Raw genomic sequence first — 57,671 nt, forward strand, 5'->3', positions numbered from 1 at the left:
GAATTAGCAGTATTATTGGTGAGTGTTTCGAGGATTAATTGTAGAAAATAAAAGCAAATCCTCCGCCTGTCGGATGGATTTGCTTTTATTTTTGAGAAGAACCGAAGTAATCTTTGTTACTTAGTCATTGGCTGGCCCGAAGCCTTCCGCAGCTCATCCGCCAGCCAATGAACATAATTGGCCTGCTGTTCATACGCTGCGGCCGCGGTGCCGTCTCCAGCCTGTTCTGCCTCCTGCCGCTTTGCGTCCAGCTCCTTCCATGCCGGACTCAGCCAAGTGTCAATGATCGTATCTTTCACTCCTACGTCTAACATGGGCTTCTCCGCCTCCTTTAGATATGCTGCCAAGTATTCTCCGGGGTCCACATGTGTCCCATAGCCGTAACTCGGCGCGTCCTTTGACCTGACTTCATAGTGTAGGTGTGACCCGGTGCTTCGGCCGGTTGTCCCCTGATTCCCGACAATATCGCCTTTTGAAAGCTTCTGCCCCTTCCGGACCGCGACCGAATCTAGGTGGCAATAACAATGAATATATCCCGCGTCATCCCGCAGCGCAACCACGTTCCCGTAGCCTCCGAATCCCGTGCCCGCAACGCCTTCGCCTGCAAAAAGAACAACCCCACCAACAAAGGCGGGGATTGGATATCGGTGATATTTTACGAGGTCAATGCCAGTGTGAAACGATCGGCTGCCGTTGAACGGATCAGACCGGTATCCGTACGGGCTTGTGATTTTCCAGCCTTCGAAAACGTTCATATTGTCGCTCGCCTCCTACTGTTCCGGCTGTCCAGACGCACGGCGCAATGCATTCGCAAGCGTCCGCTGCCAGTCTCGGAGTTTCCCCGCAGCTTCCGCCCCCTCGGTATCTCCTGAGGCGAGTGCCGCCTGATACGAAGCATCATGAGCCGCATATGCCGGTTTAAGGTATCCGTCAATGATGTTGTTTGCGATTTCTTCTTTCAACACTGGTTCGCCCGCCTCCTCGTTTTGGTTAATCCATCTCTGATACAGCGCCTGTCGATCTGCCAACCCGTTATACCCGCCATTGACGCGCCGAGTAATTTGCTGGAGGGTCGCTCCGCTGTCTACCAATTGGTTCATCCCGGCAGCAGACCACCAAAATCCCGCAGAAGACCATGGGTATGTGGCGGCAACGTAATCGACACCCTGCATGACTGTGGCGTCGCCAATATGGTTAGCGAAGCGCTGATAATTGGCACGTCCGGTCAACTGGATATACCCAGCGCCTTTGTACCGGGGACCGTCACCAGGATTGACGTTGCCAAGATCAATCCGGCCCTCATATGCTACTCCGCTGGCAAGTTCTTTTGTATACAGCCCCAATCCCGATTCATGCCCACATTGACTCATAAAATGGGCTATCCTGTCCGGTGTGGTGATGTCATACCGAGTTAATGCATCGTTCAAATCATCGATCACGGCAATGGTCATGTTTCTCCATCCGAAATTCGCAAGTTGTTCTGCCGATACCCATTGCTTACTCATTGGCCGACTGCTCCTCTCGCTTCTGATGCTGCCGCACTCTTTCCATAGCCTCCTCGAAGGATTCCCCGTCCTGCGGAATCGGATTACATCCGGGCAGCGCAAGCTTCTGCATCATGAATTCGCCGATCGGCAGATTGTGGATGCCGGTTCCGCCGTCTACTTCATCGCTCGTACCGGTATGATGATCTTGGCATAGGACCATCATGTTTCGAATATCGTCGATCGATGTGATCGAACTTTGTTTCAACAACCTGCCATACCCGTACACGTCCCACTCCTCACAAAACTCTTTCAATTTCTCGAAGTCTACGAGATTCGCGAACATATGATATATCCGGTGGTGCACCTGAAGTTCATGGACCGATCCGCAAATGTAGCAGCGATAGAGGCCGTCTTCCTTCAGCCGATGTTTTACTGCTCGGAACTCGGGAGTCTCCTCTCGTTCGGCCTTGTCCGGGTCAATGACAAACACACGCAGCGTGCGCTTTTCAATGTGCGCTGGTATCATGTGGTTTCCCCTTTCTTACTTTTGCTTCTGGGCGGACTAATTGATTTATTTTGTATCTGCGCTGCTGCAGAGGCAACGAGAAACGAGTTGGCAAATGTCAGCCCGTAAACTCGCCAGTCTGCCGCGCTAGCTCCAGTAGCGAATTGCGCGGCCAGCAGGACGAAGAAAGCCACGATAACGGCAAATATATCCGTGGGGAGGCTAAAGATTCGATCCAAAAAAGATTTGAAGTATTGGACAAAGAAAAAGGTCAACAAAGAAGCCCCTCCCATAGCGGAAAGGGCCTCCCATGTGAAGAACTGGCTTTCTTGCATGAATGAATCACGCTCCTTTTAACTTAAAAATCAGAGTTATGGCCCCTACAATCAACGCACCGATTATGGTGGTCGCAGCCCAAAAGATTGTCTTTTCAACCCGATCGAGTCGGTGGTGTGCCGACTTGGTGGATTGCAATGCTTCTTGTGCTATGTCTCTGGCGCTATTCATCAAATCAAGCTTTGTCTCAACTCGTGTAAGCCGCTGTAAAATTTCTTGTGTTTCATCAGGCTGTGGTGACATCTGAAACCCCTCTCCGCCCGGTTACTGGGCAATAGAAATAATCCCGATTGCTCAGGGCTACATTTTGAACTTTGATAGATCAATCTTTGCGGCCATCCGTGCATGTCCCACAGCTCCAGGGTGAATGCCGTCGCTTCCAAGCACTGCCGGGTCCCATTCCCAAGGTTTTTCTGGATTCCTCAAAACCTTTGCAGTATCGAAAACTCCGGCGATTAGATCAGGTCTCGGGTTCGACAACAGCCACTCGTTGGCTTTCATGACATCCCCGTTCATCGCGAAGGCTGGGTTCACGGGGCTCATGTCCGTTTTTGATACGGTTCTCGGGGGAATCGTACAAACGAAATTCTTGAGCCCATAGTCGCTAAGCAGCTGCAAAAGCGCAATCAGGTCCGTTTGAAACTGCGCCAAGTTTTTATTGAGGAAATCATTGGTACCGTAGTGAATCACCGAGTGGGTGCAGTATTTCGCGAGGCGCATGCGGAACCTGCAAGCCGTACCAGAGAAGCCATAGCTGCTTTCGTTCCCCTTTGCTACGCGAATCCACGGTATCTCTTTTCCAAGTGCAAATGGAAGGAATCCTCTGTCTTGTGGATTGTCCTGAGCCCCGCCGAGGATTGAGTCGCCTACACCGAAAATCGCAGGCGTCGGCTCCTTCGGCCTTCCAACGATGGCAACCGGATGATGGACAAACTGGCCGTGTGTATCCGTGGCTCCGGAATCCACTACGTCTCCGTTTTTCATTCCTTCTCCCCGGTTTGAGTATGCAACTTGTCCGCGTGGGAATTTCCCACCATCAGGAACGGACACACCTGTATAAACGTAGAGGCCATCGCCCTTTTTGCCACGGATACCGGTACCAGTCGATTCAACAAGCCCTCCCGGCTCTATCACCATCTCACGTGATCCATTTGGACCGAACACTTCGGTCCTTGTTGTGTTGCCAATCGGATACTCGATAGAAGCCTTGTCAGTGATCTTATTGGGTGTAAGCTGATCAAAATCGTAATAATTCCCGTAGATAAGGGCCACATCGGTGCAATCACAAGCGAATTCATGGTACGTTTTGCTCGTTTGTATAGTCACGGCTGGATCATCCGGTTTGGTAGGATACAACCCAGCGCCGAGATGACTGCCTCGTGTTGCCACGGCTTGAATCGAACGTTTTGATACTTCTCGCGACCTCATTTCCGGCTCTTCGGGATCAAATGTTTCATACATCTCGCCAGGCGCAATCAGTTTGCCATAAGCGTCATAAACATAACTTCCATTTTTATTAATCCTGAACATAAGAACACCTCATAAAAAAATTAGCCCCGCTAGGAACGGGGCCAATCTGAAATTACTTCACTACCGGCCTGTAAGCCGGATCTTCAGCTGTCTTCCTTGACACGATATTGTCGTATTCTTGTTGATTGATCCAACCCTCCGCCAAAGCTCTGTCCAAATCATCAATGTAATAGTTTCGCGCTGCATAACCGGCCACGTCTGAATGATAGCTCTCCGGAATGCCCTTGAAACCATTCCGTGCTGTGAATCTCTCCTTTCCGAAAATATTGATATTGCGGGAGTATGTGGAGACGAGAAACGGTAAGTTTGCCATGATGATCTACTCTCCTTTGGTCATGATGTATTCCATAAACGCCTGAAGGTCGGCGCTGACGGCTGCTGCATGCTCTTCCTGCTTTTTTAGTTTCAAAGCCAGCTCGACATTAGCTTTGTTGAGCTCGTCAATAACCTGCTTGTCTGTCTTCCCGAGAAGATGCCGCTTATCCGTGAATATCTTCGGATCAAACGGATCACCGGGACGGAATTCGCCTTTTGAGGTAGACCAGTAATACCTCGTTTCATAAAGGATTGTTTCCCCTTCTATAGGATCGCCTTTTTCGTCGTATCCTGTGATAGCTTTGAATCTAGCGGTTTCCACCTGTTCTGAACAAATCTTCCCGTCATCGGTGACAAGAACGTCGTGTGTGACTCCCCGGGCAGCTCCTGTCGCTCCAATGATATCTTGGCCGTCGATAAACTGTACGTTATCAACGAACCCGGCATATTTTCCGTTTTTGTACAAGACTGCAATCACCGAATCACGCCTCCTCCGGCAGTATTTTCAGCGGTAGTACCGCCCGGCTGCGACGCGTATTTCCCGATAGTAGAGGCATCAAACGCTCCAAGGGCATAAGTGTTTCCATTACCAGAATTAGTCGAACTGAACACTACAGAAACGTCGGCAGCCGAGATTGCGAATTGGCGATTTGAAATTTCACAACTACTCACTGTTACAAGGCTTCGAAGAGCGAAAATACCAATTATCCCAGTTGCTACCGCGTTCGTTCTGCAAAGGATTATGTTGGCGTTAGTACAGTTATAAACCTGAACAGCCGCCGCGCTGGAACTGGATAACTTAAACCCTCGGATAGTTACTTTTGAATTGTTGTTTTGGAGCACATAGTTATTTACTTGGTAGTTATCAGAAAGCATCGTGTCTCCAAGAATATCCAGAAAGCCCTTCCCGATAAAGCCGCTCACATATACAGTTTCGTTGTATACGCCTGGCGCAACGTTAATTGTTGTCGCATGATTTAATATTTGGGGAAGGCGATTTACAGCGGCCTGTATCGTTCGCAGCGCTGTCCCCGACGTCAGACCATCGTTTGCATCATTTCCAGTTGGCGAGACATACAACGTGATGTTTCCGCTGCTCGCTGAAATAGCTCCGTCATCTACCGAAGCTCCCGATAATACCAAACGGTTCGTGGTACCGGAAGGCTGCGAACCTTCCACGCCAATACTTGATCCATGTGCGGATTGGATACCATACACGTTGCCCGTTCCCGAACAAAATCCGGCGTGTACCTTGCTCGCGTAGTCGCTGAAAATTGCAGCCTTTTTTGACGAGATTACGGCCGAATAAATAAATGCGGTGGATTTCTCAAAGTATACGCCGTCATAGGACGTATCGACATTCACCGATTTAATGGCGTTCATTTGTAAGTTTGTGCAACCACGAACATAGAAGGCACAACCGAAAACATCATGCTTCCCTGTCGCTTCCGCTGTATCAAAAAATGTACGCACCGTAACGCAATCGAACGCAAATGCCTTTGCCGAATAGTAGGATGACGAATCGGTTCCTTTTATCCACAGAGCTCCCGCGCCTGTAAATCCAGCTATCGTCACATCTTCGTTGTAGTTACCCGCCGCTATGATAATTTCGTAAAGATGATTAATAACTTGCGGCACGCTGTTCACAGCCTTTTGGATCGTCTTGAAGGCTGTAGCCGCTGTTTTTCCGTCGTTCGCGTCATTGCCTGTTGTAACATTTACATAGAGTTTCAACGATGAAGTGGTTTTCGTCGGCACGCTGGCATCAAGAATATCCCAGTTGCTGTTTAACACATCTATATCAGCCATTTCATTTTGAGCTGGTTTTTTTAGGCCTAATAATGGTGTAATTACCGGCAAAGTCAAAACCTCCTTGTCTTCAATTGCTCCCACGTTCCTTGTTTCACATCTGCCCATGTTGTTCGTTTGACTTCACCCCATGTGGTATAGGAGAAAATCCACTCCTTTCCGACATGCGCCCGAGTTACCTCCTCAACAAACTCTTGAATTTGCTTAAAACCCGGTGGTTCACCATATGGACTTATAATTCGTATTTTCATAATCGATTGCCCCGGAATAGTCGTGATCTCTGCTTCCAACCCATAAGAACGAAGAGCATTTAATAGATCCTCTTTAGTGATCGGCCGTGCCTGCTCCCTCATTCTCGCTATAATGCTGGACCGCCGAATATCAAGCGGTATCGACGGATCAGAAGGTATCCCATACTCATCCTCTCGCAGAGGAATTGTGTCGACCGCAGTAAGGACCCTAGATTCATTTTTGACCTGCTGTAGCAAGTTGTTCATTTGATCGAGAGTTTTTCCAAGTCCCTCAAAAAGCTTCTTATTCCCTGGATGCTTTGGATTCAACCAACGGTGCGGAAAAAAGCTCATCAAAAATGATGAGAAGTTCATGAAAATCACCCACTCAGGATATTGATATCGTCCCCGGGACTGCCATTTCAACATTTCCTAAAGCACGGTTGGTCGCCGGGGCCGTCACACTGAAATCAACCAGTACTGGTTTCTGACTTAGGTCTGTTTTATCAAAAGCATTCTTAGCCGTTGTAATGATGTCTACGACCCGGACAACACGATCTTTGTTTGCCTGTTTTGAAATGTATGTGCTGATCGCATCTTTCACAATGGGGGTTCCTGTGGCAACAGTATAACCTGCAGCCCAGATACAGTTGGAAAGTGAAACGTTGATAGAAACAGATGTCGGCGCGATCACTTTAACTCCACCTTCTGCAATATCAGCCGGCGTTTTCGTATCGATGTAACTTTGGCAAGTTTGGACCAGCTCAGCACCTGGTACTCCATTCGCACCGGTGATCACAATATCAACTGTGCCGTTTCCTCTGTTTCGAGGAAGGACCAGTGCAGAAACTACGCCTTCAACGCTCTCCGCCCAAATTTTATAATCCGATGCCGTTCCCCCGCGGCCAGGATTCCGCTTTCTCTCAAGAATCCGTGCTCTGTAGGATTCATCGTCCTCTTGCCCAGCCCCAGCCGTGACTAGAACAGAATCCGTCACGGAATCAAAGCCTGCCTGCGCGACCAAGTTGATTGCTCCATTTGGAACAGTTCCGACCGACCCGGATTCCGTGCATTCGACTTTGACATTGACCGAGGATTGGCCTAACAATATCTTAGCGTCCTGCTTAGGTAAAACCCGGAACTGAACCGGGGGACTGCTGCTGTAAGGAGTTGTTGTAACAAGGAAAAAGTCCGGCACGGGAGTATCAACGGTAACCGGACTTGATTTTCGTAATGTAACCTGGTGAACTGCCTTCGTTGCTTGCTTACGATCGACACCGTATTCATAGCCAATCTCATCAAGCTTTGTTCCTTTTGCCCCCTTAACCGTGAATTGCTCGTAGACCAGTTTGAGGACCACGACAAACCCATAAATAGCCTCGCGCAACCCTATTAGGAGGTGCTTCACTGCCCATTGATTGGGCAAATCTGAAATTGTCTTACCTGGGCCAAGGAGGTTTTCGACAAGTTTTTGCGTAATCTCATCTTTCGACGGGAACTGAATCACGTCTATATCACCTCCATTTTAAGACTAATCTCCCTTGGTATAGTTTCACCTTGCAAGAGATACTTAGCAAATAGAATCTTTTTCCCGCTTGTTTCTTCCAATTCGATACGGCATTCAAGTACCTGTTCAATCCATCCATCCCCAACACGCAACAAAGTTGCTTTGGCCTCAGCTTCTGCCTTCTTCTTGTTCTCATCATTGAAAGGTTTAGATAGATACATTTGTAGCCGGCTACCATAATCAGCGAAAAACACACTCTCACCCAAGTCAGTGATCAATCTGAGATAGGCCTGCTGCTGTACATTGTCTTCTCCACTTACCGTCGCAATGTTATCTCCTTCCCAGACAAACTCTCCATTCAAAATCAAGAAATCAGCACCGAAATTCATCATTCATCACCATCCAAGAGCCCTAAAACAACATATTGCTCGTCACCTTGGTCACCACGAATTGCTGCAGCAAGAACTTCCTGGTCCACTTTGTACGGCCAAACAGGGTCAGTCACTCGTAACACGCGGCACCAACCTGTCTCTGTGCCCCATGGTTCGATTACAAGTTTCAGGCTTCTAGTGTTTTGATCTACAGCTGCGACCGTGGCAAATACGATCGGTGATTGAGGTAGTGCGTCGTCCACGGATCTTCTTTGATTAGAAAATAAATTCATCCGAACGTCCCTCCTTCTTCTAGAGGAAGATTGGTGAAAGTAACTTCGGATCGAATACCTTCATCCTTTGAGCCCGTGATCGATACTTTAGGAACAAAATAGTTGCCATTAAGCCCCTGACCAACACCAGATATTGCAATTTTCCGGTCATTCGATAACTCCGGAAACCAATCGGTTGAAAATGACCCATAGACCTGATTTTTTGAAAGCTCAGCCAAAATTGCCCGAGCCTGCTGCTGACATTGGTCACGAGTCCGATTTGGATAGTAGTACCGTAAGGTGTATTTATGTCCGCTGCTCGAACCCCGCATCGTGGCCTTTTCGATGATTCGACGTCCGCCCTTCTTTTTTCCTGGAGCCCAAGAAATCACCTCGACGGTCAAGTTCCTTGCAGCGTTTGGCGCCCGTTCGATTCGAAATGGCTCGTCAACATTGAATCCCCATGAGAAAGGGATTGGCTCAAGATCAAATCCGGGCAGTTCACTGTTTGGACCAAAGAACCATTCTTTTCCCTTCACTCGTGTGGTGAATTCCTCTGCTTGAGCCAAATATAAAACAAAGTCCCAATGTGAGACCTCTCGCTTCATATTGACGTGGTCGTCCTTGGCGTACTCACCGATCAGTTTTGATGTCTCCTCTGGTACCACAGGCGTCAACCCGTGCTGCATCGCAATTTGTTTGAATGCCGCTGTACTAGTCAAGTTCTGCCACTTTGCCGTCTCCTTGAAGTCGAATGGCCGAGAAGCATACGACCGACCACGAATTGATACTATTTCACCCTGCTGTTTCGAGAAATCCCATGTCGGGTGATCCATCGGCCCCTCTATCAACAAAGATAATGGACCTTCCCCTTCAAAGCCTGCTTCTATGGCGATGATTGCAGCACCGGTGACGAGGTCGGCCGATCTGTCTGGGCCGCTGAAAAGCAACTCATCTCTCGGCTGCTCAGATACCTCCCAAGGTAATGTGACATCGAATGTATCGACAGCTCCAAGACCATTCAGATCAACAGAAAAACTGATCCAATCATTCACCCGCCGGCCATTGATGGTTATGTTTACGATCGGTTTTCCAGTCGGTCGGAACGGCCCCGACCGATTAATGAGTGGATCTCTAAACATTTATCTTCAACTCCATTCCCGGCAAAATCCAATTAGGTCCTCCGGTCAGAACATCGAGGTTGTCCTGATATATTTGCTCTACGAGATTCGCGTTCTTGCCTGCCGTCTCCCTTCTGGCTATTTTCCACAACGTATCTCCATCCTTTACGACATAGGTCTTCCCTTGTTGCACGGAAGAAGATTCGGCATACTGAACTGCGGCCTTATCTATGGAATCTACCAGTTGTGTGGCAGACTTCTGGCGTAGATCAACAACGTGAATTAGGGTGATTGTGAAAGGAATTCTTGTGTCGCTTTTGTAATCCGGATAGAATTCCTTGATTATGATCGGAAAGGAAAATTTGTCGCAAGAGAACTCAACCGGTTTACCCGCTGTTCTCATCAATCCTAAACTCATCATGCGATCGTAGGCATCTTCACCGATGAACATACCGCTCCATGTAATCGGGCGATATGATGGACCCATGTCTTGGATTGAAACACTCCCCCCGGGAAAAGGCCGGATTGCTAACATTTGTTCTCCGCCGCGATTTATGAAGTCCGGCTTTTCCCAGTCTTTCAACTCAAATTCACCTATAGCCACTCGCATGGATCAATACCCCCTTGCTAGGCCGCGGGCGCCGATTGTCAGGTTTGCTCGCTGAGACTCGGCGTCAAGTCTACGTCTAACCATTGTATATAGGCGCTCAACAAAATCATCTGCACTTTCCCCAGGTTGCTGATGAACTTCCCCGACCAAAGGTCCCTGGATAATAACGCCTCCGCCGCCGGCTGGAGATGGCTTGCTGACACTAATATTAGTCGCTCCCCGACCAGGCCCTTGAACTTGAACAGCATCAAACAACGATGTGGAAGCACTCTTCACAAGCCCTACCTGATCCATTATGCCGATTGCCACGCCTTGGGTGATATTGTTCCCTTTCTCCATCATTACGCGAGAAGGAGAATTAATGCCGGCTTTCTTCGTGAACGGATCTTTCACATACTCGTCCCATAGCTGGCCCATGGTAGTCTTGACGTTCTCCCAGGAGTCTTTTATCCCACTGACCAGTCCATCGACGATGTCCAATCCCCACTGTTTCGCTGCTTCTTTCCATGTGCCAGCAAGCTTCATAATACCTTCCCAACCCTCGCTGAAGAGTCGCTTTATGTCGGACCATAGCTTCGAGCCCATCTCTTTCATTGCTTTCCATGCCCCAGACCAGTCGCCTCGTAAAACATTTAATCCGATCTTTATCATGCCGGTAATGTAGTCCCACCAGAAGGTAATGACATTTTTAATATTCGTCCAGGCAACCTCAACAACCTCAGAAACCGTGCTCCATGTGAGTTTCATCGTAGCCCAGATTACTTTCCCAGCAAATTCAATCCCTATCCAGATGTTTTTCAAATTGTACAGGACAACATCACGAATCCCGGGCCAGATGAAGCTTATAAAATTCCAAATGGTGGTGAGGTAAGTTTTAACGCTTTGCCACCAAAAATTTGCCACACCACCGACTATATATTTTATATCCGGCCAAACCTCATTCGTAAAAGCTGATATCTGAGACCACGCACTTTTCAACGTGTTCCATACTTCCCGGATGGGTCCGGATACAGACGGCCCAATACTCCCCCATGCAGAAGCAATGCCGCTCTTCACCTTTTCCCAGATGCCAGAGGAATATCCAGGAATGCCCGACCATGTCGAGGTTATCGACCCCCATAAAGAAGAAAGACCGCTCATAACGCCGCCAAACATATTTTTTCCCCACTGTTTAGCTGCGTCAACTGCGGTACCAAAGACGCGTGTTATTCCGGAAAGACCGTCGGTAAAGAGCTGCTTTACATTGGACCATAGCTTTGAAGTTGTTTCTTTCATAGCATCCCCGGCACCCGCCCAGTCCCCTTGCAGTAGCTTCACGCCAACTTTCACGATTCCGGATATAAAGTCAACCGTAAGCTTGATATAGTCCTTAATCAGCGTCCATACGACGATGGCTTCTTCCTTGACGATGGTCCAAACGAATTTGAGGGTGTACCAAATCGCCATTGCCGTCGTTTTCACTTCAAACCAAATGAACTTAATATGAATGGATACGATGGCGCTAATGTACGGCCACACGTCCGAAACAATGCTTTTTACTTGGGGCCATATCTCATTGAAAAACGACGCTATGGAGCTGAATCCGCCAATCACTGAGCTCTTTATTTCGCTTGCAGCACCTGTGATATGTGGCTTAATAGAATCCCATACCGAAAGGGTCGCTGACTTTACTGAGCCCCACACGCTGCTCACATAAGGACTTATAGAGTCCCAGTTCTTATATATGAGGTATGCAGCCCCACCGATTGCTCCGATAGCCGCAACAACCCCGCCGCTGATAAGTGCGATGGACCCGAGGCCAATGCTTGCTGTAGCCAACGCCGTAGATAGGGCGCCAAATGCCGCTACACCAACCGTTATCGCTCCCCCAATTGCAAGAAAGGCAGTTGCTCCTAATGCAACCGCCGTAACTATCTTGATGACCTGAGGATGCTCCTTTGCCCAAGGAATAACACCTTCAAGGATGTCTTTTACAGCAGACAGGCCGGCCTTGACAGGTTCAAGGAATGGATCGCCAAATACCCGCTTTACGACGCTCCACGTTTCCGCGAAGGATTCAGCAATGCTCTTGGTATTCTGCATCTGCATGTCAACCTGCTGGTACATGTCGAGCTGGTTGTTAACATTCCCTTTGATGTCAGAGTAAACCTGACTTTGGTTCGCTAATGCGAGCGCGGTGTTTTTCCCTTGCTCCAGAAATACCTTACTCATCATGTTTTGGAACTGGTCAGGTCTGAATTTTTTAGACGTCTCCTGAAGGGTTTGAAATAGGAAATCAGATCCCTTGATCTTTCCAGATTCATTGAAAAAAATGCTAGTTCCGTCACCCTTCAACCAACCGAGCTCGGCCATTGCCTCTTTCTGTTTCTTCGTATGAGGAATAAGCCGGTCCAAGAAGTCCTTCGTAAATGTACCGGCCGATCCTCCGTCTTTCGTGTAAGTCCCTGTAGCAGCTACGAGAAGAGCTGTGTCCTCTGGAGTCATCCCTAGCGTCCCGGCTACTCCTGAAGCCGTAAGCATACCGGGAATGAGGCTTTTCATGTCCATTGTGGAAGCAGCTGCGGTTTTAGCGTAAAAGTTTACTGCTTCAAGGGTCCGGTCTCCATTCATGTTGAAGGCGGCCTTTTGTTTGGCTATGAAATCACCCGAAGACTGAGGATCGATATCTCCCAGTTGTGCGGAGTACATCGCCGCCGTCAAGCCGGAGTAATTATATTTTCCTTTTGCGTCCTTCGTGCCTAGAATGAACTCCTTGTCGATGCCACCTCTCAACATGCCGAGTGAGGTTTCGGCCGCGGCTTTATCGCTGAATTTTGTTGCGATCCCCAACTTCTCGAATCCAAGAGTCAAATCATCTAAAGTCTGCTTAATTTCTCCAGCTTTATTTTTGTCTAGCAGATCCTTTCCGAACGCCGCCATTTTTACATTGGTCATAACGTCCTCAAAATCCGCTGCCGCTTTGGTTGCGCCAATAACCGCATCGGTGACGGCATTAAATCCTAGGGCCCCGGCAATTCCAACGGCACCACCGACCCAGCCCATTGTTTTAAAGCTCTCCATTTTCTTCTTGGCGTCGTCAGAGGCTTTTTCCATTAGTTTGAAATTCCCGATAATTCCCTTGATACCAGACGAAATGTGATCAGCCAAAGAGATGCTAATCGCTAAATCAAGAATCGAACTCATTCGTATTTTCACCCCCTTAGGAAAAATAAAAAGAGACACTCTTTCGAGTGCCTCCCTATCGCATAAGCAGTGTTATTTTTGTTTCAAACCACAGTCTTTTCTTTGTTCATCCCATACCTGGCATTGCTCTTTTATACACATTGCAAACTTATTACTACCCCTGTTTGATGGTAAAGTTTGAGTAAAAAGAAACGGACATGCTTTGGCTGTTGGATATTCTTCAACCTTTTTAGAACCAAACATCGCTGATCCCTCCCACAACCAATTGTATAATTTCCAGTAAACTTCCTCAACCTGCAAATTCATAGATTTGCATTTTCAGGAAGCCCTCCGATTATGTATCAGAGGACGCCCGTTCGTTCCATTCGTTTGTTATGATGATAGATGCAAGGACCTCAACTTCATCAAACCCCAGTGATTCGCTGAAAGAGATCCCTGCCCCGGATGCCAGCGCTAGTTCGATTCGTTGTCTGAACCATCGCTGTTCTGCAAGTTTTTTGCCGCTTCATCCAGCTTCTTTTGCGTTCCAACCGGCTGTGCTTTAGCCTCCAGTTCAGCCCATTCAGTATATGTGAAGTTGTCCATTAACTCATAGATTCCAGTCAAGTCTTCCGGCGTTTTAACTTTTTCACCTTCAATAGACTCAATGGCCACAATGGTCGATACAGCTACTGTGGACATAATGCCACCTAGGTTTTGACCGCCTTCACCGATACTTGCTGATAGCAATCGGCGTTCAATAAAGTGATGCTGGCCTTTTTTCTCGCGCAACCCGACTTTCTTGCCCGTAGAAAGAGTAATTTCCATGATTTCGTCCTCCTATTGTTTCACGCGACGTGTCGCGTGCCAGTTCAAATTGTTAGTGATCGGTTTACTCCCGCCATCAGATGAACGTTTATATCCGTCGAATGTAACTTCCTCATACTTGTACTTACGAACGGTGCCATCCTTATAGGTTTCAGAGGTAAAAATAACAAATTTCAGCGTGCCACCAAATTGGTCTTGATATTGCTGCTTCAAGTCAACAATATCGTCGTATGCTGTGTTTGGAGATTGGCCTTCGATCGTTCCCTTCCAGCCACTTTGCAGCACTTGCCGATGCTCAGTTTCTTCGCCGACAGGATGTTTCTTTTCCTCGCTGGTAATCTCCTCAACCGACCATTTCAAGATCTCAGGAGACTTTTGCAGGGCATTCCCCCGTTCGTCTGTGAAAGCAATAATAAGCTTTTTTCCTAGCAGTCCATCTTGTGCCATGGTTTACTTCACCTCCACATTCGTTCCGCCTTGGAAATTCAAGAGAATCCATTCTGCGGTATTGTAATGTTTCACCTTGATATTTTGAACGAATTGATCAATGGAAGTTGCCTTCGAATCAAACGTAATCGAATAAGAGTCGATTTTGCTAGTTTCGAGAGGATTCACTGGCTTGACCAGATTGTCAAAATAAGTCCGAATTCTCCGTTCGGCATCGTCTTTCATTTTCTTGGTTAATGCTTTCCCCTGCCATGGCGCCGCCACTGCTTCGAGAGCTTTTTCAATCCAGCTATTCAGCCGGCGCTTGTTTACTTTTCGATTTTCGTCATCCCGGATCACATTTCCGTCAACATCGGTCACGGCAAGGGTGTAATCATTTGCCATACGCCAAGCCAAAGAACCGTCTCCAACGGCCGACGGTTTTAATTGGAACGCAGCAATCTGACTCATGTAAAGCGTTGTGTAATCGTCCAGGTCAATTCCCTGATCTGAACCGACGATCCAAGGACATTCAATTGCGAGTCCGGAGTCCTCAACGTTTCCAATCGAATGCACGATCGCGGATAAGCATGAACCCGAGACCCATTGCCCACCGACTGATTTATATCGTCCGTAAACCATTTGCATGAAGTCGGTATCGAATGTTTTTCGATAGGTAACTGCCGCACCAACCGTGGTTGCTGTTCCTTGGCCGCAGTATGTCATGCAGTTGTATTTTTCACCGAATGTCTTCAAGGATGCATCGGCTGCTGCAGAAGAGTAGTCGATGTAGGCGACATCAGAAACTACGTTTCCGACAAGCTCCAGAAGCTTCAGACCAGTCCTTGCACCTGTTCCGGAATCAACTATTCCAATCCGATCGGCATCGGTCAGAGCTGCGCCGTTACTACCCCCGGTAAGCTGTGTTTTTGCTCTTACCGCGGGGATGGCTTGGGCTCGTGTTGCTGCCGCAGATTTCAAGTCCGTTACGACGAAATGTTCACTTGCTGCGTTAATGACCTTTTCCACATATCGGTTATCTGCCGGCTCCATACTCAAGTTGTCGTATGTTTCCATCCCGCCGATATCAGAACCCAAAATTAGCTTGAATGTGCCGACTACAGTTCCGTCCTGAACCTCAACGGTAAAGATATTCGCATATGTGCCCGGCCCAGCTTTCGGAATCACTTTCAGTGTATCCGCTGGTGTTGCTTGTCGATCTTTCAGGATTAAGGATGCCGTCGCATACCCAGTACCAAGCACCCTCACGAATACCGCTTTTTTAAAGCGTGCTCGATCCAGATGATCAAGTAAAGCATTGCCTTTTGCTGCTGCTGTGGTTAAACCGAGAATTGGCGCCGCAATTTCAACCAGACGTTTACTTGGCGTCTCGCTGATCATTACATATTGATTAAGAGGTCCGCGATCGAACTCACCAACAAAACCAAGAACAAAATCACTAGTAGCCGTATCATCCGATTGTGGAACGGCCAATTCATTGATGTATAGGCCAGGCGGAAATCCAGCTAAAGATTTAGCTCCGCGAAGAATAGTCAACGAGGGTCAACTCCTTTATTCAATTTTGAATTTCAATTTCGAAACATCGATAGACTGCACTCTCTCTTCGGTGATAAGTTTCCCACGACAACGATATGTTGCATCACATTGGTACAGGTCCGGTTCTCCGCGCGGCGGAATAGGTGGAGCCTCAAGAAATATTTGCATGGACTCGCCCCATTTGTCTCCCGGGATCGTGAGCTCGTTATCAACCTCGACATAAGCCATGAACGCAGTAGAAAGCCGCTGCGCGATGCCCGGCTTTGCCCCGTAGAAGGAAACTTGAATCAGGTAGTCAAAACGACATGATTCTGTTCCCACAGTATAGGTGCCGTCTCCGTTGTTAATCAGACCATGCGGTTCATATTCCCGCATCAGAGCCTTTTCAACGGTTCCGCTGACCTGGACAATATGTGCCGCAGGCAGCCGCTTTTTGAACATTGTCGGGTCAGGATCGCCATCAAGGACAGGAAAGTCATTGCCATGAACTTTTACTATGGCAGTTGCCAATGCTTCATATGTGCAAACTAAAGGGTCTATCATTTCCCGAACCGCCTCAATTCATGTACAAGAGCTTTAGCGACCTCTTCCTTGATTGCCGGTTTTGATTCCTCAAGAGCCGGGCGAAGAAAAGGGCGCGAAGGAATTTTCTTTGCGGCATATCCAAACTCATGAGCAGCGGCGTATTCCGACGGACTACCTCTGCCTTTTGACTCGCTACCAGCCCCGACGCCCACGTAGGCAATTCCACGGCTCTCCAATGCGCTGTAATCTGTTGTAATGGCTTGCCTCAGATGCCCGGTATCAACCAAGGGAGAATCGTCATTTCCGCCGGCCCCCCATGATCCATGCTTCTTGAGATACGCTTTTCCGCCCCTTGTAATCCGTCCGCTACCAGACTTTGAGAGATGTTTTCGGCGAACCGTTTCGGGGTCAAGTTTCGTCCAAGCATTGAAAGAACCATGTGCCCCTTGGTATGTTCCGAGCTTAGCTTTAGCCCGACCCATGACAATGACTGCACCTTTTTTCACGCCTTTTTTTACTGCATTATCTGCAGCACCTGGAATAGAATGCAGCGCTCGAAAGAGATCTTCAAATCCTGCTGCCAATCACTTCACCGCCTTCGCAGTGACTTCTTTTATGATCAACAGCCCAGCAAGCGTAGCCGGGCTGACTAATGTGATATTGTACCTTTTTGCGTTGTAGAGCAGAATGCGTCCTTCCTGTACCCGTTTACGTTCCGGCTCTGTCCCGTCCTCGATGACGATGAACTCCAGCATCTCGTTCGGATTGTCACCGATACCCGTCGGGTTCTCAACGAGTTCATGAGATGTGACCACGATCCTGATAGTTTCCTTATGTGGGATCGGGTCATTTTCTCCAGTGTCAGAAATGTTCAATCGGGAAGGGTTTAATTTATCAGGAGAAAGAAGCTCAGCTTCGACCTCATACCCTTTTGCACGTATCTGTTTTTGCAGCACTTTACGGACCTTAATGGCCAGTTTCGCTGCATCCATTAGGTTACACCTCCTACCGGCTTTGTCACAGCAGCTAAATAGCTGTTCCGACGCTTGTCTGCCAACTCATTGATCTGATCGAAGTTGTCGAATTTGATATCGAGCCCTTTACCCAGCTTCAGTTCGCTGATTTCCGAACCTTCTCGCACTGCATCGGAAAAGAGTTTCCATGTGCAGAAATCGAGGATAAGAGAAAGGGCTCCTTCCGGCATGCTGGCGATGTCATGGTTCCCAAGGTAAGTATAGGCCACGGAATACGACGCTACCGGCGAACTGTTCAAATATAAAATGTTGTCCAGAACCTCGTAAGCTTCCAGCCCCACAACCCATGTTTGAAAATCGGCAGGCAATGTGTATTCCAGCACTTCCGGCTGGATATTCAATATTCCCCGCCGGCGCCGCGGTCGATATTGTGAGTAATCGTAAACGGCGCTCTGGACAAACTCCAGTAGTTCCTTATCGTTATATCGATACGGTTGTTCCTTATCCCCGATCTCCGCTCTCAGCGCTGTCAGCAGGGCTGTTTGGTCCATCCTCTGCAGCCCCTTTCTCCGATTCCGGCGTGACTGGTTCAGGAACATTGCCTTCGCTTTCTTTTGCCTTGAGCCAGGCCGCGTAATTTTCGATTCGCTGGGCCTCGTTGGATCCCAGTTCGATACTGAGACTTTGCAAAAATGTTTTCTGCTCCGAGGCTTTTAACTCTGTAAATTGCTCCAGGGTAAGAGATTGGTTAAATAAGCCGCTTTCCTGATTTTCTTCTACAGGCGGTATCGGATCATCTTCGAAATAACTGTCACCCGGGCCAATAAAGAGCCCGGATGCTGGATGAAGGAATGCATGACCGTTATTTACTTTGAATCCCATCTTATTCACCTTCATTTCTTAAGAATTGAAAAACTTTATTGTGCGGTATGGTGGGTTGTACTGCTTACCGGTGCTATCGATGACAAGTGGTGTGGCAATGACCGATTGTTGGGTTGCATAGTATTGCTTCGCCGAAGTGATCTGCATCGAGTTCTTATCGAAATACGGCTCTGGTCCTTCCATTTGCAGAGGAGAGCCAACGCCGTAACGAGTAGCGCCCGTTTTACCGATCAGAATCCGCTGATCACCAGCAGCCCACGGAGCGTTGATTTCGCCAAGGTTCAATCCAGCACGAGTAGCGAACCACATTTCACCTTTCAGAAAGGAAGTACCCTCTGGGGAAGCCCATTTATAGAACAACTCCGCCGTTTTGAAGTTAACCATAGCGTTCAGTGAACCAATCGCAAAATCTGGGGTTACGTAACGCGGTGCTGCGCCCATGTATGCTTTTTGATAATCTATACGTTCAAGCAAACGATTGTAATAACGAGCAGGGTTGTCTTTCAGAGAATCCGGGATTGTCAGGTCGAAGAAATTAACGTTTTTTGCATAGGAGTACGAGATGCTCGGGCGGTTCGTAGAATTATCGACTCCAGCCGAAGCAGCAAAATACACCTTAGCGTTTTCCCAATCCACTGCATAGTCACCATTATTAATCCTGCCGAGAACTGGATCCCATGTGCCGCGCGTAAGCGTCGTCGTACCTTTCTTAGCAATGAAATCATTGACCGTTGCCGATTGCTTTCTGCCAGTTGTATCAAGCCATACCTTTTTACGAGGACGAACGATCGGCGGAACTTGCTTACCAATGGCGCCTGTTGTGTAGCTGGTCAGCAGGCTCACAATCCAGGCCGCGTTCGAGGTGGATGGAACATTCCCTCCAGATGTCGCTGCAGTCATTTCCGCGGCAGCGACATTCTCGCTTGGAACCACCTTAGCTTCATATTCGTCAGAGACATGGAGCATTTCAAGGCTCAGACGCTGGTCGATGACACGGTTGAAACGTGCTGCCAAGTTCGCCAGGTTCCGGGCTACGACGTCGTAGTTGAATGGGCCCTTCTGCAACTCAATTTGAGCCTCTTTCGAGATCAACGTGCCGCGTTTCAGCCATTCAGCACCGAACTCCAAGAGGTACGTTTCAACGCCTTCCGTCGGGATTCCATCGAATTCACCCAGTACGAAATCATCTTGGGTGTATAAGTCACTGGATTGGAATTCTACCGGGATTTTGAAAGTGGTGCCGCTAAATGCTTCTGCTGCCACCAATTGCAGAAAACGAAGGTCCTGCCACACTTGATACATGAATGCCATCGAAATGGTCGGTAACTGGGCTAAATCACCCGTTTGAGTGGCAGCTGAGTCCGTAATAATGCCGTCTTTAATCGTTTGTGCGGAATCAGTTAATTCTTTCATGAACTTGGTGTACTCAGGATTGCTCTCGCGCTCCATTTTTTTCATTAAGCGGTCAATGATCGCTTTGTTCGCTTCACGAAGCTTGGGGTCAACACGGAAGTTCGTATCACGAGAGCGAATTTGATCATCCATCGCTGTCTGCAGGTTGTCAACGATCGGCTTCCATGGCTCAGGGTTTCCTGTGATTTCGATGCTATTGTCAATCACTGTTGCTTGACCTCCTCCTTGATTTTTAACACCCAATCCTGCGAGCTTTGTTCCTACGGCGAACGCATCAACGATTGTTTTCTCGCCTTCGATAAAGCTCTCTACGGCCGTGGAATCAGTGATAGCTTCGCCTTTCTTCAATATGGCCGCTTTAACGTTGTTATCGTAAGGCAGAGCATTCACAGCATCAGTAAGCGCTGCCTGAGCTGCCTGTTTCTTCTGCGCTGCTTCTTCCGCGCGCTGGCGCTCTTCTTTCTCACGCTCCAAAGCCTCAAGCTTGTCCTGCAGCGCTTGCTCATTCTCCTTCACAGAAATAGCCGCATCACACATAGCCATCTCCGCGTGTCCCGGGTTGCCGGCTTTCCAGGTTCTCAATTGCTCAAGTGTCATCGAAAGAAAATTCATTTTCGGATCATCTCCCTTTTGGATAGAATCTAAGATTTCGGTTACCGCGGAATCCGTCAAGGGCAGCGGTGTTGTGAATGCATCAGTCTCGGCCGGGTTCATCACAACGTCCCAGGTGTAAAGGTTTAGGGACTTGGCGACATTGACCTTGCGACTTTCAACTGTTGCTGGCAACATCGTTCCAGTCATACGGTTTGAAAAACCAATCGGCAGTTTTGCGTCAAGCATCACCTGTACTTGTCGCCCCATATCCGTTTCAAGAGGTTTGTATTCGGCCCACACCGCACCATTTTGATCGATGTAAGCGTCACGGAATTTTACCGCCTGATTCGGAAGCTTGGAATCAAAAAGCACCCGGCCATCCAAACCTTTCATTGTCGGTGGATGTGGGTGCTCGCCAGCGTATGGAAATCCCGCTTGTTTCAGCGTATTAAGTGCCGTTTGATAGACGGTTCTTGGATATATTCGGTTATTGCCATTGATAGCATCTACGCGAGATACAATTTGCTTGTACCATCCGGATGCTTTACCTCCGGCATCGGTGATCGCTACAGCCTTTGCGAGACAAACGTCAAGAGCATTACCTGCTGAATCTGTGATAACAGCGACGCTCGGCTCAATCGAATCCGTAGAAATCGTAACCGTAGGGTTATTTACCTGGAAGCCTACGGGTGATTTCGCTGCCTCTTCTTCTTGCTTGGCCGCGTATTCAACTTCGTAATAGCCATATTCTGTCCGACATTTGGCTTCAATGGCTTCGTAATAAATCCGGCGATCGATTTCAGATAGTGGCTCGTTTGCCAGCTGTTTCTTTATCGCGAGTAATGCAATGGCTGTCGTGGCCTCAAGGATTTGTTTCATCCTCGGATCGTCGGAAAGCGCATCTTTAACTGGTTCGTCATCACCAGCGGTAAAACCGATGCCGAAAAGTTGTAAATCAAGTTCTCTTAGGGGTTTATGCACCCTTAGCCCTCCCTTCGTTTAGTATCCTACCGTCGGCGTCTTAGTCATCACCGCCTTTCGAAGGATAGGTACTGCTTCAGTAGCTATGAATTCCTTTGTTTTCTCGTCAGTTGTGTTTTGAGCAATATGAAGTATGATTTCAAGTGATTTCTGGAAAACGTCCAAATCCGTCATTTTTACCTCAACGGTTAAACCTTTGAACTGACTCCGTTCCTTGAGCGCTTGGAATGCGACATTACTCTCAAGTGGACCAGCCTCACACGTATAGCCGCAGGATTCAAACTGACTTACAATTTCGGTTAATGTCATGTTCCTCACCGCCTTTCGAGTCTTAAAAAAATTGCGAGAAGTATCAAATAGATTGCGGCCTCGACGTTGTTGCGATAGAGTGCTATCACACTTGATGCCTGCACCAAGATAGTGAGCCAGTTATATTTTTTGATCATTACAGACTTCTCCTTCTCCTTGATTATGCCGGAAACAAGGAAACACGACACCTTGGATGTGCCAAGTCCGCCTCAGGGCTATCAATCGAAACAGTTTTACCGTTACGCGCCCGGCATTTAGGGCAGGTTTTCATGTCGATTATTTCGTTCAACTGCACTTTCTCAAACCCCGCATCTCGATATATCCGCTTTTCCCCGCGTACGTATGCCCATGAGAGTTCAGTTATAGCAATGGTCTCCGCTCTCGTTGCATCAACGATTACAGGTTTGAGTTGAATCATAAGTTCTTTCCAACCAAGATTCTCTTCGAAAGCCTTTGAAGCAAGGTACTGGACTTTTAATTCCGTTGTCTCTTTAATACCTTTGATACGCTCGCCGGATGCCTCTAATAAGTCATCGTGGATGTCTTTCTTGACGATCTTCATCTTCACTCCGACGCCTGTTTCCGGGACCGTTGGGTCAACTACTTTGCCACGGTCAAAATCCATGACCAGTTGCACAGCTCGCTCGGCACCCATCATTCCTGTTTTAGTCATATGCTTGACGATGCCTAGACGATAGTTGCCCTCTTCGGCGTTCCATGCTTCTTCGAAGACTTCCATGACCTCGTTAACATCTACCGACCTGCCATCCTCTTCGGCATCAGTTACGGCCTCTTCTGCGTTCGCCATCCTTCGATAAACGGAATCAAAAAAACGAAGGTTAGTGTCCTTCGCTTCGTCTTCAATGGCATCGAACCCGGGTCTATCCTCTTGAACAACGTCTGTGACGGCCTGTGCGCCATTCTCAGGCGTTTTCTCGTCGCCCGAGACCTGACGTCCGTCAGAACTCTTGTTCGTCTGTGTTCGGGCAAATTCGAGGCGGTTTTGACGCTCTTCTTCCTCAAGCTGCGCAGCCATCTCGGCCGGGTCCTCGATATCGAAGTCATCGGCAATCTCTTGAATGGCTTTTTCGAGAGTAATGAGTTTCTTTCCGCCATCCTTACCAAGCGCCTGCTGTGCACGTTCGAGTCTTTCGGCTGGTGAATCTGCACTCTTATCTGACCAAACGATGTCATATTTGATGGAGTCCGGATTTATGCCCGCGAGCAGTAGTTGGAGGTCCACAAGCGCCCTATATCCTGAAAAGGTCCCAGTGTCCCCATATTCAAGCAGGTCCGTGATGTCTTCGAGTGTTTCGAGATAGTGCGGGTACTGAACTTTGAGAATATCACGGTTGATATCCTGCCCGGCCGTCAGAATCGCTTTAGGAACGCCAAGGTTCAGCCACAGCAGGTCTTCGAAATACTTGATGTCGCCCATTTGGTCTAAGTTCTCGTCGCCGTTTAATACCTTCACATCAGCCGTACCAACAAAGTCGGTAAGAAGATGAGCGTTGCGAGTAGGTTTGTTGTCACTGTCAATTAGCCTTACCAGACGCATGTATTCGAGCGCGTCTCTCTCCTGCGTTCCATCCGGTAGCCGGTGGTTATACTTTTGAACGCTGCGGAATTCCCGCCGAATAGCCGAAGCAATTTCCATCTTGCTCAATATCAAATACGTGGCCCGAGCGCTTGCATAATGACTCGTGCCATACATCTCCGTTTCCTCTTCCATCCATCGGATGTGATTCATCTGGAAGAGTGCGAAGTCTGTACGCGACATGCTTGGTGGGCCGATCTCCATCAGGCTGTTGACTTGTGTCCGTGGATCGATTTGTGAGAAGGCCCGCTCGATGTCTGGAAACTCCCCGAACTCGTCGCTATTCCGTTTGATGGTGAGTGCCGGCGCCCGTCGTATGTCCAAAACGAGTCCGGACGACAAATCAACGATCGGATTCAAGAATAGGTCACCGTCCCGCGGCAATACCCGAGCGTGCTCCTTTGACTTGGCCTGCAGCTTCGTGCGCTTTAAGAAATCATCTATGACTTGCTGCGCAATGTTGGCGCCAGGCGTCAGTCGTTTTATTTCCTTGCCTTGTTTCTTCTTACGCGCACGGTCTGCGTCACTGCCGGATACAACGATGCGGAATCCTCCCCGGGTCGCATCAGCAGCAAGCCGGTTATTTGTCATCTTGAACCGGAGATCCGTCCTTACCAGTTTACTGACCTCGCGAATCGTGGATATCCGATCCGTCGCTACCTGGAACTGCTCGAATACATACAAGCTCGGTGACTCTGCGTAGCTGACCATCGTCTTGGTGTCTTTGTTGGGGCCTGCGTCCGTTTGGTCCGGTTCGTTTAGCGTGAGCTGTCGGCGACCGAAGAAGTCTAATAATTTCGTAATAAGTCCAGCCAGTTTTCTTCACCTCCTCCAAGTTCCTCAATGTTTGCACCGATAGCGAAGCCAATTGGGGCACGACTTATACCGTTCTTAGCAGCATTCACAGACATTTCCAAAGCATCGGGCCCATCATCTTTCTTTGCTTTCGGGAATGTTTTTAACTGCTCGATAAACACCTGCGGCAGCCCTTTGACAAAGCGTAGATACTTGTTCTTAATATCCGGTTGCAATCTCGTTATCCGTAGCACCTTATCCGCTGTTTGCTTGAGTTCAGAGATAGGTAAGTATATTCCTTTTTCAGCGGACCGCTTCTTGATCTCACTGGCAAAGAACTCTTGGAATTGGACGGTCTCAACAACGAATTCCTCGTACTCAATGCCGTTTTCCTTATAGAATTGAGCGCGGCCAAAAATATCCTCAATGATCTTATCAGGGTGCCGTACCTCCAAGTCGGCATAGATGCACCACAACTGTCCAGTTTTCTTGTGCCGCGCCACATCAACTATCGCTGAATAGTCACCGCCTTTAGCTTTCTTTCCAAGCGACGGATCGCAGGACCCGTAAATAAGAAATTCTTCTCGTAGTTCGTCCAGTGTCGGCCCTGCTTCAAGTTCGATAAGACCATGAAACAAGCATTGCGTTTTGTCAATTGGTTCGTTCTGTAATTCAGAATTAAAGGCCATTTCAGAAGCTAGGTGTGCCAGCATAAGGCTATAGTAGGTATGCTTTTCAGGCCAAAGAACCTTTGTGCCACGGAGCATCTCATGTTCGTTCGCCTTGAAATATACTTCTGCATCCTGCATGCGGTTTTCATTTTCAAGATTGAGTGCGATCTTCCGCCACTCTTCCCATAAATCCTCGCGTTGGGCAAAGGATATAACGGCCTTATAAATCTTGCTATCGAACAGTGGATTGTCGATGATGCGTTTAAGCACCGAGTCCGATTCGAGGATGGTTCCCATAACCACAATATCGGTCAGCGATTTACCACCTAACCCTGTCCCTCCGGCACGAAGTACGGCCTTCATAAACCATTCGTCGTATGTCCAACGCTTGCTTTCTTCTGACTTGACGTTTTTATCGTTCTCGATGTCATCCAAGATGATCAGATCGGGTCGATGATTCTTATATTTCAATCCCCGAATCTTTCCGCCGATACCTTTGGCGATGATACATACATCGTTAACGGTAACCATCTCCGTTACGTTCCAGGTCAAACCTTTCATTTGCCCGAAGTCCTCAATGATAGCAGGATTCTCATCCATCTCGTCTTGAATCGATTCAAGGTAGCCGCTCGCTTGATCCTCTGTATCCGAAGTAAGCACAATGAAATGCTTTAGTCCGTAGAGAGTGCAGTACAAAGGTAGCCCGAGCGTTAATTGAGTTGACTTTGCATGTTCCCGGGGAGCCGCGCGGCATATCTTCGTGCCGCCTTTACGGTCAATCAACGTTTTTAGGTCCTTAAACATTTCTTTGTGATGACTTGAAAACGGTAGGTTGAAATAGTGCGGCAGATAAGCCTTGCAGAAGTACTCCTGATCAATCTCGGCCAGTTGACGGCGCAGACCTTGTTTACCTGTTAGCGGTGTGCCAGTATCAAGTAGACCGTTTATTTGCTCTATGGAGAAGTGCTTCTGCAAATACTCCTGCAGTAGCTCCAATTCCCACTGTTCCAAAGTAATCACCTCGATCGACAGGGATTTTTCAAACTAAAAAAGCACCCTCGGGTGAGAGTGCTTTGGTTGCCTTTATTTTGATTCACGATGCTCGTTCCTTCGACCAAGGCGGACCCTCGAAACGAAGTAATCTGCATATGACTGTTCATCAGGACTATCCAACCATGATGGTAAGGGTGCAGGGTCTAAGATTTGTTTGCATGCATCGCGTAGAGCTTACTGTAATATTTCAATTTCTTTTTGTGGATCAATTGGAAGATTGGGTCTTGTCATGATACTTTACCCTCCGCTTTTTAGTTAAATAATACACAAATGCATGAAAAATGGACAGCATAGAAAACAGCAGTAAATCGAAGCAATCAAGAGTTTGAAGTTTTAATTATTTCCCGGAATTTGAGCCTGTTTTCGAGACCATAATTTATATGTTAATCGCCGATAACGGCTGAATTTGACCAAATTTAATGTGTCAAGGTATTATACTTGACCACAAAATATAGAATTTATGAACTAGTCTCAGGACCGCCGGTGTTGCTTTGCTCCACTGCCTCTGCTTTTTCATCAGCCTTTTTCAGCATCTCTTTCAGTTGGTTCACGGCAGTCTGCTTGTCTTCCTCAGTCTTCTCGATCTTGATTTCCTGTTTATCAACAAACATAGCAAGGTGCCGCCCGATCAATTCCAAGGCTTTCATCTTATCATGGAGCTTTACTTTTCTTGTGCGGCCGTTTTGCGTGACCGATTCACTTATTTCGGAAAGCACGGTGCCATCGATCTGATTGCTTGGCTTGACGGTGATCTTTCCATCCGCGCTAACTTCAACGAACGAATTAAGGTCGGCGAATGCGATTTTGCCCAGTTCCTTCAACACGCGTTCGGCTGTGATTTCTGTCTTTTTCTCGCGCTTCTTCATGGCGGTCTGGATAGCCTCTTGAATGTTGGGTTTTGCTAAGTTTTCACATGCTATATCCTTGGCTGTATTCGCGCTGTAGCCCGCTCTAATAGCCGCCTGAGTAGCGTTTAAATCAATCAGATACTCCTGCACGAATCTTTGCTGTTTAGGCGTCAATTTAGCCTTTACATCGCTCACATGAGTTTTCCCCTTCCTTATCGGATTTGCGGTAAAATTACTGCACTTTTGCGGTAAATTTACCTCATTTAAAAACGCCGGAATCCCGTGTCACTACTGGGTGCAAGGCAATTTCCCAAAATGGCTAGCTCTTACTCTCTTTATTTATATAGCATCATTGAGCTGCAATCAGAGAGGTTTGTTTTTTTCCAGCCTTAAACCTAGAAAGATGTTCAGTCTTGCAACGTTCGTGGTATTCCTCATCAAACAGGTTGAAAAGATACGGCTTAACATCGCCGCTCTGGTAAAGGAACGGATTGATGTAAAATATCTCGCGGCCATTACTGCTCCATTTCCCCAAAGCATTTTTACGCATTAGTTCCTTCACATACTTTCGGATATTAGAACGGTCAATCCCGGTTTCATCGGCCATACGCTCGATTGTCATATATTCACCGTTTGGTGTCACAAGGGCATTTGTGTTCAGCTGCAGAAACATCGATAATCGGTGCAGCGTTTTTTCTTCCGACGGTGTAAACAGATTACATTTATTCACTTGTCTCCACACCTCCACCATAGATTTGGTAAACCGTTCGGATTTAGCAGGGCCGATAATCTCCCAGGTTTCATCATCAACGATATGTCTACCCTCGCGCCTTCTCACAAAACGGTTCACCTCCTAAAAATGATCTAGAGATTGATGTGGGTATGGCTTTGAAGGTGGTGGAAAACCTTACGGTTTTCTTTTTTCAAAATATTTTAATCTTTCAAAGATAAAAAGATTTACAGAACATGGTATAATGTTCCGTATAAACTAGGGGGTGAAAACAATATGGCATTGGTATCGAATGAAGTGAAAGCACAAATCGCTAAGGAATTGACATTAGCAGTAGCCGATAAGATTCGCCCAACAAGCAATCAAAACTCTGAAATGATTAACAAAACTTACTTAGAAGAACTTAATAAGGCTTTCGAAATGTTTTACAAAACCGTGGACTCGTTAACCGAAAGAAAATAGCACAGTGAGACCATTAGCCCCCGCTGGTGGTCTTTTTCGTTGGAACAGCTAACCACTCAAAATATCTCTCCGACTTCCGATCATGCTGCTCCTTCTTCTCACGGCCTATTGAGCATATACAGAATCCGTCGTTGCTGAAGTGATTTGTGCCGCTGTTGCCGCAGCCTTTGCAGACAATATCCATTTACAGGAACATTCCTTTCGTGCTAAGATTCGAGCGTAATAGGTTCATATACCCATTGGTCGGCTCATTTGGGCCGATCTTTTTTATTTCTCATCAACAATCACAATTGCGTTGTAAATGATGTGTCGCTTTCCGTTTAGATCAAAAAGGATCTTGGAGCCGGTCGTGCCGCCATTTTGGTCAGTATTCGATTGAATATCGAACTTGCCTTCATATGTGGCGAGGAGTTGCCCTTGGTAACTGTATACCTTCATAATGCGATCGAGGCCGCCGTTTTGTTCTGCGTTCCATGTTTTAACTGCTCGATCCATACTTTCGCAGGCTGGAAGAATGGCAATAAGAGCAGCAGCAAGGACAACAGCAAAGATTTTTTTCAAAGATATCGCTCCTTGTACAGAATTTTGGTCAATAAAAAAAGCACCTCGAAGGGTGCCTAAACGGATCTCGAAATACTTCTTTTTTTGTAACTAATGTAAGTAACATTATCCAGATTAATCAGTTCCCCTTGCAATTCGAGCCAACCATTTTTTTGCTGCTTGATCATGTCAAATATTTCTTGAACATCATCAGCATGGATCGATGTCAAACTTTCATGTCCAAAATGAAAAAATACTTTGTACGCTCTAGTATCCAAAACTACACCTCCTCCCTAACTCAGAAAATTCTCTATTTAGGAAGGTATTTCCTTCTTTTTCGCAAATATGTACGATCTTACCGCTACTTTATGACGCGAGCGGCTGGCGCCCTCGATCCTCTCCTTAAATCAATCGCTGAGGTCACAATTGGTTGGAGGCGCAGTTCTCCTATGTCGCCTTTGCCCTGGCGGATAGGTCAGTATGATGATGAACTGCCTTTTAGGGAGGAGAGGAGTATCCAAATATAAGACAAGACACCCTCGGTTGAGAGTGTCCTTTAGGCTGGTTCGTGATATTTTGATGCTGTCGCCTTCATATTTGCCCTGTGACGTGATTTTCAGGTACTGTCCGAGGATTGCATCTCCGAACAGACGTTCGCCTTAAAATCGATTCTAGAGCGTCATTAATTTGCCCGAGGAATTAATTGTTATTCCTTGGTGCCGATCTCAAACTTTCACATCTACAATATAACACAGGAAAATGACCGTGTGGGGCTCAACTTTTCCCGTTTTGGGTTCACTTATTGTAAGAATTCCTGCTGCTGCTCAACATTAAATCCTAAGGTTTTTTCTAACGCGACGGCAGCATTCTCTTGTGCTGTCGGTATCAAGTGAGAATAAACGTCGAGTGTTGTCGTCACTGTAGAGTGGCCAAGGCGACCAGATACAACTCGTGTATCTGTACCATCGTTTAGCATGATGCTTGCGCTTTGGTGCCGGAGATCGTGGAATGTAATTCGTGGTTCGTGTTCTGGCTTAAATTTTTCGCAAAGACGATTCCATGCATGAAGTACCCTTGTAGCCTTTGCTGGCGTTCCTTTGCTCGTACAAACGACTAGGTCGTTGTCCTGGTAATCATCACCGAGATATTCTTTCTCCATGGCGATTTTTTCTTGCTGTTCTTTGAGTAACATTATTGTATATGGCGCTAAACTGATCGTTCGTCGGCTGCTTGCTGTTTTCAAGTTTGTGAAACCTGTTTTATCTTTTTTAAGACTGCGGCGGACGTATAGAACAGATTTATCAAAATCAATGTCTGACCATTTCAAACCTAATATTTCTCCTTGACGCATACCCGTCATTACAGCCAAAAATATTGCAATCCAATAACGGGTTTCCCCTTTAGTTTTTTTAAGAAAAACCCTAATTGAATCATTGCTCCAAATTTGACGTTCTTGCCGAACCACTTTAGGTTTATCTTGTTTAGGAATCTTAGAAGCGACGTTTTTCTGGATAATCTCCATCGTTACAGCTGAATTCAGAGCGGTATTAACTGTCGAATACACCCTCTTTACCATTTCATCGGACAAGTTCTCTCCTGATTTTGTCTTCGTATTTCTTAAGGTCTTGATAAAGTTTAGTATGTCTGTAGGAGTGATTTTGGACAAAGGGATCTTTCCAAGGGCCGGATCAATATGATTCCTGAAATATGAGTCGTACATATCTACAGTAGAATCGGCCAAATTTTTTCGATTCTCGAGCCATTCTAAAAAGTAGTCTCGAAATAATGCCTTGGAAGGATCTATGTACTCGCCTTTGTTCAATTGGGTAGAAAGTTCATCACGAGCCTTTTGCGCCTCACCCTTTGTTCTAAAACCTCTTCTGGTTACTCTTTTGCCGTTAACCATGATTTGAAACCAATACGGGTTCTTCTTGGCCTTCTCATTTTTATAAATTTTCCCCGCACCCATACATGCAACCCTCCAAACAAATAAAAAAAGTGATTGATGCGAGTATAACATAAATCGATGCCGAATTGCATCAAATTTGCATCAAATCACTTATTTTAATTAATAAACCCTTTATTTATAAGGGTTTAAATATATTGATCGCTGCCTTTCAAAGTGTCACCCCTCCTTGCCCGGGTTTTGGTTTCATTACAAGGTCTAGGGATACAGTCAAATTCAGTTTATGAAAGGCAGCACTTGCTGGTGCGTTCGCACTTAAAAATGGGCTTCGCGCTAAGCTTTCAGAGCGATCCGGAGCGTCTTGATCTCGTACGGCTTCATGAACAGCCTAACCTCGTGCGGGCCGTGCTCCACCGCTTGCGGCTGTTCCTCCATCAAGTTCGTCTCTTCCACAGAGACGAGCTCCCCGATCCGCGCATCCACGCCAAACCGGACATCTCCCCGAATGCCGCCGTACTCGTACAAACGGACGATGAACGTCTCGTCGTCCTCGGCTTTTTTCACGGTATCGATCATGACATGAGAACCATCGACGCAGAACAGCCCCAACTGCTCTGGAAGACCGTCCGTATGCGTCGTTCCGGTCAACTGCGCCGGAAGCAGCGGCATGTTGAGCTCGCACGCCTGACGATGCGTGTCTGCCTCCAGCCAGCCGTTTTTATGCGGATAAAGCGAATACGTAAATTCGTGGAGCCCCTGATCGGCTTCCGGATCGGGCGATACCGCCGACTTAATGAGACTGAGACGCAGCACATGATTGCGGATATCGTGGCCGTACTTGCAATCGTTCAGCAGGCTGACGCCGTAGCCCCCTTCGGACAGATCGACCCAGCGCTGCGCCACCGATTCGAACCGCGCCCAATCCCAGCTCGTGTTCCAGTGCGTCGGCCGTTCGACGTTGCCGAATTGGATCTCGTACGTCGCCTTCGTCGACCGCACATCGACCGGGAACGCCGCCTTGAGCAGGTGCTGCTTCTCGCGCCAGTCGACCCGGGTGCAAAAATCGATGCGCGGATGGTTACGATAGAGCGTCATTTTCTGTTCGATGACGGAGCGGTGGTAACGCCAGACAAGCTTAAGCACGGCGCGCAGCGGTCCCTGCTCCTCCACAACCGCTTCGGTCAGCTCCTCAACGTTCCAGCTCTTCTCCTGATAGTAGATGTCGATATCCCAAGCGTCGTGCGCCATCGGCTTATCCTCGAATACCTGGAGCACGTTGGCCGCTTCGCCCGGCTTGAGTACTTCCCGCGCATTCTGCTTATCGTACAGAGATACGATCTGGCCGCTGCCGTTCAGCTCAATCCGGTAAAAAGGCGTCTCCAGCAGCCGGTCGCCGATGCTCCACACGTCGCTGCTTGCCGCCGGAGTGCTGTTCGTGCTTTTGCCGACGATGGTCGTATAGCCTAATGCCGGAACGTTCGGCGTATGAACGAGCATCGAGACGGGCTGTCCGTCGGCGCCGCGAACAAGCTGGCTTTCCAGCGCTTCGCCGGTTGGCAAAGACCACGCTAATTGCCCGGCAGAAGCTGGAAGGGCGACCAAAGGAATTTCCACAAGCGCCGACCGTTCCCAGCCTAACGGGTTGATCACCCGATAACCGACAACCTCGTTCGCCACAGCTCCATCTTGCCCACGATCGCCTGCGATCGCCCGGGTGCCTTGCTCCAAAGCCGCGACCGCCAATTGCTCCGCTTCTGCGTATTCTTCCCGGCTATCCTCGTATACTTCGCCGATCGAGGAGCCCGGGATAATATCGTGGAACTGGTTGCGGAGCGTAATGATCCAGCTCTTCCGCAGCGTTTCAACCGGATACGCATGCTCGCCGTTCAGCAGCATCGCAAGGCTGTTGACGAATTCCGCTTGGTGCAGCAGCGCCTCCATCCGGCGGTTCATCCGCTTGTTGTAGGCTTGCGACGTATACGTGCCACGGTGGTATTCCAGGTACAGCTCCCCGTCCCATAACGGCAGCCTTGGGTGATCGGATACCCGGTCATCGAGCGCTTCAAAAAACTCCTCCACCCGGCCTTGACGCACCTGAGGCATCGCCGGCATGTCCTCAAAGCGCCGCACCGCCTCCAGCATGTCGCGCGTCGGTCCGCCGCCTCCGTCGCCCCATCCGTAAGCGAGCAGCAGTTGGTCGTTCAATTCCTTTTGCCGGTAGTTGTCCCACAGCCCCTGTACGCTGGACGCGGTCACGTTGCCGTTGTAAGTGTAGTACCAGCTGCCGTCGTTGTTGGGCGTCGTAATAAAATGAGTCAGCAGCTCCGTACCGTCGATGCCCCGCCAATGGAACGTATCGTGCGGAAAGCGGTTATACTGGCTCCAGCTGATTTTGGTCGTCATAAAATAATCGATGCCGGCCTTCTTCAAAATTTGCGGCAGCGCCCAACTGTAGCCGAACACGTCGGGCAGCCACAAAATCCGGTTGTCCACGCCGAATTCTTCGCGGAAAAACCGTTTGCCGTACAGCAGTTGCCGGACGAGGGATTCGCCGGAAGGAATGTTGCAGTCCGACTCCAGCCACATCGCTCCGGACGCTTCCCAGCGGTTCTCTGCCACGCGCTGCTTGATTTTCTCGTAGATGGCCGGATAATCTTCCTTCAAATAAGCGTAAAGCTGCGGCTGGGATTGGAAAAAGATATATTCCGGGTAGCGGTCCATCAGCTGCAGCACGGTCGACCAGGAGCGGGCGGATTTCTCACGCGTATGCTTCAATCTCCACAGCCAGGCGACGTCGATATGGCAGTGTCCGACCGCCGTCACCTGTGGACGCGCCCCGCGCGGCAGCTCTTCCAGCCGCTGCTTGAGCAGCGCCAAAGCCTGTTCCGCCGCAGCGTAAAAAGCCTCCGAGCCCGGCGCGCGCCAATCCAGCAGTTGGATCGCATCGTCGAGCGCGGTCAGCATGCCGTGCTTCTCGCTGCTGCGGTCCTCCAGGCAGCGCACCGCTTGCAGCACGTGCAGCGCCGTATAGTACAAGTCGTCCGTGGCCGGATCCAGCCAAGCGAGATCCAGCTCGTCGATCCGGTGATCGAACGGCTGATGTCCCGCGTCCGGCGGCGTCAGGCCGCTCCAGGCTTGAATGATCAGCTCCGTGCCGCCCTTATTGACGGCTTCGGCCGGGATAAACAGCTCCCCATGGTTCCGGTCCAGCGCCTGCGCCGGCTCCCCGTCCAAATAAGCGAGCGCCTCGTAGCCGCTGCAATTGCCTCCCCCCGTATTGCCGAGCCGGATCAGGCCTACGACATCCCGATCCTTCCATGCCTCCGGGAACGTCAGTGCGCCCACGAACCAAGCGGTCTGGTCGCGTCCTCCCCAGCGGATGCCGACCGAAACCGGTGCTCCGGCTTGCTCCCGGGCCTCCTGCGGGGAAGCGGCTTGCTCCACAATGCGAATGCCCGTCAACGGGAAGCGATCCCGGTATCTGGCGTGCGCCAATTCGTTGATGCGGCGCTCTAGCTTTTCTTGTACGAATCTCATGTCCGTTCTCCTTTTCTATCGCTAAGTTATACCTCCAATGTACGATATATCAAATATATTATCAATATGCATATTTGCTATAAAATTTGAATTACACACACGGCAAAAAGCCCCCGCCAAGCATGAATCTTGACCGAGACTTGCAAACGCAGCATGATGGGGAGGACAGCTATTACATTAAAGTTCCGCTACTGCTACGCAATCTGCCGCGGATTCGTTCGAAGCTAGGTCGGCTTTACGGGACCGGTCGACCCTCTTACGACAAGCTCCGGTCTTAAGATAATTTTCGTGTACTGCCCATTGTCCTTCTCTTTGTCCTGCGGGTGCTCCAGCAGCCGGATCAAGATTTCCGCGGCTTTGCTTCCGATCTCCCCTTCCGACTGGGCAACGTGCGTATACCGTCCGGGCTCTTCCAGCCCCGGGGAAGGATCGTCGAACGTCAGGATGGACAGATCGTCGGGCACACGAAGCCCGAGCCGCCGGGCCAGAATCGCGATATGAATGCCGAGCTTCGCGTTGAGCGCGATATAAGCCGTGGCCGATTGGCTCTGCAAATGCCGGTACAGCGGGTGATGCTCGTCCAACAGGACGTCGTCGATCCGAAAGTCCGTCAAGATCAGCGAAGGATCGATCATCGCTCCTTGCTCTTTCAGCGCCTCCATGTATCCGGCGATGCGCTCGTCTACGGAAACCGTCGGCAGCGGCGAGTCCGAACAGATGGCGATTTTCCGGTGCCCGAGCTCCCACAGATGCGACACGGCCAATTTGGCGCCAAGCGCGCTGTCCGAGCAAACGAAATTGGTTTCCACCCCGGGCAAGTAGCGGTCGATTAGCACGAATGGAAACTTGTTCATTTTGAGCGCCAATATTTCTTCGTTATACGTCTCTGCATCGACCGGGAAAATAATCAAGCCGGCCGCCCCCATCCGGGTCAGCTCGACAATCGCTTCCCGCTCCCTCTCCTTGGAATTGTGCGTCAGGACGGTGGCCAGATAATAGCCGGTATCGTTTAGCTCGTTCACGATTCCCTGCACCAGCCGCAGCGCGAAATAGTCGGCCATGGACGGGATGAGGAGACCGATCATTTTGCGCACTCCGGCCGCAGTATCCTGTACACCCTTCTCGGCCTGTATGCCGCCCGCTTGAGGGCTGATCGAAGCGCCCTCTCCCCTGCCGACGAAGCTGCCGCGTCCGGGAATGCGATAAATCCAGCCGTCCTTGGCGAGCTGGGCAAGCGCATTGGCTACCGTAATCCGGCTGACGTTGAACCTCGCGATCAGCTCCTTCTCGGAAGGAATCCGGTCCCCGTCGGCCAGTTTGCCGGAGGAGATGAGCTGCTTGAAGTGTTCCTGAATTTGCACGTACAAGGGCTGTCTTTCGCTTTGCATGCGTCACGACCTCTGCTATCGATAATATCATTATGTCAATTATATCAAATCTCTCGAATGCGTGACAAATCAGAGGAAGCATCGATTACAGACAAATCATCACCGCGTTACCTTCCGGGTCCTCGACGATAAAATAATGGTCGAACTGCACATCTCGGACGATTTTCATGCCGGTGCTCCGAACAAACGCGCAAGCTTCATGGATATTCGCAGCTTTGAGCATAAACGTCGGCAGCGCTGCAAGATCTCGGTTGTTGCGGTTATCGTCGAGCAAAATTCCCGTACCGTTCGGCATATCGAACCAATAAATCGGCCCGCCATCCTGACGATCCGGCTTGATCTGCTGGCCGAGCAGCTTGCCGTACCACTCGGTCGCTCTTTTCAGATCGGTCACGGGGATCACGACGCTGTTGATGCGGTTTTGGATCGGATGATCGGGGACGGTCTGCCGCACCGGATTCGGATTGACCCACTCCGATTGTACGATCATGATCTCATGGCCTTCCGAATCGACAATATGGAAATACACGAGCCCGGGATGGGGACGCTGCACATCTTGAGAGATCGTAATCCCGTTCTCTTGGACGTATGCGCGAGCCCGTTCAATATCCGCAGTTCTCATCATGCAAATCGGATATTGATCCTGCCCCTTTATATTGCGGTGATCGTCCAGCATCAGGTTGACCTGATTGTTCATGTCGAACTCGCAAAACGGTTTTTCGTCGTCCAGAGGCTGGAGCGGCATACCCAGAAGCCTGGCGTACCAAGCCGCCATGCGGGGCAAATCCCGGACATGCAGCACAGCGGCTTTAACCTCGTGCAAAAGCTTTGTTTCTTTCGCTGACGTATTCATCGGTTGTTTTTTCCCCTTTCAAAATGCTTCATCAACTGCGACGTTCCGATCATCTAAACTGTTCTGTCATCAAGGCAGGAGATCCTTTCCAGTCCATTCGTAAGCAGAATACGACTTACCGCGGATAATTTCAAGTTAATTGGCGGAAAGCACGAAAAAGCGGGACCCTAAGGCCCCGCTCATCTTATCGCTATTGCTTATTTAAACGCAGGCACGACTGCGCCTTTGTACTTGTCTTCGATAAACTTCTTCACGTCTTCGGACGTGAGTGCTTTAGCCAGCTTCTGCATCGCGTCGGAATCTTTGTTGTCCGGACGGGATACGAGAATGTTCACATACGGGGAATCGTTCGATTCGATGAACAGCGCATCCTTCGTCGGTACCAGCTTCGCTTCGAGCGCGTAGTTCGTGTTGATGAGCGCCAGATCAACTTCACCCAATGTACGCGGCAGCATAGCAGCTTCCAGCTCTTTGAACTTCAGGTTTTTCTTGTTTTCGACGACGTCTCTGACCGTTCCTTTGACGCCAACGCCTTCTTTAAGCTTGATCAGGTTGTTTTTCTCCAGCAGCGCGAGCGCGCGGCCGCCGTTGGACGGATCGCTCGGAATTGCAACGGTTGCGCCGTCTTTCAGCTCGTCGATCTTTTTAATTTTTTGCGAGTAGCCGCCGAACGGTTCGATATGAACGCCGGTCACAGTAACGAGATTCATGTTTTTGTCTTTGTTGAATTGCTCCAGGTACGGCGTGTGCTGGAAGAAGTTCGCATCCAGCTGCTTCTCGAACACCTGTACGTTCGGCTGCACATAATCCGTGAATTCTTTTACTTCCAGGTTGACGCCTTGTTCTTTCAGCTTCGCTTTGACGGAATTCAAAATTTCCGCATGCGGCGCGGCAGTAGCGCCGACCTTCAGCGTCACTTCTTTTTTCTCGGGTGCCGGCGTCGCTCCTCCGGTTTGCTCCGGAGCCGGTTTGCTGCCGCAAGCAGCCAGCGAGAAGGCCATTACGACGGACAATGCGGTAATCATCATTTTTTTCATAAGTAAGATTCCTCCACCTTTTTGTATAGGATAGTATCGATTTGCTTTGTATATAAAAATCCTTATTTTCGCTGAAACTTCCGGACAAGCCGGTCGCCCAGCGATTGCAGGATTTGAACCAGCACCAGCAGGAGAAGCACCGTGACGATCATCACGAGCGTTTGGAAACGCTGATAGCCGAAGCGGATCGCCAGGTCGCCCAGACCGCCGCCTCCAATAACCCCCGACATGGCCGTATACGATACTAGCGTAACCGCCGTAATTGTCGCCCCGGCGATCAAGCCCGGACGCGCCTCGGGCAGCATGACCCGCGATACGATCTGCCAGTACGTCGCGCCCATCGATTGCGCGGCTTCCACGACGCCGCGGTCCACCTCGCGCAGCGACGTCTCCACCAGGCGGGCAAAGAACGGTGCCGCGGCAATGACGAGCGGCGGGATTGAGCCCGATACCCCGAGGGACGTACCGACGACCAGTCTGGTGAAGGGGATAAGCATAATCATTAGAATCACGAACGGCACGGAGCGCAGCACGTTGACCACGAGCGATAGCAGCGCATACACCACAGGCTGCCCGAGAAGCTGCCCCCGCGAAGTGACGAAGAGGATGATGCCGAGCGGCAGACCGATCAGCACGGTAAACACCATGGACAGACCGAGCATCGTCAACGTATCGTAGGTCGCCTCTCCGATTGCTCCCCAATCCAGATTAAGCAGTTCATCCATGCTGAATCACCTCCACATCCAATCCGCGGCCCCGCAGCAGAGCGATAGCCTGCTCTGCGCCGCCTTCCTGTCCCTGCAGCTCTACGACAAGCTGTCCGTAAGGGGTATCCTTAAGCTTCGATACCGTCCCTTGCAGGATGACGAACGGCACGTTCGTCTCGCGCATCGTTTCGTACAATACCGGCTGGTAGGTCTGTTCGCCGATGTACGTCACCCGGACAAGCGTCCGATTGCCTGCCGCTGCGCTCCCGGACGTCTCCAGTCCGATTGCAGCCACATCGGAAACTTGAGCGACGAACTCTCTGGTCGTCCGATGCTGCGGCTTCAGGAACACATCGGTCACCGGTCCCTCTTCCACAATCTCTCCGCCGTCAATGACCGCCACCCGGTCGCAAATCGTGCGAATCACGTTCATCTCGTGCGTAATCAGGACGATCGTAATCCCGAGCTGCTTGTTAATATCCAGCAGCAGCGACAAAATCGCGCCGGTCGTCTGCGGATCGAGCGCCGACGTCGCCTCGTCGCACAGCAGCACCTTCGGATTCGTCGCCAGCGCGCGGGCGATACCGACCCGCTGCTTCTGGCCGCCCGACAGCTGCGCCGGGTATTTGCTGCCGTGGCCGGTTAATCCGACGAGTCCGATCAGCTCCTCCACCCTGCGGGCGATCTGTTCCTTCGGCAGCTTGGCGAGCCGCAAAGGGAACGCAATATTATCGGCTACCGTCGCGGATGACAGCAGGTTAAAATGCTGAAAAATCATTCCGATCGAGCGCCGCTCCAATTGAAGCTTCGCGTTCCCCAGCTTCGTCATCTCGACGCCGTCCACGACGACTTCCCCGGCAGTCGGACGCTCCAGCATGTTGATCGTGCGGATCAGTGTGCTTTTACCTGCCCCCGAATGGCCGATGATGCCGAAGATCTCGCCTTTGCGGATCGTCAAGTCGATATTCCGCAGCGCCGTAACCTGCCTGCCCCCGACATCGTAATTTTTCATAACGCCTTTCAACTGAATCAAATCTTTTTCCTCCCCGGAATAAACAGCCCTTGTTCATTAAACCGGCCCGTTCGCTTAGCGCAAAAAACCCTGCACGACGAGGTACAGGGTTAGCGGTTTAACTCATGTCCCTCTCATCTGCCAGAACCTTGGTCGGGTTCTGGAGGAATTGGCACCTGATTTCCTACAATTCTGAATTTCCGAACTGTAAAGGAACGGTTGCCGGGCTTCATCGGGCCTTGTCCCTCCGCCTCTCTTGATAAGAAGTGCTTCTATGAAATTAAATGAAATTTTCGATTCAATGGTATGAAACGTTGTTAGTGTACAAAATTATTCATGTAAAGTCAATAAGAACATACGGAATTTTTGTTTGTTAAATTATTGCAACCGGCAAAGTTCCCGGCTTTACTCGTTCAGAGGCAGCTCCAGGCGAAAAACAAACCGCCCCTGCTCGTGCCGGAACGCCAGCCGTCCTCCGTGCAGCTCGGCAATGTTGCGCGCGATCGACAGCCCGAGTCCTGCGCCGTCAGGCAACGGATCTCCCGTACGCGATTCGTCCGCTTTATAGAACCGCTCGAACAGCAGCTCCTCCTGCGCCTTCGTAATCGATCGGCCTTCGTTCTCGAATTCGATGGCCGTGCGCTTCGGGTAGGCCGCTAACGTCACGGTTACGCGGCCGGGGGCGACGGAATATTTAACGGCGTTCATCAGCAGATTATCCAGCGCGCGAACGAGCTTTTCCGCATCTGCAACAACATACAGCGGGGCTTCCGGGAGCCGGCATTCGATGGCAATCTGACGCTGCTCCGCAATCGGCTCGAATTCGCTGACCAATTGCTCCAGCAAATGGTGAATGTCGATCTCGCGCCGTTCCAGCTTGGCCTCCCCCCCGGAGAGCCGGGTGTATTCGAATAAGTCGTCGATCAGCTTCTTCAACTGATTGGCTTTATTGTAAGCGCTCGTCAAATACCGTTCCCGCTCAGGGGCATTCGTTTGAGCAGGGTTCATCAGCAGGTTCAAATATCCGATGACGCTTGTTAGCGGAGTCCGCAAATCGTGCGAGACATTCGTGATCAAGTCCATCTTCGATTTTTCCAGACGCCGCTCCTTCTCCTGCTGCCGGGCAAGTTGCTCCGCCATGGAATTGATATTGGCCGCGACCAAACCAAGCTCGTCCCGGCTGTTCGTCGCCAGCCGCACGGACAGCTCGCCGTGGGCGATTTCGTTCAATCCGCGGTTGATGTACCGAATCTGCCTCATTTTGCGCCAGGTCAGAGCATAGAAGAACAGCACGAACAGAGCGATGAACAGTAAAAATTTGAACAATACCTCGTTAGTCTCGTACCCATTCCCCGGCTGCGGAACCAGCTTGCTGGAAACGATCAAATAGACGGCCTGACCCCGGTACTGCGCCGGCAGCACCGCCGTGTACGCCGCGCCCGGCTGCCTGTTGTTCGCTTGTTTGGCCGACATCAGCAGCTCGTACAAGCTCAGCTTGCTTTCCAGCGCTTCGGAAGAGCGAAAAAGCACACGTCCGGACTCGTCCGTTACGTATGCTCTCAGCTTGCCTCCCTGTCCGGCCTGTTCCACCAGCGAAGCTGCCGTCCGTTCATCCGAATCTACTGCGCTCAAGGCCGCCCATTTCTTGTCGAGGTTGTCCAGCCGTTCATTCACCGTCCTTCGGATCGATTCGTAATTGTCCGAATCGTTCGGCTGAATTTCTTGGTAACCCCATTCCAATAAAGTCGAGGCTAGCGTGCTCAGCATAAGGCATCCGACGAAGGTCAGCATCAGCTTCACGCGAAGGGTTACCAAAAACGGCCATTTCGGCAAACGCACCCTACTCAATTTTATAACCCACTCCCCATACGGTTTTGATATACCGGGGTTCCCGCGGGATGTCTTCGATCTTTTCCCGGAGATTGCGGATATGCACCATGACGGTATTGTCGGAATGGAAAGCGCCTTCTTTCCACACCTGCTCATAAATCGCATCAACGGAAAACACTTGGCCCCGGTTTTTCGCCAGCAAAGCCAGTATTGCGAATTCGATCGGCGTCAGATTGACCTTTTTGCCGCGAACCGTCACCAAGTGACGGGCCGGATCAACGACGAGGTCGCCGACCTCCACCCGGCCGCGTTCCGTCTTCTTACCGATCATGTGCTGCCGTCTCAGGCAGGCCTTGACCCGAGCGACCAGCTCCAGCGGGTTAAACGGTTTCACGACGTAGTCGTCCGCGCCCGTCGATAAGCCGGTGATTTTGTCCAGATCCTCGCCCTTGGCCGACAGCATAATGATGGGAACGTCGCTTTTCTCCCGGATTTTCACGCACGCGCGAATGCCGTCCATCTGGGGCATCATAATATCCAAGATGATGATGTCTACCTTCTCCCGTTCGGCCAGCTTCAAGGCTTGCAATCCATCCTCGGCTTCCAGTACGCGGTAGCCTTCGTTCCGCAAATAAATTTGAATAATATCCCGGATATCCGGATCGTCGTCAGCTACCAGTACGCTGTTCGCCTGCTCCAATCGAACCGCCCTCCTGCAATTTTTTGCGCTGTGCGAGCTTGACAAGGCCCCATGCGGCAGCAAGCGCCAGCGGAATCCACAGCAGCTTGAGCCCGTAGCTATAGATGAGCATGCCGATTTCTTGAGCGTGACCGGCCGTCAGCCGTCCAATGAAGAAAAAGGCGAAAGTCCATACGAACCCCGTCGTGTAGGAAAGGAGAGCATAGCGGCGAAAGGACATTTTGTTCATTCCTACGAGGTATGGCAAGACGTGGCGGACAACGGGGAAAAAATAGCTGATGATCAAGGCCAGACTTCCGTATTTTTGATTGAGCTTTTCTGCCATCTCTATCGCTTTATCCATTTTCTTCTTTTTCCGGAGCCGCTCCAGTACCGGGGTGCCCGCGTACCGGCCGAGCACGTATCCGAGCGATAACCCCGATACGACGCCGAGATAGGTTAAAAGAAAGGCCGGAACGGGGTGCAGCAGGCCGCTGGCCGTTACTGCACCGCCGGTCATGACGACGACTTCGTCGGGAATCGGCATCCCTACAATGCCGAGCCATAGCGCGAAAAACAAAGCCAAATACCCGAACTGCCCGATCCACAGCATCAGCGTATCGTAAGTCATTGTGGCGTTCCCCCCGGCTTCCGGCACACATACACGAATGCAGGAGGAAAATTAAACGGAACGAAACGGAGCGTCTCGATGTCAAAGTATTGTTCGAGCTGAGACTTCATTTGCAGTGAATATTGAAACGCGATGAACCGGCCGCCCGGCTTGAGGGACGACGTGATTTGCTCCATCAGCCGGTCGCGCAATTGCTGCGGGAAATTATAGAAGGGCAAACCGCTGATGACGGCATCCAGTCCCTCGATCCCCTGCTGATTCAGCACTTGCCCCATACTGCAGGCGTCGGCATGACAGGAGAACTCCGGGAACTGTACGGCTAGCTGCTCCCTCAGCACCTGTTCCTTTTCGAACAGCAGCACCTTCGTCTTCGGTCCCTTGGCTTGGCGGATGAACCGGGTTAATGCGCCAGTTCCGGCTCCGAGTTCCGCCACATATTGCGCTTGAGCCCAGGGAACAGGCTTGGTCATCGCCCGGGCCAAAAATCGGGAGCTGGGCGTAACGCTGCCCATTTCTCGGGGAGATTGAAAAAATTTATTTAAAAAAAGCACTTTTTCTTGAACGCTGGCGTGGAAACTCATGAATGCATTGCCCTCCTTGTTGCTCTAAATTTAACCATTTAGACGTTGTTCGAACCTTGTTACCCTTCAATCATTTACTTTTAAAACGAATGTAAGAGTCCGTTTGTTTCGTCCAATGGGATTCGATGTACTTAGGATATCCAAAATATCTTTAGAACAAATGGAGGTTTTTCTGAATTATTTCTTAAGAAAAAAGCCAGGCTCCCTAAGATTTCAAGCAGGAGCACAGGCTGTCTGAGCTGTAGGGGGGCTAAGCGCGTTCCGCAGCCGGAGCTTCGAGAACGGCGGTGCAGTATTTGCAGCGGGATGCTTTTTTGGGGATTTCTGACAAGCATTCCGGGCATTCCTTGATGTTTTCTTTCGGGTCGGGCTTGGCCTCTTCTTTGCGGCGGAACCGGTTGATCTGCTTGACGGCGATAAAAATAACGAACGAGACGATCATAAAATCGAGCAGCGTACTGAGGAACAATCCGTAGTTAAACGTGGCTGCACTTGCATTCTTAGCATCTTTAAGCGTCTCGTAGGACTTCCCGTCCAAGCTAATAAATAAATCCGTGAAATTCACCTTGCCGAGCAGCAGCCCGATCGGAGGCATGACCAGATCGTTAACGATCGACGTGACGACTTTGCCGAACGCGCCTCCGATGATCACCCCGATCGCCAGATCGATCATATTCCCTTTAATTGCAAATTCTTTAAATTCTTTCAAAATTTTTGACGGCATCCTATGGCTGTCTCCTTTTTTTGACGTGGTGTAGTTAGAATGGCGTTTTCACCAGTTTAACCGTTTTTCGGGGGAAAAGACAAGCCAAAAAGCCCATTTCCTATCGGAACGAAGGAAACGGGCCTTGCATGATAGCCGTCAGATAGTTGACGGCTAGGCTTTTCTGCGCATCAGCGAAACGATCAGCGCTGCGGCGCCAAGCACGACGCCCGCGATGGACAAGTAAAGCGGCGTTTGGGACGCGGTGGGAGCTTCGGATGCAGCCTTATCGGCCGCCGGTGCCGCAGGCGCCGTCGTATGGCCGTGGCTGTCCGTTCCGGCTCCGGCCGGTTTTGCGTTCACTTTCGTCACGGAAGCCGGTTTGTCCGAGCCGTCGGCGCCTACCCATTCGACGATACTGCCGTCTTTGTAGGTCTGGTACGCCTTCCACGTAATCGCGGTAGCGTTATCGGCTACTTTGCCCTGCATGTAAAACTCGCCGAATTCCGTGGCGCCCAAGCCTTCACCGGTAGCCGTCCATATTACGCCGGTAATTTTATTGTTCGCATCCTTCGTCAGCTCGTATTTCCAGCCCGGCTTCGGCTCGAAGCGGGAAATCGATACGGAGTCCAGTGGAAACTTCACTTCGACTTTTACCGTCGGAATATCTTTTTCCGTCGGCACCCGAACGGCAAATTTCTCATAGCTTCCCTGTGTCGTCTCTTTCGGCAGCACCGTGACATGCGCGCTGACAAAGCCTCCACCAAGCATGGAAGCGAGCAGGCCGAGCGCGAGCGCAAAACGCCATTTTTTCATAAATAAAAGCCCCTTTCTCTATAAGCGATCAGTTTATCCTACTGTACTGTATCGTAAACCGCTTATCGAAAGAATGGCTCGACCGGGCTATTTTCCCCCTTGTTTTTGTCCGATCTGTGTCAATCCGTGACGCACCGCATAAGCGGTCAGCTGCACCCGGTTGTCCAGCGCCAGCTTGGATAAAATGTTCTTGATATGGTTCTTGACGGTATTCTCCGTAATGATCAGCGTCTCGGCGATTTGGCGGTTGCTCTGCCCGCTGGCGACGCAGCTCAGGATCTCGCATTCGCGCTGGGAAAGCACGCCCGGCCCGATGTCGCTGGCCGCAGATTCCCCGGCCGAACGGAACGAATGGAACAGCCGGTCTGCCATGCCACGGGAAATTTCGCTGTTCTCGTCGAGCAAGCCGCGCAAGTAGGCAATCCAGTCGTCGGGGTCCATGTTTTTGAGCAGATAGCCTTGGGCCCCATGCCTTACGGCCGTAAACAGATCGGCCACGTCGTCGGAAACCGTAAGCATAACGATGCGGATGTGCGGATACAGCTGTTTAATCCGCTTGGTCGCTTCAAGGCCGCTCATTTCCGGCATCTGAATGTCCATCAGCACCAGGTCCGGCAAAAGCCGGCCGCACAGCTCGACGGCCTCGGCGCCGCTGCGGGCTTCCCCAATCCATTCGAAGCCGGTCTCCCCGTCGATCAGCGTACGGATGGCCCGGCGGGCTAACGGATGATCGTCGGCGATCAGCACCCGGTAATTCATCATCACAGCTTCACCTCCCGCAGCGGTCCGGTCACGATCAGCTCCAGCCCCTGCCTTTCCCTCGCCCGGATTTCCAGCTCCGCCCCCAGCTCCTGCGCCCGCTTGCGCATAATCGATACCCCGTACCGGTTCGGCCGCTGTCCGGCATCGCCCTCCATGCCTTTGCCGTCGTCGGCTATGCGCAGTCTCCAGCTTCGTCCGTCCTGCGTCGGGCCGAGCTCCACCTCTGCGTGGTCGGCATACGAGTGTTTGCGAATGTTCGTGAACGCCTCCCGGATAATGGAGAACAAAGGCACTTCCGCCGACGGCGATATCCCTTCCTCCGGAACGGTAATGCTGTGATTGACGGCGATGCCGCTCATGCTGCTCCATTCCTCCAGCCATGTCCGCAGACGCGAGCCGAAGTCGGCTCCTTCCTCGGGCGCCGTCCGCAGATTGAAGATCGCCTGCCGCAGATGGTGGTCGATTTCGGAAACGGCCGAGCGCGCCTCTTCGATCTGCCCTTTCTTCAACTGCACGTTCAGGAAAAACAAAATTTGCGCGATATTGTCGTGCAGCTCTTGGGCGAGCCGCTCGCGCTCCTCGTATACCGCCCGCTTCGATTGCTCGACGGCCAGCTTTGCGTTCATGGCCTCGATGCGGTTGAACATCCAGTTGCCGAACAAGAACGAAAGCAGCAGTGTAAGCAGCGTCATGTAGAAATTGCCCGTCTCCATGGACAGCACGTCCAGCAGAAAGTCGTGGCGTATATACTCGAATCCGCCAATGACCAGAGGCGGAAGCAGGATCGTCAATATTTTTAGCTTGCGCATCGACATAAAATTATTCCATCGCCTTTCTTCCTATGTTAATCCATCGCTGTTTCCGTATCCATTATATACCGATCAGCCGCAAGCTTCGAGACAAATTCGGCGGAATGGTAAGCAGGATTAATAAAAATAGCGTTGTGTCGCATTCCATTTGCGAAAAAACTCATCTTTTTTGAGAAAATAAAAAAGGAGCAAAGTATTCAGTTTAATGCACAGAAATATATTCAAAAGGTATTGTCTGGACCATAAAACAGGAGTAAAATAAAGTGTAGTACTTTATTTGGCATTAACAACTGAATTTTTAGCACATACTAAAAAGGGAATGCAGATGCCGTTAACATCTAACATTCCCCTCACGTATCACAATAGCCGCTTTTAAGGGCGGTTGGCTTCAAAGGGTATGCCGAAGAATAGACCGTTTACCTTTGCGAGAGGGCGGTCTATTTCTTTTTCTGCGAAAGTTCGATGATCTTTATAATCAGCGTTAGCAGAGCAATTAAAAGTCCACTAGAGCTAATAACTATAATCATAACGTCTTTCACGTCCATTGGCATCACCTCCCTTCCGAGAGGTTAGCCGACCGCCCATAAAGCCATTCTATTGTGATTGGATTATTATACCATAACATAGAATGGAGGAATAGAAAAAAGAGGACAATCCCGTGGCTTTTGCTCCGCTCCGGGGATCGTCCTCTTTCCATATAAAGCGTTTCTTTTGGCTAAACGCTATGGCTTATTTTTTTGTAATCAGTTCCAAATCAACAGGAATCGAAGCTTCCACTTTCTCGCCTTTCGTTACCTTCACGGCCGTTTTTACCGCTACATCGCCGATGGCTGCCGGCTTTTGCGCTACCGTCGCGGCCATTTTGCCTTCGTTTACGGCTTTCACCGCATCGTCGGTCGCGTCGAAGCCGACGACGACAATGTTTTTGCCGGAGGCTTGAATCGCTTGCAGCGCGCCCAGCGCCATCTCGTCGTTGTGAGCGAATACGGCCGCAACGTCCTTATTCCCTTGCAGGATGTTTTCCATAACGGACAGCCCTTTGGCACGGTCGAAGTCGGCCGGCTGGGAAGCGGCCATTTTCACGCCGTCTTTGCCGTCCACGGCATTGTGGAAGCCTTTGCCGCGGTCGCGGGCTGCCGAGGTTCCGGCGATGCCTTGCAGCTCAACGATGTTGCCTTTGCCGCCGATTGCTTTAAGAATGTAGTCGCCGGCCATCTGTCCGCCCTTGACGTTGTCGGATGCGATGTGCGAGACGACTTGACCGCCGTTCGCCGCGCGGTCGATGGTGATTACCGGAATGTTGGCTTTGTTAGCTGCCTCAACCGCGGTAATTACCGCTACGCTGTCGGTCGGATTAATCAGGATAACGTTTACTTTTTTCTGAATCAGGTCCTCGATGCCGCTGATTTGCTTCGAGGTATCGTTCTGCGCGTCGACGACGACCAGATCGGCTCCGGCTTCCTTCGCCGCTTTCTCGGCGCCTTCTTTCAACGTGACGAAGAACGGGTTATTGAGTGTGGAAATCGAGAGACCGATGGTTGTTTTGCCGGAAGCGGCGCCTCCCTCTTTCTTCGGCTCGGCCGTCTTCGCTCCGCCCTCCAGATTGGACTTGGTGGAGCAGCCGGCGGCTACCATGACGAATACCAGCAGCAGCGACAGAACCATGTACATTTTTTTCATGTTACTTTTCCCCTTTGCTTTTTTTATTTGGCGGCTTTGGAACGGTCCAGCAGCACCGCAATCAGAATGACGGCGCCCTTCACGACCAGCTGATAAAAGGATGAAACGTTCAGCAGGTTCAGACCGTTGTCCAATACGCCTATGATCATGGCGCCGATCAGCGTCCCCACCAGCCAGCCCCGTCCGCCGGATAGGCTGGTTCCTCCGAGGACAACCGCGGCAATCGCATCAAGCTCGTAAGAGGTGCCTGCCGTCGGCTGCGCGGAGTTGAGTCTGGAGGTGAGTATAATTCCGCTTAAAGCTGCCAATAATCCGCTTACCGAATAAACCATGACTTTGATTCTGGAAGTATTGATCCCGGAAAGCCAAGTCGCTTCCTCATTGCTTCCCAGCGCGTAAACGCGCCGCCCAAAGGTCGTATATTTCAATATAATGAACAGGATGATAAAGGTCAGGACCATCCAAACGATCGGCATCGGAATTTCGAGAAAATACCCTTTCCCGATGATGGCGAAATCTTCGTGCAGTCCCGTAATCGGCCGGCCCTGTGTATAGACGAGCGTCAGGCCGCGGTAGACGGTCATGGTCGCCAAAGTCGCGATGAAGGGAGCAACCTTCCCTTTGGTGACCAGCAAGCCGTTGACAGCACCGAACACCGCTCCGCAGCCAAGGCCGATCAGCATGGCCAGCCACGGATTCATGCCGGAGGCCATCATACCCGCCGTAAACGCGCTGGACAGTGCCAGAACCGCTCCGACGGAAAGGTCGATTCCTCCGGTCAGAATAACGAACGTCATCCCGAACGCGATCAAGGCGTTGATGGAAATTTGCCTAAGCACGTTGAAAATGTTGGTCACGGTCAAAAAGTCGCTGTTGATCACCGACAAAACGACGACGATTAAGGCGAGTCCGAGCAGCGGACCCAGGCTGAACGCTTTGCCTGCCCGCTTACCGCCCGCTTTCGCTTCCGTTTGCATGATGCTTTCCTCCTCCTGTCGCGCAGTGCATAATTTTTTCTTGCGTGGCTTCCCCTCGGGCGAACTCTCCGGCAATCCGGCCTTCGTGCATCACCAGAATGCGGTCGCTCATGCCGAGAACCTCCGGAAGCTCCGACGAAATCATCAGAATAGCTACGCCTCGGGAGACTAATTGATTCATCAAATCGTAAATCTCCTTCTTCGCGCCGATGTCCACCCCGCGGGTCGGCTCGTCCAAAATAAACACCTGCGGATTCGTTTCGAGCCACTTGCCGATCACGACCTTCTGCTGATTTCCGCCGCTCAGGGAGCCGACCTTCTGCTCGCCGTTCGGGGTCTTGATCAGCAATTGCGAGATGAGCCGGTCCGAGATGCCGGTTTCTTTGCTGCGGCTGACAAACCCGAATGAGGAAACGTCCTTCAAATTAGGCAGCGAAATGTTGTCCTTCACGGACAAGTTCAACAACAGTCCTTCGTCCTTGCGGTCCTCCGTGACCAGCGCGATGCCCGCGCGGATCGCATCGACCGGCTTGCGGATGGCGACGGGCCGGCCGTCGACGCGGATTTCTCCCTGGCGGGCCGGCGTCACCCCGAACAAGGCTTTGGCCAGCTCGGTTCGGCCGGCCCCCATCAGACCGGCGATGCCGACGATTTCCCCGCTGCGTACGGCGAAGGAAATGTCTTGCAGCTTGCCCGGCAGCGACAGGCCGTTAACCTCCAGCTTAGGCTCGCCGACGGCAACGTCGATTTTTGGGAAACGGTCTTTGATTTCCCGACCTACCATCATTTTGACCAGCTTGTCGATATTCGTATCCGCTACGCGGTCCGTCCCTACCGTATGCCCGTCTCTCATGACAGTGACCCGGTCGCAGATGCGGAAAATTTCCTCCATCCGGTGGGAGATGTAGATCATCCCGACGCCCTTGGCTTTGAGCGATTCGATCACCGTAAAGAGCGCTTCGATCTCACGGTCGGTCAGCGCCGCCGTCGGCTCGTCGAGCACGAGAATTTCCGCATTCATGGAAAGCGCTTTAGCAATCTCGATCATTTGCTGCTGTCCGACGGACAGCTCGCCTGCGATGATGCCGGGATCGATGGACAAGCCGAGCTGGGACAAGAAGCGAACCGATTCCTGCCTCATTTTGCTCCAATTGATCATCCCGCTCCGGCCGTAAGTGAATTCCCGCCCGAGAAAAATATTTTCCATCACCGTCAAATGCGGGATTAAGTTCAATTCCTGATGAATCATGGCAATGCCCAAGCTTTGCGCCATGGAAGGAGAAGCGATCTCGCAAGGCGTCCCCTTCAGGATCACGGTTCCGCCGTCTCTGCGGTGAATGCCGCCGAGGATTTTCATGAGCGTCGATTTCCCCGCGCCGTTCTCCCCCATCAGCGCGTGCACTTCCCCGCCGGTCAGGTTGAACGTTACCTGATCCAGCACGCGGACGCCCGGGAAGCTCTTGCTGATGTCGTTCATTTCCAGCAGGTATGTCGTCATGACGGCCACTCCTTTCTTAAAAGATCACGCCGGCCTGCAGAACGATGTTCGCATATGGTGTAAATTCGCCTGTCCGAATAACCGCTTTCGCTTCGTGCGTAAGCTTCTTCAACTGCTCGTGGCTGACCGTTCGAACCGGGATGCCCTTCATGACGGCTTCCAGCTCCTGCTGGAACCGCGGGCTGGCCCGCTCCATTTCGTCCGCAACGAACGCGGCCTCCACTTCCATCTCTTCAAGCACGGTGGACAGCGTCTCCAGCAGGGAAGGCACGCCCTGCTTCAAAGCCAAATCAATCCGCCGCACATGATCGGGAATCGGCAGTCCGCTGTCGCAGATGACTACCGTGTCCGTATGGCCCAATTTGCTGATCACTTCGGAAATTTCGCTGTTGATGATTCCGATTTTTTTCATGATGGTTTCCCCTCCGCTCACCCGTTAAAATCGAGCACTTCCTGCAGCGTGGGCATCCCCGGCTGAGCCCCGAATTTCGTCACGGCAAGCGCCGAAACCTTGGCCGCGAACGATACGGCTTCTTCTAGGCTTTGTCCCAAAGCAAGCGAATAAGCCAGCCCTGCGTTAAACGAATCACCGGCCCCGGTCGTATCCACGACCTCCATGACATATCCGGGAACGCGGGTCAGCGTACTCTCCTGCGCCATAAACGCGGAGCCTTCCGCGCCGAGCGTCGTGATCACGTGCCGGGCGCCCATGCCGGCCAACTCCCGCATCGCGGCTTCCAATTCGCCGCCCTCCGCGGAACGCCCGGTCAGCAAGGCCAATTCCGTCCGGTTCGGGGTAATATAGTCGACGTTGCGCAGCAATTCCTCCGGCAGCTTCTGCGCCGGGGCGGGGTTCAATACGACCGTGCACCCGCAAGCCTTCGCCACTTGTGCCGCATGCGCAACGGTATCCACGGGAATTTCCATCTGAAGCAGCACAATGTCCGCCGTGGCGATAACTTCCCGGCAAGCGTCGATATGCGCGGGCAGCAGCGTATGATTTGCACCCGGCAGGACGACAATACTGTTATCTCCCTGACAAACGTAAATACTGGCAACTCCTGTAGCCGCTTGCTCCGCGACCCGTACCGTATCCATGCCCACGTTCTCGGCTTGCAGCGCTTTCACCAGCTCTTGCCCGAAGCTGTCGGTACCGACCGCACCGACCATCGTCACGGCCGCGCCCAGTCGGGCCGCCGCCACGGCCTGGTTCGCGCCCTTTCCTCCGGGAAGAAAACGGATGCCGTGTCCAAGCATCGTCTCCCCCTGCTGCGGATACCGGTCCGCCTCGATGACAATATCCATATTCAAGCTTCCGATCACAACGATTTTAGGAGCTTTCATGTCCGTTCCTCCTTAAGGTCGACTCTCTGGGCACGAGCGCGACGTCCAGCTCATACGTCTGGTCCGCTTCCAGCGTGCCTTCGATTTTCTTGATCAAAATCCGCGAGACAAGCGCGCCCATCTCATAGATCGGCTGGGCGACCGTCGTCAGCTCCGGCTGCGTAATCTCCGTCATGCCGATGCCGTCAAAGCCGCATACCGCCACTTGCCCGGGCACTTGCACGCCCATCCGGTGAAGCGCCTTGAGCGCGCCTACCGCCATCAGGTCGTTCCCAGCAAAAATCGCGTCCACATCGGGATGGCGCTCCATCAGCAGCTCCGTCGCCCGGATTCCGCCTTCGATCCGAAAGTCTCCCTGGATCATGAAGGTCGGCGAATACCAGTCCAAATGCTTCACGGACTCCTCATACCCGGCCAGCCGCTCCTTGGCCGTAATGAATTCCTGCGGGCCGTAGATGTGGGCGATTTTCCGGCAGCCCATGCCTAGAAGATGCTCGACGGCCAGCTTCGCGCCTTCCCGATTTTTGGAGCGGACCACGCTGCACGATTGCTTCGGCGGCACCCGGTCGAGGCAAACGACGGGGATGCCTTTCTTGGTCATCTGCTCGACATCCGCGGAATCCAGCGTATTGGAAGCAAAAATAATGCCGTCGATATATTTTTTCTTCAACACCTCAATATAGGACTTCTCCTTAACCCCTTCGTCGTCGGAGTTGCACAAAATCACCGTATACCCGTACATCGAGGCAACATCCTCGACGGCCCGGGCCAGCTCCGGAAAGAAGGGGTTGGAAATATCCGGAAGAATCAAGGCGATGGTGTTCGTCTTCTTTCCGGCCAATCCCCGGGCCACCGCATTCGGCTCGTAGTTCAGCGCTTCGATGGCTTTTTTGATTTTCTGCTCCGTTTCCACGTTCACATAGCCGCTTTTGTTCAAATACCGGGAAATCGTCGCAACGGACACGCCCGCCAGCTTGGCTACATCCCGAATGGTTGCCATACTTCCTCACCCCTGCTATGTGGTACCGGTTACATATCGATTAAAAAAAATAGCATATACTGCTAATTCATTTTTATAAAATATGATAATTCTCACCTGTTCAAGTATGTGGTACCGGTTACACATACAATATAGCACTCCGCTGGAAAGGAATCAACCTCTTTTTTGTGACAGATTGCGGAACGGCCTGCCAAGCTTCTCTGCTGCAGCAAGGCAGCATAAAGCGGCGCCCCGCTCTACGCGGAAACGCCGCTTACGCTCTTCCCTAACGGGTATCGATGGGGTCTGGCGCGATTCTTAGTCCGCCCGTCAGGTTAGCTTCTCGATATAAAGCGATGCGCTTACCACCGGCGTGCCGCCTCCGATGGTGCTTTGCAGGGTCAGAGCCCCCATATTGTCAATCCGATGCAGCGTCAGTACGCCGCCAGCCGTTAAGTTAGTAACGACCTGCCCCGTGTAAGGCTGGTTTCCTGCGTTGGTGCCATAGTTGCTGCACAGGACCAGGGTTGCCGGAGCCGGACCCGCACCGTCCGGATCGAAGAATAATCCGAACGCGTTATTGCCCGGTGTCGGGAACACTTCCCAGTTGATGTGATAAATGCCGGTTTCGAGAATGTTAATTGTGGAGGTCGGGGTAAAACTGATCGCCGTGCCATTGACGAGAGAACTATTGAACGAGACGACCCCGCCTTGCCCACCCGGGGTTAACGCTGCAGCAATGGTTTGGTCTACCGTACTGCACAGAAAAGCAAATGAGGTGATCCTTGCCGGACCTTGCGGTCCTTGTGGTCCTTGTGGACCCTGCGGTCCTGGAGGGCCTGGAGGGCCCGGTATTCTACCCATACGTATTCACTCTCCTTTTTGATTTCACAAACAATGTACTCATTACGACCGCCTTTAGACAGGGTGGATGCCCATATATTCCTAACTTTTTTTCTGCAGTCTCATGTAGACGCCTGTTTTCTATCCAATTGTATTGTTGTCCATGCATTTTCAATGCGGCTACATACCTTGTTTACAACTCACTTTATAGCGATAAAGGAGAGCGCATATGAAGAAGAAAAGCCGTACTGTCATAACCTTCGGTATCATGGTCGCGAACCCCAGGCAGAGAATGTATGTTCTAAAAAAATATCTTGCCCGCAAAACTGCTGATATGAGACTATTCTGTTTCACGCCGTCCGAGATTGATTGGAAACGGAAAAGCATCCTCGGCCTTCATCATTCGAACTGGAAGTGGGTACAGCACCGGTTTCCTTTCCCTGAAGTGGTATATAACCGCTGCTACACGACGAAAAAGACGACCATTCAAAGGCTCGAGGCCGTCATCGGGAGCAACAAATGCTTCAATCAGCAAAATCGATTCGACAAATACGAGATCTATAAGCTATTAAGCCAACCGCTCGCTCCGTATTTGCCCGAAACCGTTCTTTATGACCGGGAGACCGCGGCACAGCTGCTGGGAACTCATAAAGTACTGTATGTGAAGCCTTGCTGCGGATATCAGGGGAAAGGGGTGTACCGTGTCGAGGCGAAGGAATCGGGAGAGATTCATATGAGCCAGCATTATTTTTTGCCACAATTGATCGCTGCAGACGTCCCGCACTACCAAACGAAGCTGGACGAACTTCTTGGGTCCGCCCGTTACCTGATCCAACAAGGGATCGATTTGCAGCAATGGAATGAACAAGTATTCGATATCCGGGCGCTTGTTCAAAAAGACGAGTCGGGCGTATGGTCGGTCACGAACGTCGTCAGCCGGATCGCTAACAAAGGCTGCTTTAATACGAGCATCTGCGCTCAAATTTGTTTGTCCGAAGAAGTGCTTCGCCATTTGTACCCGCAGGAGAAGGTCGACGCCTTCCTTCAATCGATACGCGACATCAGTCTGAGAGCCGCGGAAACCGTAGAGTCGGGTACTGGCCTGCATCTGGGCGAGCTTAGCGTCGATTTTGCGTTGGACAACGACGATCGGCTGTGGATCATCGAGGTGAACGGAAAGCCGCAAAAAGAGATCTATGACCAGTTCTCCGGCCAAGACGCGGTTTATAAGCGTCCGCTGGAATATGCATCCTATTTGCATACCCATTAACCATTGCATTGGTCCAGTATATGGGTAAAAGCTTGGCAAGGTTATACGCCTGTTCTTTTCTGTGCGATAAAAATTTTTCCGGCTACACCGGCAGCCTGTCATCCATCGATGGCAGGTTTTCGTTTGTGCGAAAATCAGGGCCACGTCAAAATTATTCCGACTGGGACATCCGTCGTGCCGATGAAGAGGCCTATCCCATATGTTAGTACATACCAATACATGAACCTGACTAACTTTGTCCTCAAGGAGAGATCGCGGAATGAAAATTTTGATATGGAGCTACATGTTTTCCATCGGAGGCGGGGGCAGGCTGCTGACGAATTTGGCGACGGCGCTCGCCCGGCAGCCTGGCGTGCAGTACGTCCGGGTCGTTTTGTCGGCTCAGACCGGTTTTAAAGACAGAGTCAACACGCAGCAGCATCCCAAAATTGACATTGTATACTGCGAAGAGGACATTCGGAACACCCCGAATCATCCGTACATTGCCGATTGCGACGTCGTGTACGTATTTTGGCCGCACGGTCCGGCATTCGTCGACTTTCACAAGCCGACCGTCATTACGTTTCACGATGCCACCATCTTCGATTACGTCCCGCCGTTCACGCCGGGATCGGTTGTTCGCGAGCATTGGGAGAAAGCCAAGGTCTGGCTGGAAAGAAGTACACATGTCGTCGTTTCTTCCGAACATGTGAAGTCGCGACTCGTCGCACATTTCGGTCCGGCATGCCAACCGACCTTCCTGATTCCGCATGCGATTTCGCCGTCCAAAGTTTTCGAGAATCCGGCGCTGGACTCCGCACTCGCTCAGAGCTACCCGTTTCCCTACTTCATTTATCCGGCCAATACGTCGCCGCACAAAAACCATTACAATCTGCTGCTCGCTTACTCGCGTTTCTCCCGCCGCAGCCAGCACCCGCTGCTTCTGATCGGCTACAATACGGAGATGCTAAGGAGCGTTCCGCCCTACTGGCCGGAGTTGGCTTCGATTCCGACCCTGGTCTCGCTAATCAAACGATTGGGGCTCCAAATCGATAAAGATGTCTTCCCGCTCGGGCTGGTGCTGGACCAGTTGGTCGCTCCGTTAATCAGGAACGCCTACGCCCTGATTATGCCGAGTCTTGCCGAGGGAGGAGGCAGCTATCCGGTGGAGGAGGCGCTCAGCATGGGAACACCGGTCTTATGCTCGGACATCCCGGTCATGCGTGAGCATCTGGCGCGACGGAGCGCGGAGGTCGCCTGGTTTAACCCCGAATCGCCGGACGATATGACCCGCGCGATGGAGAGCTTGGCCGACAACTACGCGCGCTACAAGCAATCCGCTGTCCTGGGCATGAACGACCCGACGATCTCCTGGGACGATATTGCCAATCATTACATCGCCGTATTTCAATCTGCCCATTTCCTTTATCGCGGGTATTACTTGTAATTTGTACGATTATACGGGGGACAGTCGACGTTCCGATGAACCGGCCCGCCCCAATATATTAAACGGAGGCGGAATGATCAACTGCATAAGGAGGATGAGACCGATGAAAATCATGATCATGGCCGGCGGGCAAGGGACGAGATTTTGGCCGCGCAGCGTCAAATCGAAGCCGAAGCAATTCCTCTCCCTAACCTCCGAACAAACCATGCTGCAGCAAACGTACCGCAGATTTCTCCAGTATGTGCCGGGCACGTCCATCTATGTTGTGACGACCAAGCAATACAGCGGGCTTGTTCACGAGCAGCTTCCCGAGCTGAAGCAGGAACACCTCATTATGGAGCCTGAGCCGAAGGATACGGCTCCTTGCGTCGCTTTGTCGGCGCTGCACTTTTTGCAAAAAGGGGAAGACGACGTTCTGGTAACGACCCCGTCCGACCAATACATCCCGGAAGGAAACAGCTTGTGGGAGGCGCTGAAGCAAGCGGAGATCGTCGCCAGATCAGGCCCTTCGATCGTTACCTTGGGGATCGTGCCGACCCGGCCTGAAACCGGATACGGCTATATCGTGACGGAAGAGCCGACGGCAGAGGGGCAGGCGGTTGCTGCAAAAGCCTTTATCGAGAAGCCCCCCCTGGAGCGGGCCAAGCAATTGATAGAGCAAAAGAACGTGTACTGGAATAGCGGCATTTTCATCTGGAAGCCATCGACCATCGCCCACTACATGAGCCGCAGTCAAAAGGACATGTGGACGTTGCTCGAAGGATGCGGCGGGCAGTGGGAAGACGTCTATTCGCGCTTGCCCAAAATATCCGTCGATTACGCCATCTTGGAGAAAGCTTCGTCAATCTATACGATCCCCGTTCATTTCGAATGGGACGATATCGGCTCCTGGACCTCGCTGGAACGCGTGCATCAACCGGATGACCAAGGAAACATCGTGATGGGAGACGCCTCCCCTCTCTATACGAGCAACAGCATCGTCTATACGGAGAACCTCAAGACCGTTGTCATCGGAGTCAAAGATTTAATCATCGTCTCGACCCCCGACGGCCTGCTCGTATGCGACAAAGCCCACGAGCAGCATATCCGGGACGCGCAGAAATTTATGGACGTTAAAGGAGGATAACGAACTTATGAAGGTGCTTATTACCGGGATTTCAGGCTTTGTCGGAAGCCATCTGGCGGAGTATCTGCTGCGGGAGCATGAAGTCGTAGGGACGATCCGCCAGCGAAGCCGACTGGATCATATCAAGCATTTAAAGGATCTTCAATTGGTCGAATTGGTCGAGTGCGAGCTGCGCGATCCTTTTTCCGTCGAGGCCCTGATCGCCAGTGTGAAGCCCGACCGGATCTTTCACCTGGCCGCCCAAAGCTTCGTCCCGACCTCCTGGAACTCTCCGGTGGACACGATCTACAATAACGCCGCCAGCCAAATCAACATTATGGAAGCCGTCCGGCGAATCAAGCCCGACTGCAAAATCCAAATCGCCTGCTCCAGCGAGGAATACGGCCACGTCGAAGCCTACGAGGTGCCTATCAAGGAAACGAACCCGCTTCGGCCGCTCAGCCCGTATGCCGTCAGCAAAGTGACGCAGGAGTTTTTGGGCTATCAATATTACAAAAGCTACGGTCTGAATATCGTCATGACCCGGACCTTCAATCACACGGGACCGCGCCGGGGAGAAAACTTCGTCACTTCGAACTTCTCCAAGCAAATCGCCGATATCGAAAAAGGCAAACAGCCCCCAGTGCTTTATGTCGGCAATCTGCAAGCCAAGCGGGACTTTACGGACGTCCGGGATGTCGTACGGGCGTACTGGCTGGCGCTGGAGAAAGGCGTGCCCGGGGAAACGTACAACATCGCTTCCGGCTCCTGCATTACGATCGAAGAAATGCTTCAGAAGCTGCTTGCGTTCAGCAAGGTAAAAATCGAGGTCAAGGTCGATCCAGCCCGTCTGCGTCC

At 50.9% G+C, this 57,671-nt stretch carries 60 protein-coding genes, 1 pseudogene and 1 riboswitch (1 of these 62 running past the window's edge); of the genes and pseudogenes, 5 read left to right on the top strand and 56 right to left on the bottom strand.

The genetic code is table 11. The features are described 5' to 3' along the window. Positions 1-116: 116 nt before the first annotated feature. The 32 genes and pseudogenes from KQX66_RS37150 to KQX66_RS00155 form a co-directional block, all read right to left on the bottom strand. Positions 117-314 carry a hypothetical protein gene (locus tag KQX66_RS37150; protein WP_253956823.1) on the bottom strand — a complete coding sequence of 66 codons (198 nt, stop codon included), beginning with the start codon at positions 312-314 and terminating at the stop codon, positions 117-119. Between the two features lie 87 nt (positions 315-401). After that, positions 402-755 (bottom strand): annotated as a pseudogene (locus tag KQX66_RS38135) (M23 family metallopeptidase); the annotation flags it as partial. 15 nt (positions 756-770) lie between these two features. Next, positions 771-1,505, bottom strand: a complete 735-nt coding sequence (locus KQX66_RS00010) for a glycoside hydrolase family 19 protein (protein ID WP_216788373.1) — start codon at positions 1,503-1,505, stop codon at positions 771-773. After that, positions 1,498-2,013, bottom strand: a complete 516-nt coding sequence (locus tag KQX66_RS00015) for a hypothetical protein (protein WP_216788375.1) — start codon at positions 2,011-2,013, stop codon at positions 1,498-1,500. Before KQX66_RS00015 ends, KQX66_RS00010 begins: the two co-directional genes overlap by 8 nt. Then, positions 2,010-2,327 carry a hypothetical protein gene (locus KQX66_RS00020; protein WP_216788377.1) on the bottom strand — a complete coding sequence of 106 codons (318 nt, stop codon included), beginning with the start codon at positions 2,325-2,327 and terminating at the stop codon, positions 2,010-2,012. Before KQX66_RS00020 ends, KQX66_RS00015 begins: the two co-directional genes overlap by 4 nt. Positions 2,328-2,334: 7 nt before the next feature. Then, positions 2,335-2,571, bottom strand: coding sequence for a hemolysin XhlA family protein (locus tag KQX66_RS00025; RefSeq protein ID WP_216788379.1), 237 nt, complete (start codon positions 2,569-2,571; stop codon positions 2,335-2,337). A 57-nt stretch (positions 2,572-2,628) separates the two neighbouring features. Further along, positions 2,629-3,858: an SGNH/GDSL hydrolase family protein gene (locus KQX66_RS00030; RefSeq protein ID WP_253956824.1), complete on the bottom strand. Its 1,230-nt coding sequence runs from the start codon at positions 3,856-3,858 to the stop codon at positions 2,629-2,631. 52 nt (positions 3,859-3,910) lie between these two features. Beyond that, positions 3,911-4,171 carry a hypothetical protein gene (locus tag KQX66_RS00035; protein WP_216788381.1) on the bottom strand — a complete coding sequence of 87 codons (261 nt, stop codon included), beginning with the start codon at positions 4,169-4,171 and terminating at the stop codon, positions 3,911-3,913. Positions 4,172-4,177: 6 nt separating this feature from the next. Then, entirely contained in the window at positions 4,178-4,651 is a 474-nt protein-coding gene (locus tag KQX66_RS00040) for a hypothetical protein (RefSeq protein ID WP_216788384.1), read from the bottom strand. Beyond that, a complete protein-coding gene (locus tag KQX66_RS00045; protein WP_216788385.1) occupies positions 4,648-6,033 on the bottom strand; it encodes a hypothetical protein in 1,386 nt (461 codons plus the stop codon). Before KQX66_RS00045 ends, KQX66_RS00040 begins: the two co-directional genes overlap by 4 nt. Before the next feature lie 2 nt (positions 6,034-6,035). Then, on the bottom strand, positions 6,036-6,587 hold the full coding sequence (locus KQX66_RS00050; RefSeq protein ID WP_216788388.1) for a putative phage tail protein: 552 nt from the start codon (positions 6,585-6,587) through the stop codon (positions 6,036-6,038). Positions 6,588-6,600: 13 nt separating this feature from the next. Further along, positions 6,601-7,719 (bottom strand): baseplate J/gp47 family protein, encoded by a 1,119-nt coding sequence (locus KQX66_RS00055; protein WP_216788390.1) that lies wholly within the window; start codon positions 7,717-7,719, stop codon positions 6,601-6,603. 2 nt (positions 7,720-7,721) lie between these two features. After that, positions 7,722-8,111: a DUF2634 domain-containing protein gene (locus tag KQX66_RS00060; RefSeq protein ID WP_253956825.1), complete on the bottom strand. Its 390-nt coding sequence runs from the start codon at positions 8,109-8,111 to the stop codon at positions 7,722-7,724. Beyond that, a complete protein-coding gene (locus KQX66_RS00065; protein ID WP_216788393.1) occupies positions 8,108-8,383 on the bottom strand; it encodes a hypothetical protein in 276 nt (91 codons plus the stop codon). Before KQX66_RS00065 ends, KQX66_RS00060 begins: the two co-directional genes overlap by 4 nt. Continuing rightward, positions 8,380-9,504 (bottom strand): phage late control D family protein, encoded by a 1,125-nt coding sequence (locus KQX66_RS00070; protein WP_216788395.1) that lies wholly within the window; start codon positions 9,502-9,504, stop codon positions 8,380-8,382. The genes KQX66_RS00065 and KQX66_RS00070 overlap by 4 nt, the downstream gene beginning before the upstream one ends. Beyond that, positions 9,497-10,093 carry a LysM peptidoglycan-binding domain-containing protein gene (locus tag KQX66_RS00075; RefSeq protein ID WP_216788397.1) on the bottom strand — a complete coding sequence of 199 codons (597 nt, stop codon included), beginning with the start codon at positions 10,091-10,093 and terminating at the stop codon, positions 9,497-9,499. Before KQX66_RS00075 ends, KQX66_RS00070 begins: the two co-directional genes overlap by 8 nt. A 3-nt stretch (positions 10,094-10,096) precedes the next feature. Beyond that, positions 10,097-13,276: a phage tail tape measure protein gene (locus KQX66_RS00080; protein ID WP_216788399.1), complete on the bottom strand. Its 3,180-nt coding sequence runs from the start codon at positions 13,274-13,276 to the stop codon at positions 10,097-10,099. A gap of 72 nt (positions 13,277-13,348) precedes the next feature. After that, the gene (locus KQX66_RS00085) at positions 13,349-13,519 is read right to left on the bottom strand and encodes a hypothetical protein (RefSeq protein WP_157999776.1); all 171 of its coding nucleotides are present in this window, start codon (positions 13,517-13,519) and stop codon (positions 13,349-13,351) included. A 210-nt stretch (positions 13,520-13,729) separates the two neighbouring features. Further along, positions 13,730-14,083, bottom strand: coding sequence for a hypothetical protein (locus tag KQX66_RS00090; RefSeq protein WP_216788401.1), 354 nt, complete (start codon positions 14,081-14,083; stop codon positions 13,730-13,732). A 12-nt stretch (positions 14,084-14,095) separates the two neighbouring features. Next, positions 14,096-14,530 (bottom strand): hypothetical protein, encoded by a 435-nt coding sequence (locus KQX66_RS00095; RefSeq protein WP_216788403.1) that lies wholly within the window; start codon positions 14,528-14,530, stop codon positions 14,096-14,098. A gap of 3 nt (positions 14,531-14,533) precedes the next feature. After that, a complete protein-coding gene (locus tag KQX66_RS00100; protein ID WP_216788404.1) occupies positions 14,534-16,066 on the bottom strand; it encodes a phage tail sheath protein in 1,533 nt (510 codons plus the stop codon). 15 nt (positions 16,067-16,081) lie between these two features. After that, the gene (locus KQX66_RS00105; RefSeq protein ID WP_216788405.1) at positions 16,082-16,609 is read right to left on the bottom strand and encodes a hypothetical protein; all 528 of its coding nucleotides are present in this window, start codon (positions 16,607-16,609) and stop codon (positions 16,082-16,084) included. Then, a complete protein-coding gene (locus KQX66_RS00110; protein WP_216788406.1) occupies positions 16,606-17,175 on the bottom strand; it encodes a phage virion morphogenesis protein in 570 nt (189 codons plus the stop codon). Before KQX66_RS00110 ends, KQX66_RS00105 begins: the two co-directional genes overlap by 4 nt. Then, the gene (locus tag KQX66_RS00115) at positions 17,176-17,583 is read right to left on the bottom strand and encodes a hypothetical protein (RefSeq protein ID WP_216788407.1); all 408 of its coding nucleotides are present in this window, start codon (positions 17,581-17,583) and stop codon (positions 17,176-17,178) included. Next, positions 17,583-18,116 (bottom strand): hypothetical protein, encoded by a 534-nt coding sequence (locus KQX66_RS00120; protein WP_216788408.1) that lies wholly within the window; start codon positions 18,114-18,116, stop codon positions 17,583-17,585. The genes KQX66_RS00115 and KQX66_RS00120 overlap by 1 nt, the downstream gene beginning before the upstream one ends. Next, complete coding sequence (locus tag KQX66_RS00125; protein WP_216788409.1) at positions 18,067-18,447, bottom strand: hypothetical protein; 381 nt, start codon at positions 18,445-18,447, stop codon at positions 18,067-18,069. Before KQX66_RS00125 ends, KQX66_RS00120 begins: the two co-directional genes overlap by 50 nt. 18 nt (positions 18,448-18,465) lie before the next feature. Then, entirely contained in the window at positions 18,466-21,435 is a 2,970-nt protein-coding gene (locus KQX66_RS00130; RefSeq protein ID WP_216788411.1) for a hypothetical protein, read from the bottom strand. 18 nt (positions 21,436-21,453) lie between these two features. Further along, positions 21,454-21,744 (bottom strand): hypothetical protein, encoded by a 291-nt coding sequence (locus KQX66_RS00135; protein ID WP_216788413.1) that lies wholly within the window; start codon positions 21,742-21,744, stop codon positions 21,454-21,456. 160 nt (positions 21,745-21,904) lie between these two features. Continuing rightward, on the bottom strand, positions 21,905-24,025 hold the full coding sequence (locus KQX66_RS00140) for a phage minor head protein (protein ID WP_253956826.1): 2,121 nt from the start codon (positions 24,023-24,025) through the stop codon (positions 21,905-21,907). A 104-nt stretch (positions 24,026-24,129) separates the two neighbouring features. Continuing rightward, positions 24,130-25,818, bottom strand: a complete 1,689-nt coding sequence (gene terL, locus KQX66_RS00145) for a phage terminase large subunit (protein WP_216788416.1) — start codon at positions 25,816-25,818, stop codon at positions 24,130-24,132. 500 nt (positions 25,819-26,318) lie between these two features. Further along, complete coding sequence (locus KQX66_RS00150; RefSeq protein ID WP_216788417.1) at positions 26,319-26,903, bottom strand: terminase small subunit; 585 nt, start codon at positions 26,901-26,903, stop codon at positions 26,319-26,321. A gap of 154 nt (positions 26,904-27,057) precedes the next feature. Then, entirely contained in the window at positions 27,058-27,546 is a 489-nt protein-coding gene (locus tag KQX66_RS00155; protein ID WP_216788418.1) for a hypothetical protein, read from the bottom strand. A 168-nt stretch (positions 27,547-27,714) separates the two neighbouring features. Between KQX66_RS00155 and KQX66_RS00160 the strand changes: the two genes are divergently transcribed. After that, entirely contained in the window at positions 27,715-27,900 is a 186-nt protein-coding gene (locus KQX66_RS00160; RefSeq protein WP_216788420.1) for a hypothetical protein, read from the top strand. A 267-nt stretch (positions 27,901-28,167) separates the two neighbouring features. On the opposite strand, the gene KQX66_RS00165 is transcribed toward KQX66_RS00160, so the two are convergent. The 24 genes from KQX66_RS00165 to KQX66_RS00275 all read right to left on the bottom strand — a co-directional run bounded on the left by KQX66_RS00165 (position 28,168) and on the right by KQX66_RS00275 (position 53,033). Further along, positions 28,168-28,461 carry a DUF5052 domain-containing protein gene (locus KQX66_RS00165; protein ID WP_253956827.1) on the bottom strand — a complete coding sequence of 98 codons (294 nt, stop codon included), beginning with the start codon at positions 28,459-28,461 and terminating at the stop codon, positions 28,168-28,170. A 778-nt stretch (positions 28,462-29,239) separates the two neighbouring features. Continuing rightward, positions 29,240-30,409: a site-specific integrase gene (locus KQX66_RS00170; RefSeq protein WP_216788422.1), complete on the bottom strand. Its 1,170-nt coding sequence runs from the start codon at positions 30,407-30,409 to the stop codon at positions 29,240-29,242. 270 nt (positions 30,410-30,679) lie between these two features. Next, positions 30,680-33,883: an alpha-mannosidase gene (locus KQX66_RS00175; protein WP_216788423.1), complete on the bottom strand. Its 3,204-nt coding sequence runs from the start codon at positions 33,881-33,883 to the stop codon at positions 30,680-30,682. Positions 33,884-34,107: 224 nt separating this feature from the next. After that, entirely contained in the window at positions 34,108-35,271 is a 1,164-nt protein-coding gene (locus tag KQX66_RS00180) for a GntR family transcriptional regulator (protein WP_216788424.1), read from the bottom strand. An 85-nt stretch (positions 35,272-35,356) separates the two neighbouring features. Then, a complete protein-coding gene (locus KQX66_RS00185) occupies positions 35,357-36,124 on the bottom strand; it encodes a VOC family protein (RefSeq protein WP_216788425.1) in 768 nt (255 codons plus the stop codon). A gap of 197 nt (positions 36,125-36,321) precedes the next feature. After that, entirely contained in the window at positions 36,322-37,161 is an 840-nt protein-coding gene (locus KQX66_RS00190; RefSeq protein ID WP_216788429.1) for a MetQ/NlpA family ABC transporter substrate-binding protein, read from the bottom strand. Positions 37,162-37,223: 62 nt separating this feature from the next. Then, the gene (locus KQX66_RS00195; protein ID WP_010493954.1) at positions 37,224-37,886 is read right to left on the bottom strand and encodes a methionine ABC transporter permease; all 663 of its coding nucleotides are present in this window, start codon (positions 37,884-37,886) and stop codon (positions 37,224-37,226) included. Further along, positions 37,879-38,901, bottom strand: coding sequence for a methionine ABC transporter ATP-binding protein (locus KQX66_RS00200; RefSeq protein WP_216788432.1), 1,023 nt, complete (start codon positions 38,899-38,901; stop codon positions 37,879-37,881). Before KQX66_RS00200 ends, KQX66_RS00195 begins: the two co-directional genes overlap by 8 nt. Positions 38,902-39,011: 110 nt before the next feature. Next, positions 39,012-39,146: riboswitch (SAM riboswitch) on the bottom strand. 139 nt (positions 39,147-39,285) lie between these two features. Beyond that, positions 39,286-40,719, bottom strand: coding sequence for a sensor histidine kinase (locus KQX66_RS00205; RefSeq protein WP_308647077.1), 1,434 nt, complete (start codon positions 40,717-40,719; stop codon positions 39,286-39,288). Position 40,720: 1 nt separating this feature from the next. Next, positions 40,721-41,410: a response regulator gene (locus KQX66_RS00210; protein ID WP_253956828.1), complete on the bottom strand. Its 690-nt coding sequence runs from the start codon at positions 41,408-41,410 to the stop codon at positions 40,721-40,723. Beyond that, a complete protein-coding gene (locus KQX66_RS00215; protein ID WP_216788436.1) occupies positions 41,379-42,020 on the bottom strand; it encodes a DedA family protein in 642 nt (213 codons plus the stop codon). The genes KQX66_RS00210 and KQX66_RS00215 overlap by 32 nt, the downstream gene beginning before the upstream one ends. After that, positions 42,017-42,601 carry a class I SAM-dependent methyltransferase gene (locus KQX66_RS00220; RefSeq protein ID WP_216788439.1) on the bottom strand — a complete coding sequence of 195 codons (585 nt, stop codon included), beginning with the start codon at positions 42,599-42,601 and terminating at the stop codon, positions 42,017-42,019. The genes KQX66_RS00215 and KQX66_RS00220 overlap by 4 nt, the downstream gene beginning before the upstream one ends. A gap of 250 nt (positions 42,602-42,851) precedes the next feature. Then, positions 42,852-43,313 (bottom strand): large conductance mechanosensitive channel protein MscL, encoded by a 462-nt coding sequence (gene mscL, locus KQX66_RS00225; RefSeq protein ID WP_216789642.1) that lies wholly within the window; start codon positions 43,311-43,313, stop codon positions 42,852-42,854. 165 nt (positions 43,314-43,478) lie between these two features. Further along, the gene (locus tag KQX66_RS00230; RefSeq protein ID WP_216788441.1) at positions 43,479-44,120 is read right to left on the bottom strand and encodes a YcnI family copper-binding membrane protein; all 642 of its coding nucleotides are present in this window, start codon (positions 44,118-44,120) and stop codon (positions 43,479-43,481) included. An 87-nt stretch (positions 44,121-44,207) separates the two neighbouring features. Continuing rightward, on the bottom strand, positions 44,208-44,882 hold the full coding sequence (locus KQX66_RS00235) for a response regulator (RefSeq protein ID WP_216788443.1): 675 nt from the start codon (positions 44,880-44,882) through the stop codon (positions 44,208-44,210). Beyond that, positions 44,882-45,697 (bottom strand): sensor histidine kinase, encoded by an 816-nt coding sequence (locus KQX66_RS00240; protein ID WP_216788444.1) that lies wholly within the window; start codon positions 45,695-45,697, stop codon positions 44,882-44,884. The genes KQX66_RS00235 and KQX66_RS00240 overlap by 1 nt, the downstream gene beginning before the upstream one ends. Before the next feature lie 431 nt (positions 45,698-46,128). Next, on the bottom strand, positions 46,129-46,242 hold the full coding sequence (locus KQX66_RS38140) for a putative holin-like toxin (RefSeq protein WP_368858138.1): 114 nt from the start codon (positions 46,240-46,242) through the stop codon (positions 46,129-46,131). A 178-nt stretch (positions 46,243-46,420) separates the two neighbouring features. Continuing rightward, positions 46,421-47,371 (bottom strand): ribose ABC transporter substrate-binding protein RbsB, encoded by a 951-nt coding sequence (gene rbsB, locus KQX66_RS00245; protein ID WP_216788445.1) that lies wholly within the window; start codon positions 47,369-47,371, stop codon positions 46,421-46,423. A gap of 23 nt (positions 47,372-47,394) precedes the next feature. Then, positions 47,395-48,348: an ABC transporter permease gene (locus KQX66_RS00250; RefSeq protein ID WP_216788446.1), complete on the bottom strand. Its 954-nt coding sequence runs from the start codon at positions 48,346-48,348 to the stop codon at positions 47,395-47,397. Beyond that, complete coding sequence (locus KQX66_RS00255; protein ID WP_216788447.1) at positions 48,320-49,846, bottom strand: sugar ABC transporter ATP-binding protein; 1,527 nt, start codon at positions 49,844-49,846, stop codon at positions 48,320-48,322. The genes KQX66_RS00250 and KQX66_RS00255 overlap by 29 nt, the downstream gene beginning before the upstream one ends. 16 nt (positions 49,847-49,862) lie before the next feature. Continuing rightward, a complete protein-coding gene (rbsD, locus tag KQX66_RS00260; protein WP_216788448.1) occupies positions 49,863-50,258 on the bottom strand; it encodes a D-ribose pyranase in 396 nt (131 codons plus the stop codon). Between the two features lie 17 nt (positions 50,259-50,275). Continuing rightward, positions 50,276-51,190: a ribokinase gene (gene rbsK, locus KQX66_RS00265; RefSeq protein ID WP_216788450.1), complete on the bottom strand. Its 915-nt coding sequence runs from the start codon at positions 51,188-51,190 to the stop codon at positions 50,276-50,278. Continuing rightward, entirely contained in the window at positions 51,177-52,190 is a 1,014-nt protein-coding gene (locus tag KQX66_RS00270; protein ID WP_216788455.1) for a LacI family DNA-binding transcriptional regulator, read from the bottom strand. The genes rbsK and KQX66_RS00270 overlap by 14 nt, the downstream gene beginning before the upstream one ends. Before the next feature lie 309 nt (positions 52,191-52,499). After that, positions 52,500-53,033 (bottom strand): collagen-like protein, encoded by a 534-nt coding sequence (locus KQX66_RS00275; RefSeq protein ID WP_216788457.1) that lies wholly within the window; start codon positions 53,031-53,033, stop codon positions 52,500-52,502. Positions 53,034-53,241: 208 nt separating this feature from the next. On the opposite strand from KQX66_RS00275, the gene KQX66_RS00280 reads away from it, so the two are divergent. The 4 genes from KQX66_RS00280 to KQX66_RS00295 all read left to right on the top strand — a co-directional run. Beyond that, complete coding sequence (locus KQX66_RS00280) at positions 53,242-54,282, top strand: YheC/YheD family endospore coat-associated protein (protein WP_216788458.1); 1,041 nt, start codon at positions 53,242-53,244, stop codon at positions 54,280-54,282. Positions 54,283-54,541: 259 nt separating this feature from the next. Then, positions 54,542-55,708, top strand: coding sequence for a glycosyltransferase family 4 protein (locus tag KQX66_RS00285; protein ID WP_216788459.1), 1,167 nt, complete (start codon positions 54,542-54,544; stop codon positions 55,706-55,708). Between the two features lie 103 nt (positions 55,709-55,811). Next, positions 55,812-56,834, top strand: coding sequence for a mannose-1-phosphate guanylyltransferase (locus tag KQX66_RS00290; RefSeq protein WP_216788460.1), 1,023 nt, complete (start codon positions 55,812-55,814; stop codon positions 56,832-56,834). A 7-nt stretch (positions 56,835-56,841) separates the two neighbouring features. After that, positions 56,842-57,671, top strand: the 5' portion of a protein-coding gene (locus KQX66_RS00295) for a GDP-mannose 4,6-dehydratase (RefSeq protein ID WP_216788461.1). 124 nt of this gene lie beyond the right edge of the window; 830 of the gene's 954 nt are visible here — the first part of the coding sequence; it begins with the start codon at positions 56,842-56,844; its stop codon lies beyond the right edge, outside the window.

This window comes from Paenibacillus oleatilyticus (assembly GCF_018998565.1).
Taxonomy (GTDB): domain Bacteria; phylum Bacillota; class Bacilli; order Paenibacillales; family NBRC-103111; genus Paenibacillus_G; species Paenibacillus_G oleatilyticus.

Coding starts and splice junctions, on each gene's coding strand:
- KQX66_RS37150 (WP_253956823.1), bottom strand. CDS start 314: ATGTTAGACGTAGGAGTGAAAGATACGATCATTGACACTTGGCTGAGT.
- KQX66_RS00010 (WP_216788373.1), bottom strand. CDS start 1,505: ATGAGTAAGCAATGGGTATCGGCAGAACAACTTGCGAATTTCGGATGG.
- KQX66_RS00015 (WP_216788375.1), bottom strand. CDS start 2,013: ATGATACCAGCGCACATTGAAAAGCGCACGCTGCGTGTGTTTGTCATT.
- KQX66_RS00020 (WP_216788377.1), bottom strand. CDS start 2,327: ATGCAAGAAAGCCAGTTCTTCACATGGGAGGCCCTTTCCGCTATGGGA.
- KQX66_RS00025 (WP_216788379.1), bottom strand. CDS start 2,571: ATGTCACCACAGCCTGATGAAACACAAGAAATTTTACAGCGGCTTACA.
- KQX66_RS00030 (WP_253956824.1), bottom strand. CDS start 3,858: ATGTTCAGGATTAATAAAAATGGAAGTTATGTTTATGACGCTTATGGC.
- KQX66_RS00035 (WP_216788381.1), bottom strand. CDS start 4,171: ATGGCAAACTTACCGTTTCTCGTCTCCACATACTCCCGCAATATCAAT.
- KQX66_RS00050 (WP_216788388.1), bottom strand. CDS start 6,587: ATGAACTTCTCATCATTTTTGATGAGCTTTTTTCCGCACCGTTGGTTG.
- KQX66_RS00060 (WP_253956825.1), bottom strand. CDS start 8,111: ATGATGAATTTCGGTGCTGATTTCTTGATTTTGAATGGAGAGTTTGTC.
- KQX66_RS00065 (WP_216788393.1), bottom strand. CDS start 8,383: ATGAATTTATTTTCTAATCAAAGAAGATCCGTGGACGACGCACTACCT.
- KQX66_RS00070 (WP_216788395.1), bottom strand. CDS start 9,504: ATGTTTAGAGATCCACTCATTAATCGGTCGGGGCCGTTCCGACCGACT.
- KQX66_RS00075 (WP_216788397.1), bottom strand. CDS start 10,093: ATGCGAGTGGCTATAGGTGAATTTGAGTTGAAAGACTGGGAAAAGCCG.
- KQX66_RS00080 (WP_216788399.1), bottom strand. CDS start 13,276: ATGAGTTCGATTCTTGATTTAGCGATTAGCATCTCTTTGGCTGATCAC.
- KQX66_RS00085 (WP_157999776.1), bottom strand. CDS start 13,519: ATGTTTGGTTCTAAAAAGGTTGAAGAATATCCAACAGCCAAAGCATGT.
- KQX66_RS00090 (WP_216788401.1), bottom strand. CDS start 14,083: ATGGAAATTACTCTTTCTACGGGCAAGAAAGTCGGGTTGCGCGAGAAA.
- KQX66_RS00095 (WP_216788403.1), bottom strand. CDS start 14,530: ATGGCACAAGATGGACTGCTAGGAAAAAAGCTTATTATTGCTTTCACA.
- KQX66_RS00105 (WP_216788405.1), bottom strand. CDS start 16,609: ATGATAGACCCTTTAGTTTGCACATATGAAGCATTGGCAACTGCCATA.
- KQX66_RS00115 (WP_216788407.1), bottom strand. CDS start 17,583: ATGGATGCAGCGAAACTGGCCATTAAGGTCCGTAAAGTGCTGCAAAAA.
- KQX66_RS00120 (WP_216788408.1), bottom strand. CDS start 18,116: ATGGACCAAACAGCCCTGCTGACAGCGCTGAGAGCGGAGATCGGGGAT.
- KQX66_RS00125 (WP_216788409.1), bottom strand. CDS start 18,447: ATGGGATTCAAAGTAAATAACGGTCATGCATTCCTTCATCCAGCATCC.
- KQX66_RS00135 (WP_216788413.1), bottom strand. CDS start 21,744: ATGACATTAACCGAAATTGTAAGTCAGTTTGAATCCTGCGGCTATACG.
- KQX66_RS00160 (WP_216788420.1), top strand. CDS start 27,715: ATGGCATTGGTATCGAATGAAGTGAAAGCACAAATCGCTAAGGAATTG.
- KQX66_RS00170 (WP_216788422.1), bottom strand. CDS start 30,409: ATGGGTGCGGGGAAAATTTATAAAAATGAGAAGGCCAAGAAGAACCCG.
- KQX66_RS00175 (WP_216788423.1), bottom strand. CDS start 33,883: ATGAGATTCGTACAAGAAAAGCTAGAGCGCCGCATCAACGAATTGGCG.
- KQX66_RS00180 (WP_216788424.1), bottom strand. CDS start 35,271: ATGCAAAGCGAAAGACAGCCCTTGTACGTGCAAATTCAGGAACACTTC.
- KQX66_RS00185 (WP_216788425.1), bottom strand. CDS start 36,124: ATGAATACGTCAGCGAAAGAAACAAAGCTTTTGCACGAGGTTAAAGCC.
- KQX66_RS00190 (WP_216788429.1), bottom strand. CDS start 37,161: ATGAAAAAAATGATGATTACCGCATTGTCCGTCGTAATGGCCTTCTCG.
- KQX66_RS00195 (WP_010493954.1), bottom strand. CDS start 37,886: ATGGATGAACTGCTTAATCTGGATTGGGGAGCAATCGGAGAGGCGACC.
- KQX66_RS00215 (WP_216788436.1), bottom strand. CDS start 42,020: ATGACTTACGATACGCTGATGCTGTGGATCGGGCAGTTCGGGTATTTG.
- KQX66_RS00220 (WP_216788439.1), bottom strand. CDS start 42,601: ATGAGTTTCCACGCCAGCGTTCAAGAAAAAGTGCTTTTTTTAAATAAA.
- KQX66_RS00230 (WP_216788441.1), bottom strand. CDS start 44,120: ATGAAAAAATGGCGTTTTGCGCTCGCGCTCGGCCTGCTCGCTTCCATG.
- KQX66_RS00235 (WP_216788443.1), bottom strand. CDS start 44,882: ATGATGAATTACCGGGTGCTGATCGCCGACGATCATCCGTTAGCCCGC.
- KQX66_RS00240 (WP_216788444.1), bottom strand. CDS start 45,697: ATGTCGATGCGCAAGCTAAAAATATTGACGATCCTGCTTCCGCCTCTG.
- KQX66_RS38140 (WP_368858138.1), bottom strand. CDS start 46,242: ATGCCAATGGACGTGAAAGACGTTATGATTATAGTTATTAGCTCTAGT.
- rbsB (WP_216788445.1), bottom strand. CDS start 47,371: ATGAAAAAAATGTACATGGTTCTGTCGCTGCTGCTGGTATTCGTCATG.
- KQX66_RS00250 (WP_216788446.1), bottom strand. CDS start 48,348: ATGCAAACGGAAGCGAAAGCGGGCGGTAAGCGGGCAGGCAAAGCGTTC.
- KQX66_RS00255 (WP_216788447.1), bottom strand. CDS start 49,846: ATGACGACATACCTGCTGGAAATGAACGACATCAGCAAGAGCTTCCCG.
- rbsD (WP_216788448.1), bottom strand. CDS start 50,258: ATGAAAAAAATCGGAATCATCAACAGCGAAATTTCCGAAGTGATCAGC.
- rbsK (WP_216788450.1), bottom strand. CDS start 51,190: ATGAAAGCTCCTAAAATCGTTGTGATCGGAAGCTTGAATATGGATATT.
- KQX66_RS00270 (WP_216788455.1), bottom strand. CDS start 52,190: ATGGCAACCATTCGGGATGTAGCCAAGCTGGCGGGCGTGTCCGTTGCG.
- KQX66_RS00275 (WP_216788457.1), bottom strand. CDS start 53,033: ATGGGTAGAATACCGGGCCCTCCAGGCCCTCCAGGACCGCAGGGTCCA.
- KQX66_RS00280 (WP_216788458.1), top strand. CDS start 53,242: ATGAAGAAGAAAAGCCGTACTGTCATAACCTTCGGTATCATGGTCGCG.
- KQX66_RS00285 (WP_216788459.1), top strand. CDS start 54,542: ATGAAAATTTTGATATGGAGCTACATGTTTTCCATCGGAGGCGGGGGC.
- KQX66_RS00290 (WP_216788460.1), top strand. CDS start 55,812: ATGAAAATCATGATCATGGCCGGCGGGCAAGGGACGAGATTTTGGCCG.